The organism is Microbacterium forte, from assembly GCF_031885415.1.
GTDB lineage: Bacteria > Actinomycetota > Actinomycetes > Actinomycetales > Microbacteriaceae > Microbacterium > Microbacterium forte.
On the sequence record NZ_CP116871.1, the window covers coordinates 1,767,794 to 1,824,547 of the forward strand.

Below are 56,754 nucleotides of genomic sequence, written 5' to 3' on the forward strand. Positions count from 1 at the left end.
TTCGGCTTCGTCCGACTGCAGCAGCTCGCGACCGAGCACCTGCTCGGCGCTCGCTGATCGACATGCCGCTGGTTCTCGGGGTCGACTCGTCGACCCAGTCCTGCAAGGCCGTCGTCGTCGACACGGCGACCGGAGCGGTCGTCCGCGCCGGTCGCGCGACGCACCCTGACGGGACGTCGGTCGACCCCGAGGCCTGGTGGCGTGCCCTGAACGCCGCGATCACGGAGGCCGGCTCTCTCGACGAGATCGAGGCCTGGTCGATCGGCGGGCAGCAGCACGGCCTGGTGGCGCTCGACGAATCCGGCCGTGTCATCCGCGATGCACTGCTGTGGAACGACACGCGCTCCGCAGGGGCGGCGGCGGAACTGATCGCCGAGTACGGAGCAACAGAGCTGGCCGCGCGCACCGGGCTCGTTCCTGTGGCCTCGTTCACGATCACGAAGCTGCGCTGGCTGCGCGATCACGAGCCCGAGAACGCGGCACGGGTGGCGGCGGTCGCTCTTCCGCACGACTGGCTGACGTGGCGCCTGCGCGGCTTCGGCCCCGAGAACCCGGTGCTCGACGAGCTCGTGACCGATCGGTCGGATGCGTCGGGCACGGGCTACTGGAATCCGTCGACGGGCGAGTACGACCGTGAGCTGCTGGTCGCCGCTCTGGGGCACGATGCGATCCTGCCCCGGGTGCTCGCACACGACGAGTGGACGACGGATGCCGATGGTCGGCGCGTCGGCGCCGGAGCCGGAGACAACGCCGCTGCCGCACTCGGACTCGGTGCCGTGCCCGGGGATGTGGTCGTGTCGATCGGCACATCCGGCACGGTGTGTGCGATCAGCACCACCCCGCTGAGCGATGCGACCGGAACTGTGGCAGGGTTCGCCGATGCCTCGGGCAACTTCCTCCCTCTCGTCGCCACGCTCAACGCGGCCCGGGTCGTCGACGTGACGGCAGCACTGCTCGGTGTGACGCACGACGAGTTCAGCGATCTCGCTCTGCAGGCCACGCCGGGCGCGGACGGACTCACGCTGCTCCCCTACTTCGAGGGCGAGCGCACACCCAACCTGCCGGATGCCACGGCATCCCTCTCGGGCATGACACTGGCATCCACGACGAGGCAGAACCTGGCACGCGCTGCGGTCGAGGGGATGCTGCGCGGACTGGGCGCGGGCCTCGACGCGCTGCGCGACCTCGGCATCCCTCTCGAGCGCGCCCTGCTGATCGGCGGCGGCGCGCAGTCGGAGGCCGTGCGCCGCGTCGCGCCGGAGATCCTCGGTCTCCCTGTCGAGGTGCCGGAACCCGGTGAGTACGTGGCGATCGGCGCTGCGCGCCAGGCTGCTCTGATCGTCGACTGATCCCGCGCACCTGCCCCTCGGGAGGACGGCCCCTCGGGAGGAGATCTGCGCCTCGGGAGGAGATCTGCGCTTCGGGAGGAGCCGTGAACGGCATCCGTCCTCCCGAGGCGCAGTACTCCTCCCGAACCGGTGGCGACTGCGTCGGACGCGCACTGCGAACCACGTGCGAGGCAGCGGATGCTGAGGCGGATGCCGAAGGCGGCGGATGCCGAAGGCGGATGCGGTCAGCCGGCGAGCACCCGAGCGTCGCGCTGGGCGATGATGCTCAGCTCGGCCGCGGCGAAGGCGTGCTGCTGCGTCATCGCATGCTCGGTGCGGTCGAGGCAGTCGCGGATCAGCCGGCCGAAGAACGGGAACCCCGTCTTGCCCGTCGCATCGAACCGGAACTGCCCGTCCTGATTGACGAGCAGCACCTGACCGCCGCCGTTGTCGGTCGTGATGTCGGTGTACTTGCGCAGCTCGATGTACCCGTCGGTGCCGAGCAGCACGGTGCGCCCGTCGCCGAAGACGTCCAGTCCTGCCGGGGTGAACCAGTCCACGCGCACATAGCCGGTCGTGCCGTTGTCGAGCACCACGTGTGCATCGCCGAAGTCCTGCAGCCCCGGGGTCTCGCGATGCGCGTAGTTGGCGACCGTCGAGCTGACCACCTCTCCGTCCGTCGCACCGGTGTAGTAGAGCATCTGCTCGAAGTTGTGGCTGCCGATGTCGCAGATGATCCCGCCGTACTGCTCGGGGTCGTAGAACCAGTCGGGGCGCCCGGTGCCGATGCGATGAGGGCCGAACGACGCGACCTGGAGCACGGTTCCGATCGCTCCCTGATCGATCAGCTGGCCGGCGAGGATCGCCGCCTCGGAGTGCACCCGCTCGCCGTAGTAGACGGCGAACTTCTGCCCGGTGCGCTCGACGGCCTCGCGGGCCGCGGCGAGGTCGTCCATCGTCGTGATCGCGGGCTTGTCGGCGAAGAAGTCCTTGCCTGCGTCGAGGACGCGGACACCGAGCCGAGCCCGCTGATTGGCGATCGACGCGCTCGCGACGAGTCGCACGTGCGGGTCGTCGAGCACCTCCTGCTCGCTGGCGGCCGCCCGCGCCTGCGGGAACCGCTCGACGAAGTCGGCGAGCTTCGCGGGGTCGGCGTCGTAGACGAGCGACAGCGTGGCGCCAGCCTCGAGAAGCTGCTCGACCATGCCGAAGATGTGGCCGTGGTCGAGCCCCACGGCGGCGAACACGAACTCACCGGGGCCGACGACCGGCTCCGGCAGCGGATCGAAGGTGTAGGTGCGGGTCATCGCAGGGTCTCCTCATCGTTCACGCCACCATCGTTCACGCTATAGGTGCGCAGGCGTCCGCACATGCCGAATGCGCGCTCTCCCACCGAGGGTGCGGCCCGGTGCACGCGAGCGTCGGCCAGATGCGCCACAGAGCCAGATGCCACAGCCTCGGCGAGCGCGAGCGAGTGCTCGGCCTGAGCCAGTGGGCCCTCTCGCACCAGGTCGGGCCATGTCCGGGCACGGTCGAGCACGAGCGCCGCAGCAGCATCGTGGAAGGCGGTGAGAGCGGTGCGGTCGCCGGCGGCGACGGCGTCCCGCAGCGTCTCGAACCCCGTCACCGCGAGGTCGCGTCGTCGTCCGGCTCGTGCCGCGCGTTCGCCGTCGTCGTCCCCGAGCGACACCGCTGCGGCATACGCGTCGGGGTCGCCGACGACGTCGGACGGAAAGGTCAGCACGGCATCGCCTGCCTCGGGCAGCCCGGCATTGCTCATGAGCACGACCACGCGCAGGTCTCCGCGGTTCACGGCGCGGTGGATCGTGCCGGGGGTGAACCACACGACCGACCCGGCAGTCAGGGTCGTCTCACGGACTCCGTCGGCGTCGATCGTCTGCAGCGCGCCCTCACCCGAGATCACGACATAGGCCTCGGTCGAGACGAGGTGCATGTGGGGGCTCCCTCCGCAGATGCCGTCGGGCGCGGCATCGGCATACACGTCGAGATGAGACAGCGAGGTGCCACCCGGGAACGAGGATGCGGTCACGATGCCGCCTCCACCAGCGACGAGGTCTTCTCGAAGAAGTGCGGAGCGTGCGCGACCAGCTGCCCGGCTCGGTAGTAGGGGTCGGACGCGGCGATCGGCAGCGACACGAACTGGCGTTCGAACCCCGCCTTGTAGATGGCGGTGACCACCTCGACCGCATTGCGGCCGTCCTGACCCCCGGCGATCGGCGGCCGGCTGTCGCGGATCGCGGCGATCAGATCGCCGATCTGACCCTCGTGGCCGAGATGCGCGAGCGGTGTGCGGCCGGCGACGAGAGCCTCGATGCGCGCCACGACGTCGGGAGCCCCGCCGTCTTCGGGGAATCCGTCGCGCCGGGACTGCTCTGCGACGACGGAGAACGGCTGCGACACCCGCGCATCCGCACCCTGGATCACGATCGCCTGCTCCTCGCCGTGGTGCACCACCGAGCTGGTCAGCTGGGCGAGGCCGCGGTCGTAGCGGAAGATCGCGACCGAGAGATCCTCGACCTCGGCGTTGTCGTGCTGCGCGTTGGCGAGCATGGCGGTGATCTCGGTCGGAGTCCCCAGCAGCCACAGCAGCAGGTCGATGTGGTGGATGGCATGGTTCAGCGTGCATCCGCCGCCCTCTTTCTCCCACGTACCGCGCCACCAGAGGTCGTAGTAGGGCAGCCCTCGCCACCACGCCGAGTCGACGCGCACGTGCGAGATCGAGCCGAGCAGACCGGAGTCGACGACGTCTTTCAACGCCGCGAGGTCGTCGCGGAATCGGTTCTGCGCGACGACAGACAGCACTCTGCCCGAGCGCTCCTGTGCCGCGAGCATCGCATCGCACTCTTCGAGCGAGGGCGCCATCGGCTTCTCGACGAGCACGTGGATCCCCGCGTCGAGGGCGGCGATCGCCAGCGACGCGTGCGTCGACGGCGGAGTCGCGATGCTCACGATGTCGAGGCCCGCGTGGGCGATCATCTCGAGCGGATCGTCGAACGTCGCCGCATCCGCGAGTCCGAAGGCCCCGGCCTTATGGGCCGCCCTGCCCGGGATCACGTCGGCGAGCGCGACCACCTCGCACTCGTCGCGGAACGCGAGGTATCCGCGGATGTGCGCGTCGGCGATCCCGCCGGTGCCGATGATGCCGATCCGGAGCATTCGCCGCCTCCTCGATGAGGTGTTACTACGTATTACTAAGACGTAGTAGATACTATCGAGAGGCACACCCGTCACGTCAAGCCCGGAAAGGACGGATGCCGTGGACAAGAGGCCGACGAGCCATGACGTCGCACACCTCGCCGGGGTGTCGCAGTCGACCGTGTCCTTCGTCTTCACCGGGCGCGCCGGAATCTCGGAGGCCACCCGAGACCGGGTGCTGCGAGCGGCATCCGAGCTGAACTACCGGCCGAACCTCGCCGCCCGCTCCATGCGCACGCACCGCACCGGGCGACTCGCGGTCGTCGTGCCGATCGCCACCATGAACCCGCTCACCCTGCTGTCGGGTGCGATCTCCGCCGCCCGCGAGGAGGGCTACGTCGTCGAGGTCGTGAGCCTGCCCGAGGACCCGACGGCCCGCGACGAGCGCCTCTCCGAGCTCGTCGACTCCGGTCAGTACGAGGGGGTGCTCGCGTTCACCCCGCTCTCCTTCGCTGACACGAACGGGGACGGCGGGCCCGTCGTGCTGTCGGTGGGCGAGTTCGACGACGCCATGCACATGACCGGCGAGTTCACCGATTCCCGTCCGATCGCCGAGATGATCGAGCGACTCGCCGCGCAGGGCCACAGGAGATTCGTGCACCTGGCCGGCCCCGACGACTTCCCGTCGGCGCGAGCCCGCCGCGCCGCCTATCTCGACACGATCGCCCGACTCGGACTCGAGTCACTGGGGGTGTTCGGCGACGAGTGGAGCGGCAGCGCCGGTGAGGCCGACGTCGACGCGCTGCCGGCGGATGCACCGCCCCTGGCCGTGATCGCGGCGAACGACGTCATCGCGACGGGCGCGATCCGCGCGGCGACCAGGCGCGGATGGACGCTGCCCGACGACGTCGCCGTCACCGGGTGGGACGACCACCCCCAGAGCGCGTTCCTCGTGCCCTCGCTGACGAGCGTCTCGCAGGACCGCGAGAGACTGGGGGCCTACTCGATGCATCGCCTCATCGCCGCCGTGCGCGGTGGAGAGCCGCCGACGAGACCCGACGGTCTGCTCACCGTGATCTGGCGCGAGTCGACCGAATCCCCCCGCTGACCGCCGTGAACTGGAGACGCACATGAAGATCCTGATCCCGAACACCATCGAGCTGCCGCTGACAGCAGACGTCGAGACCGTCGTCTACGACATCGACGCGGACGTCCCCGATGAGCACCGCGACGCCGAGGTGCTGGTGGTCTGGCACAACTCCTCGTCGTGGCTGCAGCACGCAGCTCGCGTGCTCCCTCGGCTGCAGCTCGTGCAGGCTCTGGCCTCGGGAGCCGACGCGGTGCTGAACGCCGGGTTCGCGGCGGACGTGCGCATCTGCTCCGGTCGCTCGCTGCACGACGGTCCGGTCGCCGAGCACGCCCTGGCGCTGATCCTGAGCGCGGTGCGCCGACTCGACCGCCTGCGCGACGCCCAGCGCGAGCACCGCTGGGACGACGAGTTCATCGACGAGCAGAGTGCTGTCGAGACCCGGGCGCTGCACACGCTCTCCGGTGCTCGGGTGACCATCTGGGGCTTCGGATCGATCGCTTCGACGCTCTCTCCGTCGCTCACCGCACTCGGGGCCGAGGTGCAGGGCATCGCCCGCACCGCCGGCGAGCGGTCGGGCTTCGACGTGCTCGCGGATGCCGATGCGACCGATGTGCTGGCAGACACCGACGTGCTGGTGTCGATCCTGCCCGCCACCGACGAGACCGCCGATCTGTTCGACGCCGAGGTGTTCGCCGCGCTCAAGCCCGGTGCCGTGTTCGTGAACGTGGGTCGGGGTGCCACCGTCGACGAGGGCGCCTTGATCGCGGCACTCGAGTCAGGGCAGCTGCGCGCCGCAGCGATCGACGTCGCGAAGTCGGAGCCGCTCCCGGCATCCGATCCGCTCTGGGAGGCGCCGAACCTGCTCATCACCCCGCACATCGCCGGCAACCGGCCGGTGGGTGCCGCCCGGCTCGTCGACGACAACGTCACCCGCCTGCTCGCCGGCGACGGTCTCGTGAACCAGGTGCGGCCATAGGGTCTGGACACCTCGCCGGGAGCGGCGCATGCTGAACCCATGACCGCCTTTCAGACAGCACACGCGTTCAGCGGATTCAGCGTCGACGACATCGATGCCGCCCGCTCCTTCTACGGCGACACCCTCGGCATGGACGTCACCACCAACGCCATGGGGTTCCTCGACATCAGCCTGCCCGAGGGCGGGTCGATCCTCGTCTACGCCAAACCGAACCACGAGCCCGCGAGCTTCACGATCCTCAACTTCCCGGTGGATGACGTCGAGGCCGCCGTGGACGAGCTCAACGGCCGCGGGGTCGTGACGAAGATCTACGACGACTCGGAGTTCGACACCGACGACAAGGGCATCCTTCGGGGCGGCCCGGACCGCGGACCCGACATCGCCTGGTTCAAGGACCCCGCGGGCAACGTGCTCGCCGTGCTCGCCGCCGGCTGATCCTGCGTCAGCCGAGCAGGCCGTCGAACAGGGCGTTCACGGCAGGATCGACCCGCTGCAGGTCGGGGTGCGCGTCGTGCCAGTCGATGATCTCTCGCGCCGCCGTGTGCAGAGGTATGACGGGGGTGAAGTCGGGCACGACCCGGCGGATCTTCGTGTTGTCGAAGACGACCGAGTGCGCCATGTCGCCCGAGAGCTGACCGGCGCGATCCGGTGCGGCATCCTCGATCGCCGCGCTTGTGGCATAGCGGATCTTCGGCTCGGCCCCGGCCGCGCGTCCGAGGATCGAGTAGATCTCGTTCCATGTGTAGACGAAGTCGCTGGTGATCTGGAAAGTGTCGCCGTTGGCGAGCGGGTTGCCGAGCAGCCCGGCGAATCCGACGGCGAAGTCGCTCGAGTGGGTGAGGGTCCACAGCGACGTGCCATCGCCGTGCACGATGATCTCCTCGCCACGGCGGATGCGATCGATCGCCGTCCATCCGCCGAAGGCCGGGATCGTCCACTTGTCGTAGGTGTGCGAGGGGCGCAGCACCGTGACCGGGAAGCCGCGGTCGCGATAGGCGGCGGTGAGCAGGTCTTCACACGCGATCTTGTCTCGCGAGTACTGCCAGTACGGGTTGCGCAGCGGCGTCGACTCGGTGATCGGCAGGCGGGCGACGGGCTTCTGATAGGCGGATGCCGAGCTGATGAAGACGTACTGCCCCGTGCGACCCTCGAAGCGGTCGATGTCACGCTGTACCTGGTCAGGCGTGAACGCGATCATGTCGGCGACGACGTCGAACTCGCGCCCGGCGAGCGCGGCGTCGACCGCGGCGGCATCCGTGATGTCGGCCGTCAGCACCTCGACGCCCTCCGCGGGCTCCCGGCGCGACTGCCCGCGATTCAGCAGCGTCACCTCCATGCCTCGGGATGCGGCGAGCGCACTCGCCGCCGAGGAGATGATTCCGGTTCCACCGATGAACAACACCTTCGTCGCAGTCATGCGTCGACTCTATCGACGGGTCAGGCAGGGGGCTCCGAACCGCTGAGGTCATGCTCCCCTGATCTCCGCAACGAGCCGCGGATCAGACGAGGTGCTCGAAGAGGGCGCGAACGGCTGTCTCGACGGCATCCGGGTCGCCCGCGCGCATCGCGTGCGCGGCGGCTTCGGCCGCGACGGATCGCGCCTGAGCCACACCGTCACCGCGGGTGATCCCGGAGAACTGCAGGGCGCACTGGGCCAGGATCGTTGCCTCGACGAGATGGATCGCCTGGCGAGGATGCTCGATGAGGTCGGTCACGGCAGTGAGGAACCCGATGACTGCCGCGTGGCGGCTGGTGTCCCCGACGGCGCGGCCGATCTCTTCGACGTGGAGCGCGAGTTCTGAGCGCACGCCCTCGGCGGTGGTCGGCAGTGCCTTCTTGAGCGCTGTGCCGGCGAGCACCCCGGCATAGCTGAGGGCGGCGCAGGAATCGGCCGCGGAGAAGTCGGCGACCTTGGTGTAGCGGGCGGGAGTGACCTCGACCAATCCGATGTCGCGGAGCCGGATGATCGCTTCGCGGATCGGGTTCAGCGACATGTGCAGCTCCTGAGCGAAGCGTGCGGTGTCGAGCCGGTCACCGGACACGTACTCGCCCCGGAGAATCGCCGCGAGGATGTGCTGGAAAGCGAGTTCGGGCAGCGGAACGGGGCTGCGATGACTCCACTGGTGCGTCCGTAGCTCGACGTGGGCGATTGTCATCTGAGGCTCCTCGGGATCCGTTGCGGACGCCCCCGTTCGCAGGGGCGTCCACTAACCAGACCCGCTGGCGCACGGAATATTACGCGACGGCGTCAGAAAGGTCCGAGAAGCCCCGCCCGACAGCGCGTGCGGGCAGCACGCCACCACGGAATCCCGATCGCTGCACTGTTCAGACCACGCTGGCGCCAGGTTCCGCGGCGAACTCCTCGAGAGCGGCGATGACGTCATCCGACAGCTCGACCTGGCTCGCAGCCACCGCGTCGTCGATCTGGCCGGTGCGCGAGGCTCCGATGATCGCGGTCGTCACCACGGGGTCGCGCAGCACCCACGCCACGGCGAGCTGCGGGATCGACAGACCCGCCTCCTTCGCGACGCGGTCGATGCCGCGGATGCGCTCGAGGTAGCTGTCGGTGAGGGCCGATCCGTTGAGGAAGTGGCTGTTCGCCGCGCGCGAGTCGGCGGGGACGTCGCCGTCGATGTACTTGCCGGTGAGCAGGCCCTGAGCGAGCGGCGAGAAGACCGCGCTGCCGACCTTCAGCCCACGCAACGCCGGGAACAGCTCGGCCTCGGGAGTGCGGTCGAACAGCGAGTACCGGGGCTGGTGCAGCAGCAGCTTCACTCCCTGGTCCGCCAGCAGCTCATAGGCCTGCCGAGCGAGATCCGCCGGGTAGTTCGAGATGCCTACGTAGAGCGCCTTCCCGCTGCGCACGATGTCGACGAGCGCCGTCACCGTCTCCTCGAGCGGCGTCTCGGAGTCGGGGCGGTGCGAGTAGAACACGTCGACATAGTCGGTGTTCATGCGCCGCAGGCTCTGCTCGAGGGAGCGCGTGAGGTATTTGCGCGAGCCGCCGTCGCCGAACGGGCCCGGCCACATGTCGTACCCCGCCTTGGTCGTGACGAACAGCTCGTCGCGATAGCGGGCCAGGCCGCTGTCGAGCACGGCGCCGAACGTCGACTCGGCCGATCCGTAGGGCGGACCGTAGTTGTTGGCGAGGTCGATGTGCACGACCCCGCGGTCGAAGGCGTGCAGGACGATCTCGCGCTGGCTGTCGAACGAGCGATCGCGTCCGAAGTTCTGCCAGAGGCCCAGCGACACCTTGGGCAGCTGGATGCCGCTCGCGCCCGCGCGCTGGAACGGCACGTCGGTGTAGCGGGTGGACGCGGCCTCGTAGGCGTGCGTCAGGCGGGGGTCATCAGCGGCGATGGGCATGGACGATGCTCCTCTGCAGGCGGGGGAAGGTCTCCAGGATAGCGTTTTCTGGCGGTCGACCGAGGGCATGGACTGCGGTCACCAGCGCCATCCGGGATGCCTCCGTCGGACTCGGCTGATCGGCCCGCCTTCCCGATCGACCGACCGCTGTCAAGCACCCCCGCGAAGTCGACGGGCGGGGTAGCGTGGCGCAGAGACGGCGATCGCCGCATCCACCCCCGCTCCGCGCGGGAGACGAGAAGAGGTCCATGATGGGCAGGACCCCACCGTCGAAGCGCTCGGGCACGTCGAACTCCATCGTCGTGACCGGCGCACGTGTGCACAACCTTCGCGATGTCGACGTCGCGATCCCTCGTGACGCTCTCGTCGCCTTCACGGGCGTCTCGGGCTCGGGCAAGAGCTCGCTCGCGTTCGGCACGCTGTACGCCGAAGCCCAGCGTCGGTACTTCGAATCGGTGGCGCCCTATGCGCGGCGCCTGATGAGCCAGGTCGACATCCCCGACGTCGATGCCATCGAGGGGCTGCCCCCTGCCGTCGCCCTCCCCCAGCAGCGCACCGCCGGCAGCGCCCGATCGACCGTCGGCAGCGCCACGTCCATCGGCAACGTCGTGCGCATGCTGTACTCGCGCGTCGGGACCTACCCGCCTGGCGCCGACCCGCTGTTCGCCGAGGACTTCTCCGCGAACACCGTGCAGGGCGCCTGCCCGCGGTGCCACGGGATCGGGCAGGTGTATGACGTGCCCCTGCACCTCATGGTGCCCGACGAGTCGCTGACGATCCGCGACCGTGCTCTCGATGCCTGGCCCCGGGCGTGGCACGGCAAGCAGCTCATCGACAGCCTGATCTCCCTCGGCTACGACATCGACATCCCGTGGCGCGATCTGCCGGAGGAGCAGCGTGAGTGGGTGCTGTACACGGAGGAGTCCCCGCAGGTGCCGGTGTTCACCGACCGCGGCCCGGCGCAGGTGCGCAAGGCCGTCGCCGCCGGCATCGAGCCGTCGTACATGAGCACATTCGTCGGGGTGAAGCAGTACGTGCTCAACACGTTCGCCCACTCGAAGAGCGCGAAGATGCGCGAGAAGGCGGCGGGCTTCATGGTCAGCGTCCGCTGTCCGATGTGCGAGGGACGCCGACTGAAGCCCGAGGCGCTCGCCGTGACGTTCGCCGGTCTCGACATCACACAGATGGCCGCGCTGCCGCTGGCCGACCTCTCGGCTCTCCTCGAGACGGCCCTCAACCCGTCCGACGGCGGATCGGGCGCCGGGTCCGACAGCGAAGCGCTCGCGCCCGAGAGGCAGCTCGCCGCGCAGCGTCTGGTCGACGAGCTGCGCGATCGGGTCTCTCCGATCATCGAGCTCGGTCTGGGATACCTCTCGCTGGATCGGTCGACTCCCACCCTCTCCTCCGGGGAGCTGCAGCGCATGCGCCTCGCGACCCAGGTGCTCTCGCAGCTGTTCGGGGTCATGTTCGTGCTCGACGAGCCGTCTGCCGGGCTGCATCCCGCCGACGGCGAAGCGCTCGTGCGCATCCTCCGCTCGCTCAGGGACTCGGGCAACACGGTCTTCTTCGTCGAGCACTCCCTCGACGTGATCCGGCATGCGGACTGGATCGTCGACATCGGCCCCGGCGCGGGAGCCACGGGGGGCGAGATCGTCTACTCGGGTCCGATCGACGGGCTCCGCGAGGCCGAGGACTCCCAGACCCGGCGCTACCTGTTCGCCGATGCCCCGCGCGCCGAACAGCAGACGCCGAAGGCGGGCCCTCGCGAGCCCGACGGCGAACTCGTGCTCACCGACGTCTCACGGAACAACCTCCGCAGCGTCTCGGTGTCGATCCCCCTGGGCTGTCTCACCGCCGTCACCGGCGTCTCCGGATCGGGCAAGACGTCTCTCGTCACCCAGGCCCTGCCCGATCTGCTGCAGAAGAGCCTCTCCAGCGAGGTGGACGGCTCGACGATCGACACGTCGGGAGACGAGCGGAGCGTAGCGACAGCTGATCCGCTGTTCTCCTCGCCGACGGCGGAGACGGCGGGGCGCGCGTCCGGTCCCGCCGGCCGCGTGCGCCGGGTCGTGCAGGTCAGCCAGAAGCCGATCGGCCGCACGTCACGATCGAACGTGGCGACGTACACGGGGCTCTTCGACCGCGTCCGGGCTCTGTTCGCCGCGACTCCGGAAGCACGCCGGCGGCGATACGCCGCGAGCCGGTTCTCGTTCAATCTGCCGAGCGGACGATGCCCCACCTGCAAGGGCGAGGGCACGGTGGAGGTGGAGCTGCTCTTCCTCCCCACCGTCCATGCTCCCTGCAGCACGTGCGGCGGCACCCGCTACAACCCGGACACCCTCGAGATCGAACTCCACGGGCACACCATCGCCGACGTGCTCGCCCTGAGCGTGAACGACGCGCGTGATCTCTTCGCCGACGATGCCGACGTCGCTCGACACCTCGACGCGCTTCTCGACGTGGGACTGGGGTATCTGCCGCTGGGTCAGTCGGCGACCGAACTCTCCGGCGGCGAGGCGCAGCGAGTGAAGCTGGCGTCCGAGCTGCGGCGCGCCCAGCACGGCGACACCCTCTACCTGCTCGACGAGCCCACCTCGGGACTGCATCCGTCGGACACCGATCGGCTGCTCGTGCACCTTCAGCATCTGGTGGACGCCGGCAACACGGTCGTCATGGTCGAGCACGACATGCGCGTGGTGGCGCAGGCCGACTGGGTGATCGACATGGGCCCCGGCGCAGGAGACCTCGGAGGCACGGTCGTGGCGCAGGGGACCCCGGGCTCGATCGCCTCGGCGAGCGGGAGCACGACGGCGTCGTACCTTGCGGCCGCCCTCGCAGCACGGTGATTCCGGACCACGTGCCTGAGACAGAAAATCCCCGCGTGAGCAGGGATTTCTACTGCGGAGACGAGGGGATTTGAACCCCTGGTCCCCGTGAGGGGACTCCACCTTAGCAGGGTGGTGCACTCGGCCGGACTATGCGACGTCTCCAGGCATCCGCTCCGTGAAGATCGGATGCACCTTGCAAGCATAACGGGTTACCGCGGCAGTCACGAATCGCCGTACCGATCGTTGAGCGAGGCCCGCGAAGCGGCCCGAGACGAAACGTGGCAGGTTCCGCAGAACGGGTCGCGACGTTTCGTCTCAGTCGACTGCGTCGTCTTCGCTCAACGACCGGGGTCGCGTCAGGCTGCGCCGGAGCTCGACTCCCGCACCACGAGTTCGGGCTGGAACCGCACGCGGCGGTCGTGCTCGACCCCGTCGAGCTCTTTCAACAGCAGGTCGACCCCGGTCCAGCCGAGCAGCCTGGCCGGCTGGCGCACCGAGCTCAGCGGCACGACGGTGGCGGAGGCGAAGTCGATGTCGTCATATCCGACCATCGCGATGTCGTGGGGCACGCGGATGCCGGAGCCGAAGCTGAAAGCCTGCAGCAGCCCGACGGCGAGCAGGTCGTTCGCGGCGAAGACGGCATCCGGACGCGACTCTGCCGGACGCGCCGCGATCGCTTCGCCCGCCGCCCGCCCCTGGAGAACGGAGAGAGCGGACTGCTCGACGATCTCGAGCGTCACATCGGGGTGGGCCGCGACCGCCGCCTGCACTCCGCGAAGACGATCGGCGACCTGCTGCACCGATTGCGGCCCGCCGACGAAGGCCAGACGACGACGCCCGGATGCGAGCAGGTGCTCGGCCGCGAGACGGCCACCCTCGACGTCGTCGACCGAGACCGACGGCAGAAGCCCCTCCTCGACCTCACGGTCGACGAGGATCACCGGCATCCCCCCGGCGGCGAAACGATGCACGGCCGAGAGATCCTCGGAGGCGGGGGTCAGCAGCACGCCGTTGACCCGCTGTTCCTGGAAGAGCTCGAGATGCGCCAGCTGACGCTCGTCTCGTTCATCGCTGTTGCCGAGCAGCACGGTCATCCCGGCATCCGCTGCTCTGTCTTCCGCTCCCCTGACCACCTCGGCGAAGAACGGGTTGCCGATGTCGGGCACCACGAGGCCGATGCTGCGGCTGCGACCGGCGCGCAACTGCCTGGCAGCGTCGTTGCGCACGAAGCCGAGCTCCTGGATCGCCCGCTGCACGCGTTCGACCGTCTTGGCTGACACGCGCTCCGGCTGATTGAGGACATTCGAGACGGTGCCGACCGAGACGCCGGCCGCAGCCGCGACGTCCTTCACCCCTACCGCCATCGCCTGCCTCCGTCTGTTCGCGCGTGCGCCAACGACTACCTTCTCATTCCGTGCGGTGCACTCCGCGCCTGCGACGCGCGGGCACGGCGACGACGGCGAGCGCCGCACAGCCGATCCCGGCGATGAACAGCGGCGCGAGCGCCCAGGTCACGACGCCGGTGAAGACCGCGGCGGCCGCGATGTAGGCGGCGCCTGCGGCATCCGCTCGGATGGCTGCCGGCACCTCGCGGACTGCTGCGCGCCACCCCTGCTGAGGAGACCAGGCACCCGCGGCCATCAGGATCGCGACGGCGAGAACGAGAAGCCCGGCCCAGCCGACGACCGCGATGACCTCGCCCCCGGGCAAGGCACCAGACCCGGCCAGCACGACGTCGAGCGTGAGCACTCCCGCGATCAGCGCCGCCGCAACACCGACCACGAGCGAGGGCAGGATGCCGGCACGCACGTCATCCCAGAAGAGACCTGCCCTCGAATCCTCCGCGGCGACGAAGCGACGCAGATGACGGATGCCGGCGGCGAGCGCGATCGGCAGGGTGACGACGCCGAGGGCCACGACGGTCATCATCAGACCGATCGTGAGCACCTCGCCGAACAGACCGAACTTGGCGGTCGCCCCGGGGTTGACGCCCGGTTCGATGCCGGAGACCGTCGGGCCGGCGCCCGAGCGCGCCTCGCGCTTCGCCGCACGGTGCTCCCGGCGGTCTCCGCTGATGACCGACATGGCTATCCCTTCAGACCCTGCGTCGCCACACCGTCGACGAGGAAGCGCTGGAACACCACGAAGAAGAGCAGCACCGGCAACAGCGCCACGAACGAGGCCGTGACCGTGGCCCCGTAGTCCGACGTCGACGACTGGTCGTTGTACAGACGCAGCGCGATGGGCAGCGGATAGTTCTCGGGGCTCGTCAGGTAGAGCAGCGGCCCGAGGAAGTCGTTCCACGCCCAGATGAACGAGAAGATCGCGCAGGTGATCAGGGCGGGCTTGATCAGCGGCAGGATGATCGCCCAGAAGATCCGGAAGTGACCGGCGCCGTCGATGCGTGCCGCTTCGTCCATGTCGCGCGGCATCTGGCGGATGAACTGCACGAGCAGGAAGACGAAGAACGCCTCGGTGGCCAGGAACTTCGGCAGGATCAGCGGGATGAAGGTGTCGACCCATCCGAGCTGATTGAAGATGATGTACTGCGGGATGATCACGACGTGGAACGGCAGCAGCAGTGTGCCGATCATCGCGGCGAACAGCACCCCGAGCCCCTTGAACTGCACCCGGGCGAACGCGTAGGCGGCGAGAGCCGACGAGAGCACGGTGCCGACCACGGCGGATGCCGCGAGGATCAGCGAGTTCAGGAAGAAGCGCCACATCGGCACTCCGGCGATGCCCTCCATGACCTTGCCGTAGTTCTCGATCGTCGGCGCCTGCGGGAACAGACCGGGGTTCTGACCGAACTCGGAGTTCGGCTTGAACGTCGACAGGAACAGCCACAGCAGCGGGTAGAGCACGACCGCGGTCAGCACGAGAAGGCCGACGAACCAGATGACGGTCTGCCAGGTCTTGCGCTTCACGCGCCGGCGAGGCGAGGGGGCGGATGCCGTGACGACGGCTTCTGTGATGCTCATTTGTCGTCTCCCGAGTAGTGCACCCACGACCGTTGGGTGCGGAACAGGATGAAGGCGATGATCGCGACGACGATCAGCAGGACCCACGCGATCGCTGCCGCGTAGCCCATCTGTCCGTCGGAGAATCCTCGCTTGTACAGGTACACGGTGATGAAGTTCGTCATGCCGGCGGGTCCGCCGGTGCCGTTGGAGATGATGTACGCCGAGGCGAACACCTGGAAGGCGCCGATCAGACCCAGCAGCAGGTTGAAGAACATCACCGGGGAGAGCATCGGGATGGTGACGGCGCGGAAGCGGCGGTAGGCGTTGGCCCCGTCCATCTCGGCCGCCTCGTACAGCTCCTTCGGAATCTGCTTGAGACCGGCGAGGAAGATCACCATCGTGGCCCCGAACTGCCAGACGGCGAGCAGGATCATCATCGGGAGCACGAGGCTCGGGTTTCCGATCCACCCTCCGAGGTCGACGCCGAAGACCTGCAGACCGCTGTCGACCGGACCGTCGGACGAGAACATCGCGCGCCACACGATCGCGACCGACACGGAGCCGCCGATGAGCGACGGAGCGTAGAAGGCCGAGCGGAAGAAGCCGGCGCCCTTGTCGCGATAGTTCAGGAGCATCGCGACGCCGAGCGCCGCGGCGAGGGTGATCGGGGTGCCGATGAACACGTAGACCAGGGTGATCTGCGCCGACTGGATGAAGTTCGGGTCGCTCGTGAAGAGACGGATGTAGTTGTCCAGCCCGATCCACTTGGGCGGCTGGAAGATGTTGTACTTCGTGAAGGAGAGGTACAGAGAGTAGATCATCGGCACGGCGGTCAGGCCGAAGAAGCCGATGAGCCAGGGGGTGAGGAACGCATACCCCGTCGCGGTCTCGCGGCGCAGACGTGCGCGCTGACCCGGTCGTGCCAGTTCCTTCTCGGGGCGTCGGCCGCTGCGCAGCGTTCGTCCTCGTCCGGACTTCTCGTCCGTGACGATCGTCCTCGTCGCCGTCGTGCTCATGACAGCTCCTTCCGAAGTGTGCGGGGTGCGGTGGGCCGGGTGGAGATCACCCGGCCCACCGACGGAATCACTGGTTGAGGACGACGTCCATCTCGGAGAAGAACTGCGTCACGGCCTCGTCGACCGTCGTCGTGCCGAAGTTGAGCTCGGTGCCCAGCACGCGGAACTTCTCCTCGAGGGTGCCGTAGCCGACGATCGGCACGGGCGGGGCGTCGCCGAGGCGGTCGGCGATCGACTCCTCGTAGTCCTTGACGATCTGGCTCATCGGGTCGAGCTCAGCTGCCTCGAGAGCGGTCTCGGAGGCGGGGAGACCACGGTTGGTTCCGAAGATCTCGCCGGACTCGGGCGAGTTGACCAGGAAGTTGACGAGCGTCGCGGCCGCCTCCGGGTGCTCGGTCTTGGCCGAGATCGTGTGCAGCATCGACGGCTTCAGGTAGAGGTCCTTCTCGCCCTCCTTCGTCACGGGCGGGGCGACGAGGCCCAGCTCGGTGTAGCTCTCGCCGAGGTTGGCGAGGTAGCCCGCACCGAAGTTGTCCCACGTCATCTCGCTGGCGTTCTTCGCCGCGTCGAATGCCGTGAGCGGGTTGAGCTCCTCGACGACCTGCTGCGGCACCACGACGCCGTCGCGGATGTCATCGCCGGACTCCCAGAACTCCTTGAGGCGGTCCTCGTCGAAGCCGGGGGTGCCGTCTTCGTCGAACAGGTTCTTGCCCTCGCTGCGCAGCTGCAGCTCGAAGTTCTGGATGCGGCCGGTCCAGTCGGACCCGCCCCAGAACTCGCCTGCGCCCGCCTCGGTGACCTCATCCATCCAGTCGTCGTAGTCCTCCCAGTCGCCTCCGGCGAACTCCTCGACACCCGCGGTCTCGAGCAGCGTCGGGTTCGTGAAGACACCCCAGGCGTTGGTCGACGTGGCGATGCCGTAGGTCGTGTCGTCGACCACGCCGATGCTGAGGATGTTCTCGGGCAGCGGGTCGGTCTCGATGACGGATCCGAGGTAGGGCTCGAGGTCGAGCAGCAGTCCGTTCTCGGAGTACTGACGAAGGTAGGAGTAGTCGAACTGCATGACGTCGGGGAGACCGCCACCGGCCGCCTCGGTCTGACGCTTCTCCCAGAACTCCGGGAATCCGAGGAAGGTCGCGTTGACCGTGATGTTCGGGTACTCCTCGTTGAACGCCTCGATCGCCTGGTTGTAGAGGTCGGCGCGGACGTCGTTGCCCCAGAAGGCGAGGTCGAGGGTGACCTTCTCGTCGGGGTCGTAGGTGGGCTCGCCCTCAGGGCTGCCGCCGCCGGCGCAGCCGGCGAGTACCAGCGCTGCGCTGGTGGCGACGGCCGCTGCGGCCGCCAGACGCTTCTTGCTGAACATCGTTGTCCTCTCTGGTGAACGTCCTCGTTCGGCAATGCCGCGGAACGCCTGTGTCCATGTGGTGCGGGAGCGATCTCCATAGTGCGGGGAAAACGCTTACCTGCACGCTAATCCAGATTGAAACGTTTCGCAACCGGCAATTCGCGACGACGATTACATCGATTACCGCGGGATCTTCCAGTCTTTCACGACGAGGTTCCCGGCCTCGACCTCGAGACCCAACCGATATACCGCCGCGCGCCTCCGCTCACCCGTCGCGGCGTGCACCGGTGCTGCCTCCGCGGTGGCGAAGAAGTAGAACCAGAGGTCGTCTCCGCGGTGCACCTGAGCGCCGTGATTGCCGTGCCCTCCCCCGGGAGCATGGGCGAGGATGACGGCATCCTCACCACCCTGACGGGCCCACCGGATGCCGTCTTCGGAGCGGTACACGCCCATCCCGCGCCATTCGTCGACGATCATCCACCAGAATCCGCCGAGGTCGAAGACCGTCGGCCCCTCATGGGGACGTCCGCCGATCGCGACGCCGTCGAGACGCCAGTCGTCGAGGTCGACGGATGACGCGACCATCGTGACCGAGTCCGCCGCCTCGTCCTTGTACCAGAGGCGCCACCGTCCGTCGGGGGTGCGCGCGACCGCTGCGTCGATGACCCGATCGCTGCTCAACGCGAGCGGACCGCGTCGTTCCCAACGACGGAGGTCATCTGAGAGGTACTCGACGATCGAGCGCGCGAAACCGGGCCAGCGATCGGGGATGCCGTCGATCTCGGTGAGGTACATGCGCCAGCGCTCACCGTCCCAGACGACCTCGGGCGCCCAGTGGGTGCGGTCGACCTCGCGGGGCGGTGGCCCGGGCACGAGACCGAGGCCGGATGCCGCCGGCTCCAGAGTGCCGTCGTAGCGCCAGTCCACTCCGTCTTCCGAGGTCGCGACGCCGATGCGACTTCCGTGGATCCACGAGACCCCCGGCCCGGCGTCCTCGAGGCTCGCCCGGCGCTGTGTGTAGAACATCCACCACAGTCCGTCCGCGTCGATCACGACTCTCGGGTCGGTGACGCCGTCGTAGACGGGGTCGCGATAGAGCTCTCTCATCGGCGCAGATCGGTGACCGGGCTCGCGAAACCGGCGCGGTGGGTGGGGTGTGCGGCCAGGATCTCGGGAGTGATCACGGCGCCGTCAGCCGCGGCCGAAGCGTAGATCCCCGCCACGATCTCGAGCGAACGAGCAGGCGCGTCCGCGGTCGCCGGCAGCGGCCCGCCGTCGAGCAGAGCGTCGAAGACGTCACGCAGCAGCGGTTCGTGATCGCTGCGCTCCTCGGCATCCGGGAATCCCCACCCCTCGGCCTCGGATTCGAAGCCCGGCGCCGCGGTGATCCGCCAGTTCTCGTGGCCGTGCCCGTAGACATGATCGACCGTGATCGTGGCCTTCTGCGTGTCGATGCGGATCGAGCTCGTCTCTCGGGGCGACACCGCGCTGGTGATCAGCTGAGCGACCACGCCCCGGTCGAACACGATCGTCGCGGTCGAGACGTCCTCGGTTTCGGTCTCGCGGTCGAGGCGCCAGAGCCTGCCCTGCACCGACGACCAGTCGCCCAGCAGGTGCGCGAGCAGGTCGATCTGATGGATGCCGTGACCGAGCGTCGTGCCACCGCCCTCGGTCGCCCATTTGCCGCGCCACGGCACCGCGAAGTAGTCGGCGTCGCGGAACCAGAGCGTCTGACACACGGCGACCAGGGGGCGTCCGAGCGCGCCGCTCTGCAGCAGCGAGCGCACGTGTGCGGCGGCCGTTCCGGTGCGCTGCTGGAAGACGACCGCAAGCTGTCTGCCCGCGGCATCGGCGGCGGCCCGCATGTCGTCGAGCTCATCGAGCGACGGCGCCGGCGGCTTCTCGACGACCACGTGCGCACCCGATGCGAAAGCGGCGAGCGACTGCTCACGGTGTGGAGCCGGCGGCGTGCAGATGAGCACGACGTCGGGCTGCTCGGCGGCGAGCATCTCGTCGAGGTCACCGTAGGCGGCAGCGATGCCGTATCTGCCGGCGAACTCCTGGGCCTTCCCGAGGCTGAGATCGGCGACGGCGACGAGCTCTGCGCGCGGGTACGCGGCGACGGCGCGGGCGTGCGAGTTGGCCACGGCTCCGGTGCCCACCAGGGCAGCGCGAAGTCTCTTGTCTGACGTCATGGGTCCTCCTCAGGACGGAGAGTCGGGGTCATCTCATGCCGTTCTGCACCAGGTGCAACCGAGCGTATCGTCCGTCTGCGGCGAGCAGCTCGTCGTGCGAACCCTGCTCGACGATGCGTCCGCGTTCGAGCACGACGATGCGGTCGGCCTGGCGGATCGTCGACAGGCGGTGCGCGACCACGAGCGTCGTGCGACCGCGCATGAGCCTTTCGAGCGCCTCCTTGACGAGCCCTTCGGACTCGGGGTCGAGGGCGCTCGTCGCCTCATCGAGCAGCAGGATCCGCGGGTCGCGCACGAGGGCGCGGGCGATCGCCAGCCGCTGCCGCTGACCACCCGAGAGGCGCGCGCCTCGCTCGCCGACGACGGTGTGCCACCCCTGCGGCTGCTCGTTCACGAACTCCCACGCGTTGGCATCTCGCAGAGCCCGTTCCACCCGATCCGGCGTGACATCCGGCATGCCGTAGGCGATGTTGTCGAAGACCGAGCCCTCGAACAGCACCGACTCCTGAGGGACGACCGAGATCGATCGGCGCACTGTCCGCAGGTCGAGCTCCTGCATGTCCTGACCGTCGAGCCTGATGCGACCGCTCGTGGGTCGGACGAACCCGAGCACGAGGTTGAGGAGCGTCGACTTCCCAGATCCCGACGACCCGACGAACGCGACCGTCTCGCCGGGAGCGATGCGCAGATCGATCTCGAACAGGGCGTCATCGTCGGCATCCGCATACCGGTGGCTGGCCGCATCCAGCACGATCTCGCCCGCCACCTTCGAGACCATGCGCTTGCCGGAGTTCTGCTCGACGTCGGGCTCCTGCAGCACCTCGGCGATCGAGCGCACCGACTCGAGGCCGCGGGCTCCGACCGGAATGAGCATCAGCAGCTGGGTGAGCCCGCCGGTCAACAGGGTGAAGTAGCTCGAGAGCATCACGACCTCGCCGGGCGTGATCGGCAGGAAGCCGGTGAGCGCGCACACGGCCGCGAGCATGAGGCAGGCGACGCCGAGCAGCTGCATCGCCACCCACGAGATCGACGCCACTCTGCCGTTCAGCAGGTCGAGGTCGAGGCCCGCCTTGCGGACTCCGTCTGCACCGCCCGCGACACGGCTGATCGCCGTCTCCTCGAGTCCGTGAGCGCGGGTCACCGGGATCAGCGACGCCATCTCGCCGACCCGGGCAGACAGCGTCTCGATCTCGCGACGGAAGACCTCGTTGCGACTCTGCGAGCGATTGCGCATGCCATAGCGGATGCCGATGGCGATCGGCACGGCGAGGGCGTAGACGGGAAGGAACTGCGGCACCGTGATCGCCGTCATCCCGAGTGCACCGAGCATCACCATGGTCGATGACAGCAGCGGATGCGTGACCTGCTGCAGCATCAGCTCGACGTTCTCGACGTCGCGCACGACCTTCGTCTGCACGATCGACGAGCTCATCCGCGTGTGATATCCGATCGAGAGACTCTGCAGTCGGGCGGTGAGGGCGTTGCGCAGGTCGGCGCCGAGGTCTCGCACCACGGTCATGAAGTTGCGCGTGTAGATGATGTGGTTGGGGTAGTTCTGCAGCAGGAGCACCGCGGCGAGCGCGAACCACCACAGCACCTCGGTCACCTCGCCGTCGCTCGCCACCACGTCGATGATCGCCGCGGTGATCACCGGCAGGAACCAGAGCGGAATCTCCTTGATCGCGAACGCGGTGATCGCGAAGGTCAGCCGCCAGGGCCGGCGGGCGATGAGGCGCAGCACAGAGCGAGTCGGGTGATTCCCATCGATGAGCGCGGTCGGGTGGGAAAGCGCTTTCTGTGCCATGGTCCTATCGTAGAGTCACCGCACCTCTCACGGAAGCGCGACCCCCGAATCGGCAGGAGCACACATGACCTTCGACGCAGCATTCGATTGGGCGCGCCGTCACGTGCAGGCGGAACACCTGCCGACAGCGGTGCTCGGCATGGCGACCGCCGACGGGATCGTCGACCTCGAGGGATTCGGGGCAGCGACCGATGCCGTGTACCCGCTGTTCTCGATCACCAAGGTGCTCACCGGCATCACCGCGACGAGAGCCATCGAGCGCGGTCTGCTCACACCGGACACTGCCCTCACTGATGCGCTGCCCGATTTCGGATCGTCCCGCGACGACATCGTGCGACTCCGGCACCTCGCATCGCACACCTCCGGGATCTCCGAGCCCGCCCTCGACACGACTCTGCCGCTGCGCCAGGAGCTGCTCACGAGAGGGCGGGACTTCGCTGCGGGAACAGCCTCGCGCTACTCGACGATCGCCTTCGAGGGCATCGCCGCGCTGATCGAACACGCGACCGACACGACGTGGGATGCCGGGACCCTCGAGTGGGCCCACCGCATCGGCGCGATCGGACTGACCCTCGACACCGCGCAGTCGGTCGGCGTCCCTGATGCCGCGGCGGGCGGGCTCGACCTCGATCGGTTCCACGCGACGCGTGCGCCCGGCGCGGGGATGCTGGGTCGCGCAGAGGACCTGCTCCATCTCGGCGCCGAACTGCTGCGCATCGGCCGCGGCGAGCGCGACGGCATCCTGTCTCCCGCCGGCCTGGCGATGATGCTGCGCCCGCTGACCGGCGACATCCCCCGCCTCGACCCTTACCCCGACGGGCGCGGGCAGGACTGGGGGTTCACGTTCAACCTGCGCTCGCGGGCGCCCGGGCTCGTCGACCGCGACGTCTACGGCCACGGGGGCTGGGCCGGCACCGAGTTCTGGGTGCACCCCGGTGCGGGGATCTGCTGGGTGCTGCTCACGAACGCGGCGGTGCGCCCCGGCGTCGACGCCGACGAGCTCGACAACGCGATCGTCGCGGCCCTGTAGCCGCCGACCTTCACTTGACACGGCCATCGGCTCTGTCTAGTGTTGAGACATCGAATGAAACGATTCAAAACCTCGATGAAGAGAGAACACCCATGACCCGCGTCGCGTTCCAGTTGCAGGTGCGTCCTGAACTGCTCGACGAATACCTCGCCCGTCACTCCCCCGTCTGGCCCGAGATGCTGGCCGAGATCGCGGCCGCAGGCCGACGCAACTACTCGCTGTTCCTGGCGGAGGGCGGCACGCTCGTCGGCTACTACGAGACCGACGACGATGCCGCAGCGCAGGCCTACCTCGCCGCATCCCCCGTCGCCGCGCGCTGGGAGGCCGAGATGGGGCGCTTCTTCGTCGATCTCGAGGGCCGCCCCGACCAGGCAGCCACCGCGCTCACCGAGGTGTTCCACCTCGAAGACCAGCTCGCCGACGCCGGCGGCTCCCCCGAACCCGACACCGACAACCGCAACGACACCGAAGGCAGCGCCTCATGAGCATCCTCTCGTCCGACAACCTCGCCGCTCTCGAGCAGCAGGGCATCGAACTCCCCAGCTGGGCGTTCGGCAACTCCGGCACCCGGTTCAAGGTGTTCGGCACGCCCGGCACGCCGCGCGACCCGTGGGAGAAGATCGCGGATGCCGCGCAGGTCAACAAGTACACCGCGCTCGCCCCCTCGGTGGCTCTGCACATCCCGTGGGACCTCGTCGACTCGTTCTCCGACCTCCGCAAGCACGCCGAAGACCTCGGCGTCACCCTCGGCACGGTCAACTCGAACACATTCCAGGACGACGACTACAAGTTCGGAGCCCTGACCCATGAGGACCCCACGATCCGTCAGAAGGCGATCGACCACCACCTCGCCTGCATCGATGTGATGGATGCCACGGGCAGCCGCGACCTGAAGATCTGGCTCGCCGAGGGCTCGAACTACCCGGGCCAGGCAGACCTGCGCGGCCGTCAGGACCGCCTCCAGGAGTCGCTCCAGCAGATCTACGCGCGCCTCGGCGACGACCAGCGCCTCGTGCTCGAGTACAAGTTCTTCGAGCCGGCTTTCTACCACACCGATGTTCCCGACTGGGGCACGTCGTACGCCCAGGTCTCGTCGCTCGGCGACAAGGCCATGGTGTGCCTCGACACCGGCCACCACGCCCCCGGCACGAACATCGAGTTCATCGTCATGCAGTTGCTGCGCCTGGGCAAGCTCGGCTCGTTCGACTTCAACTCGCGCTTCTACGCCGACGACGACCTCATCGTGGGCGCGGCCGACCCGTTCCAGCTGTTCCGCATCCTGTTCGAGGTCGTCCGCGGCGGCGGCCTGAACAACCCCGACGTGGCGTTCATGCTCGACCAGTGCCACAACGTCGAAGACAAGATCCCCGGTCAGATCCGCTCGGTGCTCAACGTGCAGGAGATGACGGCCCGCGCGCTGATCGTCGACCGCGATGCGCTGACCGCCGCGCAGAAGTCGGGCGACGTGCTGGCCGCCAACGCCGTGTTCATGGACGCGTTCTACACCGATGTGCGCCCGGCCCTGGCCGAGTGGCGCGAGTCGCGCGGACTCGCCGCCGACCCGATGAAGGCCTACGCCGAGTCGGGCTACCAGCAGAAGATCGCTGCCGACCGCGTCGGCGGGGTGCAGGCCGGCTGGGGCGCCTGAGCGCGCATCCTGACTCGTCGGGGTGCGGGAGCCGATCCCCGCGCCCCGACGTCCCATCGACAGAACGGATGACGCTGTGAGAGACCAGGTGCTCGACGGTCCGCATGGACCGTTGCGCGTGCGCGTGTACGAGCCGGAGAACCCCGCGGGGCCCGGGCTGGTCTGGGTGCACGGCGGCGGATTCGCCGCGGGCGAGATCGACATGCCCGAAGCCGACTGGGTCGCGCGGAGCTTCGCCGATCGCGGCATCGTCGTGGTCTCGGTGGACTACGCCCTCGCTCCGTTCCCTCGTGTCTGGGCCGCTGCGGCGGACGCACCCGAACGCGAAGGCGTGCACTACCCCGTCGCCTCCGACGAAGTGGAGCACGCGTTCCGATGGGCAGTCGCCTCCGATCTCGCGGAAGGCCCGTGGTCGATCGGCGGTGCGAGTGCCGGCGGCAACCTCGCGACCGGTGCGGCACTCCGTCTCAGCCATGGCGCAGGCCCTTTCGCGGCACTCGCAGTGCTCGCCTACCCGACGCTGCATGCCGTGCAGGGCACACCGGATGCTGCACTTCGCGCCGCACTCGATGCCGACCCCGAGGCCGACACCTTCGGCCCTGAAGCCGTGCGTGGAATGTATGAGAACTATCTCGGAGGCCCGGTCTCGGCTGCCGAGGTCTACGCCGTTCCGGGCACGGCATCCCCCGCTCAGCTCTCGCACTTCCCCGCCACGATCATGATCAACGGCGAGGTCGACGAGCTCCGCGTCTCGGGCGAGGCGTTCGGCGCCTTGCTGCGCGACGCCGGCATCGCCCTCGACATCTCCACCGAGCCGAACACCCGCCACGGCCACCTCAACCAGCCAGAACTCGCGGCGGCGACCGCATCGATCGATCGCTTCGCCGCCCGCATCCTCGCCACGTCCTCCGAGCACAAGGAACAGTCATGACCAACCCCACCGCCGCCGCCCTCATCGAGCGGTCGAACCGCCTGGGCGCCGATCCCAAGAACACCAACTACGCGGGCGGCAACACGTCGGCCAAGGGCACCGAGACCGACCCGGTCACGGGCCAGCCGGTCGAGCTGATGTGGGTCAAGGGATCGGGCGGAGACCTGGGGACCCTCACGGAGCAGGGCCTGGCTGTGCTGCGCCTCGACCGCATGCGCGCGCTCGTCGACGTCTACCCCGGCCTCGACCGAGAAGACGAGATGGTCGCCGCGTTCGACTACTGCCTGCACGGCAAGGGCGGCGCCGCCCCGTCGATCGACACCGCGATGCACGGCCTCGTCGATGCCGCACACGTCGACCACCTGCACCCCGACTCGGGCATCGCGATCGCCACCGCCGCCGACGGCGAAGAGCTGACCGCGAAGATCTTCGGCGACAAGGTCGTGTGGGTGCCGTGGCGTCGCCCGGGCTTCCAGCTCGGACTCGACATCGCCGCGATCAAGGCGAAGAACCCGCAGGCGATCGGCACCATTCTGGGCGGACACGGCATCACGGCCTGGGGTGACACGTCGGAGGAGGCCGAGGCCAACTCGCTGTGGATCATCGACACCGCCGCCGCCTACATCGAGGCCAACGGCAAGGCCGACCCGTTCGGCGGTGTCCGTGCCGGCTTCGAGGCCCTCCCCGAAACCGAGCGCCGTGAGCGCGCCGCCGCCCTCGCCGGCACCATCCGCGGCATCGCGTCGACCGACAAGCCGATGGTCGGCCACTTCGCCGACTCCGACGTCGTGCTCGACTTCCTCGCCTCCGACCGGGCCCCCGAGCTCGCCGCTCTCGGCACCAGCTGCCCCGACCACTTCCTGCGCACCAAGGTCAAGCCGCTGATCCTCGACCTGCCCGTCACGGCATCCCTCGACGAGCAGATCGCCCGCCTGCACGAGCTGCACACCGAGTACCGCGCCGACTACCAGGCCTACTACGACGCGCACGCGACGGCCGAGTCTCCGGCGATCCGCGGCGCCGACCCGCTCATCGTGCTCGTTCCCGGCATCGGCATGTTCTCGTACGGGGCGAACAAGCAGACCGCCCGCGTCGCCGGCGAGTTCTACGTCAACGCGATCAACGTCATGCGCGGGGCCGAGGCGCTGTCGACCTACTCCCCCATCTCCGACGCCGAGAAGTTCGACATCGAGTACTGGGCGCTCGAAGAGGCGAAGCTGCAGCGCATGCCGAAGCCGAAGTCGCACCAGGGCCGCATCGCGTTCGTCACCGGGGCTGCCAGCGGCATCGGCAAGGCCATCGCCACCCGCCTCGCGGCCGAGGGCGCCTGCGTCGTCATCGCCGACCTCGACCTCGAGAAGGCCCAGGCCGCCGCGGCCGAGCTCGGCAACACCGACGTCGCTATCGGCGTCGCGGCGAACGTCGCCGACGCCGATGCGATCCAGGCCGCGCTGAACGACGCCGTGCTCGCGTTCGGCGGCGTCGACCTCGTCGTCAACAACGCCGGACTCTCACTGTCGAAGCCGCTGCTCGAGACCACCGAGAAGGACTGGGACCTGCAGCACGACGTCATGGCCAAGGGCTCGTTCCTCGTGTCGAAGGCGGCAGCCCGCGTGCTGATCGACCAGAAGCTCGGCGGAGACATCATCTACATCTCGTCGAAGAACTCCGTCTTCGCCGGCCCGAACAACATCGCCTACTCGGCGACCAAGGCCGACCAGGCCCACCAGGTGCGACTGCTCGCCGTCGAGCTCGGCGAGTTCGGCATCCGCGTCAACGGCATCAACCCCGACGGCGTCGTGCGCGGCTCTGGCATCTTCGCCTCGGGCTGGGGCGCGAACCGCGCCGCGACCTACGGCGTCGCCGAGGAGGACCTCGGTCAGTTCTACGCCAACCGCACGATCCTCAAGCGCGAGGTCGTTCCCGAGAACGTCGCGGATGCCGTCTATGTGCTGACGGGCCCCGAGCTCAGCCGCACGACCGGTCTGCACATCCCGGTCGACTCCGGCGTCGCCGCGGCGTTCCTGCGATGACTGTCCGCGCCGTCGCCGCCGTCGACCTCGGGGCGACCAGCGGTCGCGTCATGATCGGGCGGATCGGCGACGGCCGGCTCGACCTCGAGCTCGTCTCACGGTTCCCGAACGGGCCCGTCGAGCGCGAAGACGGACTGCACTGGGACTTCGACGCTCTCTACGAGCATGTCGTCGCGGGCCTCGCCGAGGCCGTTCGTCGCGAGCCGGGCATCGAGAGCATCGGCATCGATTCGTGGGCCGTCGACTACGGCCTCGTGAAGGACGGCGAGCTTCTCGCTGAGCCGTTCCACTATCGCGACGACCGCACCGTGCGCGGCGTCGCGGAGGTGCACGCCGAGGCGCCTTTCGCCGAGCTGTATCAGCGCAACGGGCTGCAGTTCCTGCCGTTCAACACGCTCTATCAGTACCGCGTCGAGGCGCGTCTCGCCGACGCCGACACGGCGCTGCTGATCCCCGACCTCATCGCCTTCCTGCTCACCGGAACGTCCGTCGCCGAACGCACGAATGCCTCGACCACCGGGCTGCTCGGCGTCGAATCGGGCGAGTGGGACAGCGAGCTGGCCGAGCGCCTCGGCATCCCGTCGAGCATCCTGCCGACGCTCGTCGATCCGGGCGAGACGATCGGCACCCTGCGACCCGAGCTCGCTGAACGCGTCGGCAAGGAGCTGCCCGTGATCGCGGTCGGCTCGCACGACACGGCATCCGCCGTCGTCGCCGCTCCGCTGTCGACCCCGCACTCCGCGTACATCTCGTGCGGCACCTGGGGCTTGGTCGGCGTCGAGCTGACCGAACCGGTGCTGACGGATGCTGCGCGCGGGGCCAACTTCACGCACGAGCTCGGCGTCGACGGCCGCTACCGGTTCCTGCACAACGTCACCGGGCTCTGGCTGCTCAGCGAGACCGTGCGCGCGTGGGAGACGGAAGACGGAACGTCGATCGACCTGTCCGAGCTGCTGACGGCGGCATCCGCGGTCACGGGCGACGTGCCGATCTTCGACGCCGACGACTCCTCGCTCAGCGCACCGGGAGACATGCCCGCGCGCATCGCGGCGCTGCTCGGGTCAGAAGCGCCGTCATCGAGGCCCGCGTTCGCACGGTCGATCGTCGAGTCGATCGCCACGGCATTCGCGGGTGCCGTGCAGACGGCATCCGATCTGTCACGGCGCGAGCTCGACAGCATCCACCTGGTCGGAGGCGGCTCGCTGAACCGCCTGCTGTGCCAGGCGACGGCCGATCGCACCGGTCTTCCCGTGCTCGCGGGCCCCGTCGAGGCGACCGCTCTCGGCAACGTGCTCGTGCAGGCGCGCGCTCTGGGCGCCGCTCCCGACTCCCTCGAGGAGCTGCGAGCACTCGTCGCCGCGACCCACGAGCCCGAGCGCTTCGACCCGCGCTGACCCGCTCGCACCTCTCGGGCGGCTGACGCCACTGTGCGCAGTCGGCTGCCCGGATCACGGATGGATGCCGAGAACACCCTTTCTCGGCATCCATCCGTGCTTCGGCATGCACGTGTGTCGCGCGGGACACTCGCAGGACGGGCGGAGAGCTGCGCCCTGCCCCCGGACACTCGAAAGGGGCGCCGGGCCGAAGCCCGACGCCCCCGACGAACCCGACTCAGAAGTCGAACTCGCCGATGTTCTCTGCGTTGAACTCGAACGGGTCGCCGAGCAGCACGACGCCGTCGGCGCCGACCGTGTACTCGCCGAGCTCGCCGGCTTCGAAGGTGTCGCCCTCTTCGCCGGTGATCTCGCCCTCGATCAGCGCCTTGGACGCGAAGGCCGCCAGGTAGCCGAGGTCGGCCGGGTTCCACAGCGCGAACGCGGTGACGGTGTTGTCTTCGACGTACTCGCGCATCTGGTTCGGGGTGCCGAGACCGGTGATCGCGACCTTGCCCTTGTAGTCCGAGGTCGAGACGTAGCGCGCGGCAGCCGCGATGCCGACCGTGGTGGGCGAGATGATGCCCTTCAGGTTCGGGTGGCTCTGCAGCAGGGCCGCAGTCTTGTCGAACGACGTCTGGTCGTCGTCGTCGCCGTAGACGGTCTCGACGATGGTGATGTCGGGGTACTCGCTGGCGACGTACTCCTCCATGAGTTCGATCCACGCGTTCTGGTTGGTCGCGTTGGCGGATGCCGACAGGATCGCGACTTCGCCCGCTCCACCGATCTGGTCGGCGATCAGGTCGACCTGCACCTTGGCGATGCCCTCGGAGTCGGCCTGGTTGATGAACAGATCACGGCACTCGGGGTTCGTGTCGGAGTCGAAGGTGACGACCTTGACGCCGGCGTCGCGAGCCTCGTTCAGCGCATCGCAGATCGCCTTGGGGTCGTTGGCCGAGACGACCAGCGCACCGACGGCCTGCTGCGTCGCGGTGTTGATGTAGCTGACCTGCGCGTCGGGCGTGGCCTCGGCCGGGCCGACCTCGGCGAACGTGCCGCCGAACTCGTCGACGGCCGTCTTGCCGCCCTCGCTCGAGGTGTCGAAGTAGGGGTTTCCGAGGTTCTTGGGCAGGAACGTGATCGACAGGTTGTCGGACCCGCCGCCTTCGCCCTCGCCCGAACCCGAGCCGCCGGTGCCGCCGCTGGTGTCGGCGCAGCCGCTCAGCACGAGCGCTGCGGCCACGGCGACCGCCGCGAACCCCGCGATCTTCTTGCGTGCAAACGTCATTGTTCTTCCTTTCGTGATGATCACCGCTGGCGGGTGCCGACGATGAGAGGCTGCCTCATGGTGCGGGAGAGGCCGCTACGCGGAGGGGCGGGCCGGCCTTCGACCTGACGCGCTGCGCCCAGGCGAGGACGCTGGCTGCGACGACCGAGAAGATCAGCAGACCGCCGGTGATGATGTTGATGACGTCGGAGGTGACGCCGGCGAGGCGCAGGCTGCTGCCGAGCACCCCGATCAGGAGCACCGCGGCGACGACGCCGTGCAGGTGACCCCGTCCGCCGAAGACCGAGACTCCGCCGAGCACGACGGCCGCGATCACCTGCAGTTCGAGGCCGGTGGCGTTGTCTCCGCGGGCGCTGCCGAACCGCAGCGTGTAGAAGATGCCGGCGAACGCGGCGACGACACCCGAGAGCACGAACAGGATGAACTTCGTGCGTTCGACATCGACGCCCGAGAAGCGCGCTGCGTCCTTCGAGAGTCCGATCGCGAAGATGCCCCGACCGAAGGGGGTGAAGTGCAGCAGCACCGCGAACAGCACCAGCAGGATCAGGAACGGGATGACGATGTACGGGATCGTCGTGCCGGCGATCTTCGCCTTCGCCAGCGCCGTCCACGTCTCCGGGAAGTCGGTGACCGCGGTGGTGCCGAGCAGGCCGACCGCGAGGCCGCGGAAGAGCGCGAGCGTGCCGATCGTGACGGCGAGCGAGGGCAGGCCGACGACCGTGACGAGGAAGCCGTTGAGGGCCCCTCCCACGACTCCGACCAGCAGCGCCGCCAGGGCTGCGACCTCGAACGGCGCACCCGACTCGGTGAGCACACCGATCACGACGCTGGCGAGTCCGACCATGGAGCCGACCGACAGGTCGATCTCGCCGGTGATCATCACGAGCGTCATCGGCAGCGCGATCAGCAGAATGGGCGCGACATCGAGCAGGAGGTAGTTCGCCGTGATCGGCTGCGCGAAGCCGCGGATCGTGACGGCCGCGACGATCGCCACCAGCACGAGCAGCGCGATGATCGCGAACTCGCGGTTGACGAAGATGCGACGCCACAGGGGCCGGTCGTAGTCGCGGATGACGCGCGTCGACGTGGTCGTCGTTGCCGTGGTCATGATTCGTCCCTCGCTTCGATGAGCTGGCGTCTCTGTCTGACCGCGAGCACCCGGTCGAGCACGATGGCCCCGATGATGAGCACACCGACCACGGCGCGCTGCCAGAAGTCGGGGATGCCGAGAATCGGCAGTGCGCGGTTGATGGTCATCAGGAGCATGGCGCCGATGGCCGCACCCCAGACCGTGCCGACACCGCCGGTGATCGCGATGCCGCCGATCACGGCCGCGCCGACCGCATCCAACTCCCAGCCGCTGCCGGCCTGTGAGCTGATCGATCCGTAGCGCGCGGCGTAGAAGACGCCGGCCAGCCCGGCGAGCGCGCCGGAGAGGACGAACGCGGAGAGCACCCGGCGGGTGACCTTGAGGCCGTAGAGCTCGGCGGCCGAGGGGTCGGATCCGATCGCGTAATACTCGCGGCCGCCCCTGGTGTTGCGCAGATACCAGGCGGCCAGTGCGAGCACGATCACCGCGACGATCGACAGCACCGGGATGAAGAGGATCTGCTGGGTGCCGAGCGCGAGGAAGTCCTTCGGCATGTCGGAGGCGTTGATGCGGTCGCTGCCGGTCCACAGCACGTTGATGCCGCGGTAGGCATAGAGCGTGCCGAGTGTGATCACCATCGCCGGCACCTTGGCGAATGCGACCAAGGCGCCGTTCACGAGACCGAGGAAGGCTCCGAGCAGCACGGCTGCGATCACGACGAGGACGATCGGGATGCCGGGCACGTCGACGAAGAGGCGTCCGGTGAGATATGCCGTCAGGCCCATGACCGAGCCGACCGAGAGGTCGACGTTGCGGGTGATGATCACGATGGCCTGGCCGACCGCGACGAGCATGAGGATCGACGGCGTCAGCAGCAGATCGCGCCAGCCGTCGGCGCTGAACAGGAAGTTGGGGTTCTTCACCGTGGCGGCGATCACGACGAGCACGAGGGCGGCGAGGATGCCGAACTCCCGTGCACGGCCGATGCCGCCCGGCTTCTTGGCGATCGCCGGAGCGGCGGCCGCCGGCGCGGTGGTGAGGCTCATGACTGCAGCTCCGATGAGTGGGTGGCGGCGAACATGACGTTCTCGCTGGTGGCGTCGTCGCGGGAGATCTCGGCGGTGATGCGCCCTTCGCGCATCACGAGCACGCGGTCTGCCATGCCGAGGACTTCGGGGAGCTCCGACGAGATCATCAGGATCCCGAGACCCTCGCCCGCGAGCTGCGAGAGCAGGCGGTGCACCTCGGACTTCGTGCCGACATCGATGCCTCGTGTCGGCTCGTCGATGATCAGCACCCGGGGGTCGGTTGCCAGCCACTTGGCCAGCACGACCTTCTGCTGGTTTCCGCCCGAGAGGGTGGCGGCGACGGTGTCGAGCGCGTGCGTCTTGACCTCGAGGCGCGATGCCCACTCCTTCGCCGCACGGTTCTCGATGCCGCTGGTGATCAGACCCCACTTCGACAGGCGCCGACGGATCGCGAGAGTGATGTTGCCGCCGACACCCGCATCGATGACGAGCCCCTGCTTGCGGCGGTCCTCGGGCACGAGCGCGAGGCCGCTGCGCATCGCCGCGGTGGGGTTGCGGCGTGCGACGCCTGCGCCGAGCATCCGCACCTCTCCGTCGCTGTACGGATCGACGCCGAAGACGGCACGGGCGACTTCGGAGCGCCCTGCCCCGACGAGGCCGGCGAGGGCGACGATCTCGCCCGCGCGAACGGTGAAGGAGATGTCGTGGAAGACACCGGGGCGGGTGAGGCCGGTGACCTCGAGCAGCGGTTCGCCGATCGCGGCCTCCTGCTTGGGGAAGAGCTCGGTGACGTCGCGACCGACCATCTGCCTGACCAGGTCGTCGACCGTGGTCTCGGCGATCGGGGTCGTGTCGATGTAGGCGCCGTCGCGCATCACGGTCACCGTGTCGCACAGGTCGAACACCTCGTCGAAGCGGTGCGAGATGAAGAGGATCGCACGGCCCTCGTCGCGGAGGCTCCGCGCGACGGCGAACAGACGGTCGACCTCGACGCCGCTGAGCGCCGCGGTCGGCTCGTCCATGATCAGCACGCTCGCGTCGAGCGAGATGGCCTTGGCGATCTCGATGATCTGCTGGTCGGCGATCGAGAGACCCTCGGTGATGCGGTCGGGGTCGAGCGTCACTCCCAGGCGACGGAAGATCCGGTCGACCTCGGTGCGCATGGCTTTGCGGTCGATGCGTCCGAGGAGTCCGGTGGGCTGACGCCCCATGAAGATGTTCTCGGTCACCGAGAGATCGGGGAACAGCGTCGGCTCCTGGTAGATGACCGCGATGCCTGCGGCCTTCGACTGGGCCGTGCTGGTGAAGTCGACGTCTTCGCCGTGCAGGCGGAAGTCCCCCGAGTCACGGCGGTAGAGACCGGCCATGATCTTCACGAGCGTGGACTTTCCCGCTCCGTTCTCGCCGATGAGGGCGTGGATGGAACCGGGGCGGAGCGTCAGGCTGCCGGAGCGGAGCGCGACGACGGGGCCGAAGGACTTCACGACCCGATGCAGCTCGAGCGCGGTGGGGGGAGCGCTGCGGGCGGAGGCTGCGTCTACCACTGGCTTTCCTCTCCGTTGAGGGGGATGATGATCGGAATGAACTTTACCTGAATCGATTCAAGCTCGTTTCAGGCTAGTGTATGTGATGCCGGTCTCAGGTCAACCCCCGATGCCGAAGCGTGATCCGCCCGACGACGAGAGGACAGCCGAATGCCGATCAGCATCCGCGATGTCGCCGTCCGTGCGGGCGTCTCCGTCGGCACGGTCTCGAACGTGCTGAATCGGCCGGACGAGGTCTCCAGCGACTCGGTCGAACGCGTCACGCAGGCGATCGAAGAACTCGGCTATGTGCGCAATGACGCGGCTCGCAAGCTGCGAGCCGGTGTCAGCACGACCGTGGGATTCGTGGTGCTCGACGGCCAGAACCCCTTCTACAACGACGTCGTGCGCGGGGCGGAGGACGAGGCATCGAGCCACGGCATCGCGATCCTCTACGGCAACACCGACGACGACCCCTCGCGGGAGAAGGTCTACCTCGATCTGTTCCGCGAGCAGCAGGTGCGCGGTCTGCTCATCGCCCCCTACGGCGACGTCATGACGCAGCTGCGCAGGTTCCGCGCGAGCGGCATCGCGACGGTGCTCGTCGACCGGTTCAGCGCCGACAGCGGGTTCTCGTCGGTCTCGGTCGACAGCGTCGCGGGCGGGCGGCTCGCGGTCGAGCATCTGATCGAGGGAGGTCGGCGGCGCATCGCCTTCGTCGGCGGCCCCTTCGACATGCGCCAGGTCACCGACCGTCTCGCCGGCGCTCGTGCCGCGGCCGAGAACGCGGCCGTGCACGTCGAGCTCGAGGTCGTTCCGACTGCGGCGATGACCGTCGAGGAGGGCGTCGCCGCGGGCGCGCGCCTGCTCACCCGCCCGCGCCGCGAGTGGCCGGATGCTCTCTTCGCCGCGAACGACCTGCTCGCCCTCGGCCTGCTGCAGTCGCTCGTGGCCGGTGGACGCCTGCTCGTGCCGCAGGAGATCGCTCTGATCGGCTTCGACGACAACCCGTTCGCCGCGGCCGCCGCAGTCCCGCTGTCATCGATCCGCCAGCCCAGCCGCATGATCGGGCGCACCGCGCTGCGGATCGTGCTCGAAGAGGCGGCCGACCCTGAGAGCATCCCCCGGCAGACCGTGTTCCCGCCCGAGCTGATCGTGCGCAGCTCGACGAGCGGCTGACCGGTCCGTCCGCGGCGCAGCGTTGCGGGACGGATGGCTGACCGATTCCCGGTTGGCTGCCGCCTGACACGCGGATGACCAGCCGTCCGTGGTCCGAGCAGCCGTCCGTCCCGCAGGAGCCGCCCTCAGCGAGCCCCGTACGCCCTCGCGACCGGACGCCGCAGTCCCTCATATTCGACGGACGGCCAGCGGTCGTCGACCGTCAGCACGTCCCAGCCCTCCGCTGTACGCAGCATGGTGTCCTCGACCTTGAGCCCCGGTGCGGTCGGGTTCCACGCGAACGCCTGATTCTCGACGAGACGATCGACCGTGGACGCCGCAGCGCGCGGGTCGCGTCCGGCATAGCCGCTCGGCCCACCCTGGTGGTGCCGCTGCCACTCGTCGGCGTCGAAGCCGAAGCGGGCGTACGCCGCCGTGCCCGCGGCGAATGCCTCGTCGAGGCGAGCGCCCGGCACCGATGCGTCGAGGAAAGCACGCTCCACGCCGAGCAGCGGTTCCTCGTCGACAGGTGCTCCGATCCAGCGGGTGGCGTTGGCGATCAGCCCGTCACGGCGACCGCACACCACGACCATGGCCCGATCTCCGAGCACGCCCGCGGTCGGAAGCGGATGCCGGAACGCACCGCGATCAGCGCCGGCGACGAGCACGACGAGCGGATCGATCCCCCGGGCGATGAGCTCCGCGGCGACCACCGCCGCGACCGCGCGCTCGGTCTGATCCGACCCGACGCGGCCCAGCACATCGGTCAAGGTCTCGGCCGTCTCGCGCCCGAGGACTCGGTACCTCTCGGTCTCGGCGGGCAGCATCCGCGCACGCGCTGCGCGGAGCTCTGCCGCCACCTGCGACTCCGGAACGCCCGACCGCTCGGCCGCCGCGACCGACGGCGGGATCCACCACGGCACCCGCACCACGCGCTCGGCATCCTCCGGCAGCAGCTCTTCGGCGATCAGTCGATCCGCCTCGTTCGCGGCGACGAACAGCACATCTCCGTGCGTCTCCGCGCGCACCGCGAGCACCGGCGGACCCGCGAGCGACACATGCGTGCGCGCTCCCTCGAGGTACCACGACACCGCCTCGTGCGAGGTGAGCACGAGCGTCGCACCATCGACGTCGCGCCGCACTCGCGCGAGACGATCCTGCTTCTCGATGCGGTCTTCGGATGCTCCGGCCACGCGACCCTCCTCGTAGAACGTTTTCTCGTAGTATGACGACAGCCGTGACCGATCGCGGAATGGAGGGATGCTGATGGCACGCGAATCCTCTCGCCCCGGCATCACCGACGTCGCGAAGCTCGCCGGCGTCTCGCTGTCGACCGTGTCGCGGGCGATGAACGGGAACCCCACGGTCGACCCCGCCCTCGCGGAGCGCGTGCGGGCCGCCGCCGCCGAACTCGGCTACACCGCGAACCCGGTGGCTCGGAGTCTGGTGCTCGGCCGCACCCAGACGGTCGCGGTCGTCATCCCGGATCTCGAGAACCCGACCTTCCAGGCGGTCCTCCGCGGGCTCAGCCGTGCAGCGACTGCCGATGGTTACCACGTGCTCGTCGCCGATTCCCGCGAAGATCTCGACGAGGAGCACGCGCTCGCCAGGGCGACACGACTGCGCACCGACGGCGTGATCCTGTGCGCTCCTCGAATGCCCGAAGAGGAGCTCGCGACGCTGCTGCCCGCGCTCTCCCCCGCCGTCGTGATCAACCGCGGGCCGCAGATCAGCGCTCCCGTCGTCGGCGCCGACTACGGCTTGGGCATGCGCGAGATCGTCGACCATCTGACGTCTCTCGGCCACCGCCGGCTGGTCTATCTCGCCGGAGCGACGCGCAGCGTGACGCACAAGGCGCGACAGGAGGCGATCGCCGCAGCGGTCTCCCGGCTCGACCGGCTCGAGGTCGAGGAGATCACCGCGGGGGTCGACTTCGACAGCGGCACGGCCGTCGCCGATCAGGTGCTCGCGAGCGGTGCGACCGCCGTGATCGCCTACAACGACCTCGTCGCGATGGGCCTCCTCTCGGCGCTGACCGTGCGCCGCGTCGAGGTACCGGGCCAGCTGTCGATCACCGGCTTCGACGACATCCCGTTCGCCGCCTACACGTCGCCGCCGCTCACGACCGCGGCGGTTCCGGCTGTCGATCTCGGCGCAGCAGCCTGGGCCGCCATGCACGCCCAACTCACCGGCGGCGAACCCACCCCGGCGCTCACGCTGACGCCGACCCTGGTCGTGCGCGGAAGCACCTCCGCCCCGCGCGAGGACTGAGCCGCCTCCGCCCGAGTGCTCGGCTTCCGCCCTGTGCTATCGTCGAGAAAACGTTTCCTGAGTTCGAGATCACAGAAGGATCACGATGACGAAGACCCGTTATGCCCTGGCCGGTGCCGGAGTCCGCGCGCAGATGTATGTCGATGCGATCACCGGAGCGCACCGGGACCGCGCCGAACTGGTCGCGATCGTCGAGCCCAACCCCGTGCGCGCCGCCTTCCATTCCGAACGCGCGGTCGACGCAGGCGCCTCCGCTCCCCGCCTCGCGACCCCCGACGAGCTCGAACAGGTGATCCGCGACGAACGCGTCGACCGGGTCATCATCTGCTCGCGCGACGATCTGCACGCCGAGCTGATCGTCCGCTCGCTCGAGGCCGGTGCCGATGTCGTGGTCGAGAAGCCGCTGACGATCGACGCGGCGAGCGCGGCCCGCATCGAAGAGGTCGTCGAACGCACCGGCCGACAGGTGGTGCTGACGTTCAACTACCGGTACTCCCCCCGCAACAGCGCGCTGCGCCGGATCATCCAGGACGGCACGATCGGGCAGGTCACCTCCGTCGACTTCCAGTGGATGCTCGACACCAACCACGGCGCCGACTACTTCCGCCGCTGGCACCGGGACAAGAAGAACTCGGGCGGTCTTCTCGTGCACAAGTCGAGCCATCACTTCGACCTCGTCAACTGGTGGATCCGCTCGCAGCCGACCCGCGTCTACGCGTCGGGCGGTCTGCGCTTCTACGGCGCCGAGAATGCGGCCGGCCGCGGCCTCGGCGAGCGTCCGGCGCGAGGAACCCACGACGGGGGCGACCTCTTCGAACTCGACCTCCGCACCGACGAACGCCTGACCGCGCTCTACCTCGACGCCGAGCAGCACGACGGCTACGTGCGCGACCTCGACGTGTTCAGCGAGGGCATCACGATCGAGGACAACCTCGCGCTCGTCGTCGACTACGTCTCGGGCGCGACCATGTCGTACTCGCTGAACGCGCACTCGCCGTGGGAGGGCTATCGCGTCGCCGTCAACGGCACGCTCGGCCGCGTCGAGCTCGAGGTCGTCGAACGCGGAGCCGTGCTGGCCGGTGAGGGCCTGCATCCCCACATCGACCCGAGCCTCTCGGGCGGCGACGGCACCACCGCACTGCGCCCTGAAGGCGAGCGCATACTCGTGCAGCGGCACTGGGAAGCGGCCTACGAGGTGCCCATCGACGGCGGCGACGGCGGACACGGCGGCGGCGACGCCCTGCTCCTGTCCGACGTCTTCGAAGATCCGGGCGATGACCCGCTCGCGCGGCCGGCGGACTGGACAGACGGCATCCGCTCCATCGCCGTCGGCATCGCGGGCAACCGCTCCCTCGAGACCGGACTCCCCGTGAGGGTCGACGAGCTCGGGATCGCCCTGCTCGCACGCCGATGAGGATCGTCGTCACCGGCGGGTCCGGGCGACTCGGGCGCACGCTCGTGACAGGACTCGCGGATGCCGGACACGAGCTCATCTCCGTCGACAAAGAGCCGATCGCACACCTCGACCGCGCCGGGATCACTCAGTTCTCCCTCGATCTGACCGACGCGGATGCCACGGCGTCGGCACTCGCGGGCACACGAGCTGACGCGGTGATCCACCTCGCGGCGATCGCGGTGCCCTTCAGCGCACCCGAAGACGTGATCCTGCGCACGAACGCCGCCCTCGCGCAGTCGGTGCTCGGCGGAGCCGTGCGTGCAGGCATCCGCCGAGTGGTCGCAGCGTCGAGCCCGACGGTGATCGGCTACGGCGCACCCCGCGGCTGGACTCCCGAGCGCCTCCCCCTCGACGAGACATCGCCCACCGAACCGTGGAACGCCTACGCCCTGTCGAAGCTGCTGATCGAGCAGACGATCGACATGCTGCGGCGCCAGGCGGGCGACGACGTGCGGTTCGCATCCTTCCGCCCCTGCTACGTGATCGCCCCCGAGGAATGGGCCGGCGCTCCGACCCAGCAGGGGCACACCGTGCTCGAACGCCTCGATGACCCCGCACTGTCGGCACCGGCGCTCTTCAACTACATCGATGCCCGCGACGTCGCAGCCTTCGCCGACGCCCTGCTCGACGCCCTCGACGACATCCCGAACGGCGAGCGGTTCTTCGTCGGCGCCGACGACGCGCTCGCCCGCCGCCCGCTGAGCGAGCTGCTGCCGCAGTTCCACCCCGGCACCGCGCGGGCGGCGGCCGAGCTCACCGGCACTGCGCCCGCGTTCTCCTCCGCCAAAGCCGCTCGCCTGCTCGGCTGGCGCGCCGCGCGCACCTGGCGCACGGAGCTCGCGGCAGGACGCGCGCTGCTGTGACCACCATCCGGAGTCTGACGTCGCGTCTCCAGCGGGTGCCGCTGACGCGTCCGTGGGCTGCCGACGTGACGTCGGTCGGTATCATCGCGACCCACGTCGTGCGCTCAGACGGCGGCGAAGGATGGGGTTTCTCGTGGAGCCCGCAGATCGGCGCACCCGCCGTGCAGTCGCTGCTGCAGCAGGACATCGCTCCCGCCTCCGTGGGCCGATCCGCTGTTCCCGGCGAGGCCTGGCAGAGCCTGTGGGAGCACCTGCACGAAGCGGGCGGCGGTGGCATCACGACGATCGCGCTGGCAGGGCTCGACCTCGCGCTGTGGGATGCCGAGGCGCGCGCTGCCGACACCTCGGTGTCGCGCCTGATCGGCTACCGCCGTGAGCGCGTGCGCGCCTACGGATCGGGCGTGAACCTGCACTACCCGCTCGAAGAGCTGCTCGCCCAGGTGCAGCGCTGGATCGATGCGGGGTTCGATGCCGTGAAGATCAAGGTCGGAAAGCCCGATCTCTCGGAGGACATCGAGCGCGTCGCCGCCGTGCGCGCGCTGCTCGGACCCGATCGCGCGCTGATGATCGACGCGAACCAACGCTGGGATCTCGACCGCGCGACGACGTCGATCGACGCACTGTCGCGCTTCGATCTCGCCTGGATCGAGGAGCCGCTGCGGGCCGACGACCTCATCGGCCACACCGAGCTCGCCCGTCGCATCGACGTGCCCATAGCGGTCGGCGAGAACCTGCACACGGTGCACCGCTTCGCAGACTTCCTCCGGGCAGGCGCCGCGCAGATCGTGCAGCCCAACATCGTGCGCGTCGGCGGAATCACCCCGTTGCTCCGCATCGCCGGGCTCGCCGCCTCGCATGGCGTCGCCCTGCATCCTCACCTGCTGCCAGAGCTCTCGGGCCAGCTCGCCCTGACGCTGCCCGACACCGCGTTCGAACCACTGGTCGAGGATGTGGAGGATGCCGGATTCGGGGCGCTCGGCGCTCTGGCCGATCCCTCGCCCGTGACCATCGCCGACGGCTTCCTCACCGAGAACGAGCATCACGGCCTCGGCATCCGCTTCTCCCCCGTTCTCGGAGACGAGGCTGGACGCGACCTGACGATCTGACGCACAGCCCCGCGCACGACAGCGCCCTCCCCGTCGCAGGACGGAGAGGGCGCTTCGTCGTTCGGACGGTCTGAGATCAGGCCGGCGTCAGCACTCCCGCGTTCGCGCCCTCGAGCAGCTGCTCGACCTGCTCGTGCGTGACGTCGACACCGGGGAATCCGATCAGTCGGCCGATCGGGAACGACGCCATCATCTTCTGCATCGCCTCGTCGTTCGGCATCATCGAGGCAGCCGACGAGTCCGCACCGGTCAGCTCTCCCAGGAATCCGCCGAGGGCGCCCATGACGGTCGGGCCAGCTACGGGGTGCGCGAGGACATCGCCGATCGACGAGTTCATCGTGAGGGGAAGCGAGACGGCATCGCCCTCGACCTGCACGGTCGCGGAAGAACGGATGTCGCGGCTCGACGCGGCGACCTCGACCGTGTACTCGCCGCTCTCGACGATCCAGCGGTCGACGCGCACGTCCCAATAGGCGAGGTCCTCTCGGCGCACGACGAGCTCGACGGTACGGGTCTCCCCCGCAGCGAGCGCCACCGATGCGAAGGCCTTGAGCTCGCGCGGCGCGCGCTGCACGACGGAGGCGACCGGGGCCGCATAGACCTGCACGATCTCGCGGCCGTCGCGGTCTCCGGTGTTGGTCACATCGACCCGCACGACGATGTCGCCGCTCTCGCTCGCCGCGACCGACGCCTCGCCATACGAGAACGTCGTGTACGAGAGGCCGTACCCGAAGGGGAAGGTGACGTCGAGGCCCTTCGCGTCGTACCAGCGGTAGCCGACCAGCACGCCCTCGCCGTAGCGGACGTGACCGAACTCACCGGGGAAGCTGCCGAACGAGGGGTTGTCCTCCAGCCGCACCGGAACGGTCTCGGTGAGCTTTCCCGAGGGGTTCACCGCTCCGTAGAGCACGTCGGCGACAGCGCCGCCGCCGGCCTGGCCGAGCAGCCACGTCTCGACGATCGCCGGCACCCGCTCGGCGAAGGGCAGCGCGACGACGCCGCCGTTCGAGAGCACGACCGCCGTGGTGGGGTTCGCCGCGATCACGGCGTCGAGCACCTCCAGCTGCGCAGCGGGCAGATCGATGTGCTCGCGGTCGAAGCCCTCGGATTCCTCGGCAGCGGGAAGGCCGAGGAACACGACGGCGACGTCGGCTGCGGATGCGACGGCGACGGCCTCGGCGCGCAGGTCGTCGGCCGAACGGCCGGATGCCGCGATGTCGCCACCTTCGACAGCGAAGCCGGCGGCGTACGTGACGTTCTCTCCACCCACGGCACGGAGCTCGTCCCACGCGGTGTCGACGCGGGTGGGGTTGATGAGCGAGGATCCGGCTCCCTGGAAGCGCGGCTCGGTCGCGAAGGCTCCGATGACGGCGATCCTCTGCTCCGCGGCGAGCGGCAGCACGTCGCCGTCGTTCTTCAACAGCACGATGGAGCGTCCGGCCGCTTCCCTCGCGAGCGCATGGTGCGCGTCGACGTCGAGAGGACCTGCGACGGCAGGGCGCCGCTGCGCCTTGCGCACGAGATCGATCGCACGGTCGGCTGCGGTGTCGAGCACGCTCTCGTCGAGCTCGCCGGCGCGCACCGCGGCCACGAGCTGAGCATCCGTCCGCCCGCCCGACGACGGCATCTCGAGGTCGAGACCGGCGGCGACGCCAGCCACGCGGTCGTTCACAGCACCCCAGTCCGAGACGACCACGCCGTCGAAGCCCCAGTCATCGCGCAGCACCTGTGTGAGCAGCCACGGGTCCTCCGAGGCGTAGACCCCGTTGATGCGGTTGTACGAGCACATGACGGTCCACGGCTCGGCATCCTTGACCACGCGCTCGAAGCCGCGCAGGTAGATCTCGTGCAACGGACGCGGGTCCACGTCGGAGCTCGCGCGCATGCGATCGAACTCCTGGTTGTTGGCCGCGAAGTGCTTGAGCGAGGTGCCGACGCCCTGCGACTGCACTCCTCGCACCGAGGCCGCACCGAGGATCCCCGAGACGATCGGGTCCTCCGAGAAGTACTCGAAGTTGCGACCGCACAGGGGCGACCGCTTGATGTTGATGCCGGGGCCGAGCACGATGGCGACGTCTTCGATCGCCGCCTCGACGCCGATGGCCGCGCCGACGCGCTCGACGATCTCGGGATCGAACGTCGAGCCGATGCCGACAGCGGGAGGGAAGCAGGTCGCCGGCACACTGCTCGAGAGACCGAGGTGATCGGTGCCGCCTGCTTGCTTGCGCAGGCCGTGCGGGCCGTCGGTCATCATGATCGACGGCAGACCGACGCGCTCGATGGCCTTCGTCGTCCAGAAGTCCGCACCGCTGGTGAGCGATGCCTTCTCCTCGAGGGTGAGATCGGATGCCGATGTATCGGTCATGATGTTCCTTTCGCGGCGACGGCGGTGTCCTGCGAAAACTATATGCCAGTAAGTATTGGATCTCAAACGTTGTTCAGGATTACTCTCGAGGGATGGCACGACGAGGTTCATACGCGAAGGGCGTCGCCAGACGCGAGGAGATCCTCGAGAGCGCTCTCGATGTGATCGGCCGCAAGGGCTACCAGAACGCCTCGCTCAAGCAGATCGCCGAGCTGGTCGGCGTCACCCCCGCCGCGCTCCTGCACTACTTCGGCAGCAAGGAGGAGCTCTTCACCGAGGTGCTGCGCAAGCGCGACGAGCACGACGGCATGATGCCGCAGACGCTGAATCCGGTCGACGGCAAGTCCGCGTTCATCGATGTCATCCGCCACAACACCGAGGTCCCCGGAGTCGTCGAACTGTTCTCACGCCTCTCGGTCGACGCCGTCGACCCCGCGCATCCGGCCCATCAGTACTTCCTCGAGCGCAGCGAGAAGCTCCGCGAGAGCATCACCGACAGCTTCGTCCACGACGCCGCCCACCGGGCGACGCTCGACCCGGACACCATGGCACGGGTGATCCAGGCGGTCGCCGACGGGCTGCAGCTGCAGTGGATGATCGACCGCTCCGTCGACATGCCGGGCATCATCGGAGCCCTCATGGACGTGCTCTACCCGCCGACCGATCAGCCGGAGACGCCTACGCGCTGAACGCGGAGAACCGCCCACACCCTGACAGGCAGGAGGGGCGGTTCTTCGGGATGGTCCGTGCGGTCGGCGTGGACGTCAGCGGACGTTTCCGTTCGAGCAGGTCTGCTGCGCGGCCGAGTTGCCCTTGATCGTGTCAGGCAGCGCCACGACGTTCTCAGGTGTCGCCGCAGGGTCAGGCGTCGCCGCCTCGGCACCCGCGTCGGCGGGCGTCTGCGTGGCCGGATCCGTCACGACGACTCCGTCGTTCTCGGTGTTCTGATGCGTGACCTGCAGCTGGGCGTTCTCGTTGATCGCGTTCCACATGGCCTCGGCGGACTCCTTGTCCGGCACGACGCGGTTGGGGTCGGCCGGGTCCGCGAACGTCGGGTACTGCAGGAAGACGATGTCCTCGAACGGCACGGACTTCACCGCGAGCGCGATCTGCACGATCTTCATCGGGTCGGCGAGCGAGGTGCTCGCCTCGACGTTGTCGAGACCGGTGGTCGCGAGCTTCAACATCATGGGGACGTTGCCGAGCGTCTCGCCGCTGATCAGCGTGCGCGCCAGGCTCGACATGTACTGCTGCTGGTTGCCGATGCGTCCGAGGTCGCTGCCGTCTCCGACGCCGTGGCGGGTGCGGAGGAACTGCAGAGCGGTGATGCCCTCGATCACGTGGTTTCCGGCTGCCAGATCGAGGCCCGTGTAGCGGTCCTTGATCGGAGAGGCGAGGCACACCTCGACGCCGCCGATCGCATTCGTGATCTCGATCACACCGCCGAACGTGACCGATGCCGCGAACTGGATCTCCTGACCGGTGAGGTCGGAGACGGTCTTCGCGACGCAGTTGAGTCCGCCGTCGGTGTAGGCGGTGTTGATCTGCTGCTTGCTCATCGCGGAGTGCACGTCGCCCTCGGCGTCTTCGCACTCGGGGATCGGCACCATCATGTCTCGGGGCAGGCTGACGACGGTGATGCGGCGGGGCTCCTCCGACACGTGCAGGAGGAGATTCACGTCATTGAGCGTGCCTTCGGAGTCGGCGCCGGTGCAGCGTTCGCCGAAGTACTGCGCATAGGCCTCTTCGCACGTGTCGACACCGGTGAGGAGCATGTTGAATCCGCCCTCGTACTCGCTGATGTCCGGCGGCAGCTCCTCGGTGCTGTCCAGCTCGACCGCGTTGGCCGAGACCGTGCTCGAGAGGTCGTAGACGATGTACGAGACGACGCCGAAGCCGCTCACCAGGACGACGGCGAGACCGATCGCGATGAACGTCAGAAGCTGGCTGACGGGGCCCGGCGAGTGGAGCTGTCCGTGTCGCGCGATGGTACGACGGCGTCGGGTGTGAGGACTCACTCGGTGCCTTTCGGTTTCAGCGTGCGGTGCGGGGGGACACCGTTCCCTGGAATGCGGAGGGTGTGGGATTCGAACCCACGAGACATCTCTGCCCACTGGTTTTCAAGACCAGCTCCATCGGCCACTCGGACAACCCTCCCGACAGACGAATCTGCCGACAAGCCGTGAGTCTAGCCGAGTTCTATTCTCTCGCGCTGACCTGGGCGGCCGCTGGAAGCGTGTTCAGTGCCATTGCGAGCCCGCCGTCCTCGACGTCGCCGGTCACCTCGCCCGCGGCATCCTTGACCTCTGCGGGCGCCTGCCCCATGGCGACGGCACGGCCGTCGAGCCCCAGCGCCCACTCGAACATGCCGATGTCGTTGCGTCCGTCGCCGGCCACGAAGACCTGCCCGCGCTCGAAGCCGAGCTCGGTGCGCACGCGCTCGAGCGCCGTGCCCTTGTCGACGCCCTGCGGCGCGATGTCGAGCCACGCCGTCCAGCCGATCGCGTACGAGACCTCGTTGAGTCCTGCCTCCGCGACGAGGCGGTGGAAGTCCTCCTCGTCGTGACCCGGCGACACGACGACGACACGGGAGACCGGCTCGGCGACCAGCTCTTCGAAGCCGACCTGTCGTCCGCCGTCGAGCGTCCAGTCGTCCAGGTGCTCGGTGTACAGCCTGAGCCCCGAGCCGAGCTCGACCATGTACCGGGCCTCCGGCAGGCGGTCGCGCAGGAGAGCGAGCACGGGAGACGGATCGAACGTCTCGATGTGCCACCGCTCCCACTCGTCGCCCACCCGACGCATGGTCACCGCTCCGTTCGAGCACACCACGAACTGCGGGGTCAGCTCGAGCTGCTCGACCCAGCGACGCGTGGCCATCCAGCTGCGTCCGGTGGCGATCGTCACCTCGTGACCGGCATCCCGCAGCCGCGCGACGGCCTCGGGCACGCCGGGGCTCATCGTCTCGTCCTGCAGGATGATCGTTCCGTCGACGTCGAGCCCGACGAGCCAGGGGGCCGTCACGCGGTCGGCTCCAGAACCTCGAGCCCGCCGAGGTACGGCCGAAGCACCTCCGGCACGCGCACAGAACCGTCGGCCTGCTGATGCGTCTCGAGCAGCGCGACGATCCAGCGGGTCGTCGCGAGCGTGCCGTTGAGGGTCGCCACCGGCTGCGTCTTCGCGGTCTGGCCCTCGTGAGCCTCGGGCCGGTGTCGGATGTCGAGGCGGCGCGCCTGATACGTCGTGCAGTTCGAGGTGGAGGTGAGCTCGCGGAAAGCACCCTGCGTCGGCACCCACGCCTCGATGTCGTACTTGCGCGCTGCGCTGGAGCCGAGGTCGCCTGCTGCGACGTCGATCACGCGATAGGCGAGGCCGAGCGAGGTCAGCATCTCCTCCTGCAGAGCGACGAGACGCAGGTGCTCAGCTTCCGCATCCTCCGGGTTCGTGTAGACGAACATCTCGAGCTTGTTGAACTGGTGCACCCGGATGATGCCGCGGGTGTCCTTGCCGTGCGAGCCCGCCTCGCGGCGATAGCAGGTCGACCAGCCGGCGTACCGCAGCGCGCCCTTGCCCAGATCGAGGATCTCGTCCTTGTGGTATCCGGCGAGCGCGACCTCGCTGGTGCCCACGAGGTACAGGTCGTCGTCCTTGTCGAGGTGGTAGACCTCGTCTGCGTGCTCGCCGAGGAATCCGGTGCCCTGCATGATCTCCGGCCGCACCAGGGTGGGTGTGATCAGCGGCACGAAGTCGTTCTGCAGCGCCTTGTCGAGCGCGAGGTTCATGAGCGCGATCTCGAGACGAGCCCCGATGCCGCGCAGGAAGTAGAACCGAGCGCCAGACACCTTCGCGCCGCGCTCCATGTCGATCGCGCCGAGGATCTCACCGAGCTCGAGGTGATCACGGGGTTCGAAGTCGAATGCGGGCACCTCACCGACTCGGCGCAGCTCGACGAAATCGGCCTCGCCCCCGGCCGGGACGCCGTCGATGACCACGTTCTCGATGCGTGCGAGAGCAGCGGCCAGGGCCTCGGCGGCCTCGTTCGCCGCCTGCTGCGCCTGCTTGACGCGCTCGGCGAGATCCTTGGCCTGCGCCACGAGCGCCGCCTTCTCGTCTTTCGGCGCCTTCGCGACCTGCTTGCCGAACGCGTTCTGCTCGGCCCTCAGCTCCTCGAACGCGGCGAGCGCCGCGCGGCGCGATCGGTCGGCCTCGAGCGCGATGTCGACGGTGCCCTGGTCGTTGCCACGGGCGGCCTGAGAACGGCGGACGATCTCCGGATTTTCGCGGAGGAGTGCGAGGTCGATCATCCACCAAGTCTATGGTGCGGCCCGGGCGCGTCCGCCGCGACCGGGTGGGTCGACGCCCGGGTTAGAGTAGCGCCATGACCACGAGCGCCACCGGCCGACGCCAGGCGGCGCTCATCTACAACCCGATCAAAGTCGACGAGAAGCATCTGCGGGCCAGAGTCCGCGCGCTCTCGAGCGAGGCAGGGTGGGAGCACCCGGCCTTCTATCCGACAACGATCGAAGACCCCGGCCAGGCTGCGACGGCCCAAGCCCTCGCCCGCGCCGTGGATGTCGTGCTCGTGGCCGGCGGAGACGGCACGGTGCGCGCGGTCTCCGAAGCCATCGCGAACACCGGGGTGCCACTCGCGATCCTGCCGAGCGGCACCGGAAATCTGCTGGCGCGCAACCTGGGGCTCCCGCTGGCCGACCCGGACGAGATGATCCGCGCGGCGCTGGGCGAGTTCCGCCACGCGATCGACATCGGCTGGGCGCGCCTGACGCGGGAGAACGGCGAGCACGAGGAGCACGCCTACGTCGTTCTCGCGGGCGTCGGGCTGGATGCCGACATGATCGCCAACACCCGCCCAGACCTGAAGAAGTCGGTGGGATGGATCGCCTACGTCGACGGAGCCGCGAGGTCGCTCGTGACCGCCGAGCCGTTCCGCTCCGTGTTCCAGATCGACGACGGCCGCCTGCACTCGACCAAGGTGCACAGCATCCTGTTCGCCAACTGCGGCACTCTGCCGGCGGGCATCTCTCTGATCCCCGACGCGTCGATCACCGACGGCGTGCTCGACGTCGCCGTGATCCAGCCCACCGGCATGTGGGGCTGGCTCGGGGTCTGGCGCAAGATCTGGTGGGACAACTCGGTGCTGCGGCGCTCACGCGCCGGTCGCCGGGTGCTCGAACGTCGGGGCCGGGATGCCTCGGTGCACTACTTCCGCGGAGCCGCCGCCGAAGCGGCCGTGACCTCCCCCACCCCGATCGAACTCGACGGCGATGAGTTCGGGACCGCGGTGCGCATCACCTGCCGCGTCGACCCCGGGGCGCTCCTGCTGGCCCTTCCCGCCGACCATCCGGTCGCGTCGTTCTGATCGCTGCGGCTCGGGCGTCCGACTGCTGCGTCAGCCCCGTACCTCGACCGTGCCGTCGAGGCCGCCGCCGACGAGCGTGAGAGTGAAGGCGTCGTCATCGACGGCATCTTCGCCGAACTCCAGGATCGTCGCACGCGGCGCCATGTCCATGGTGCACACCTGGTCGTCGTCGGTCGCGAAAGTCGCCGTGCCCGAGGCGCCAGAGCCCTCGAGATCCTCGACCACGGGGGCGCAGCTCGACGAGCCCCAGGTGAGCAGGACCAGCGAGCCGTCGTCGAACCAGCCGGCGGTGGGCGCGTACTCGGTCGACGAGCCGGGAGTGCCGGTGAACGAGGGGTCGCCGTCGAGATCGACGTCGTCGACGACGTCGCCGTAGGTCACCTGCAGGGTGATCTCCTTCGTCGGGTCGACACCTTCCGGCAGCGCACCGACGCTCGCACGCGACGCCAGGTCGGCCGTGCATGCCTTCTCGCCGTCTCCCTCGGACTCCGGCTCGACGAGTGTCACCGAGACGGTCTGCCCTTCGGTCGTCACCGTGTCGACCTGCGGAACGCAGGTGGAGGATCCCCAGGTGACGACGGCGAACATCCGGCCGTCGTCGAGCAGCGTGCCTTCGACGTCATCCGAGTCGTCCGTGCTCTGGCCGGGCCCGCTCGAGGGGTTCGAGGTCGCCTGCGACCCGGTAGCCCCAGGGCCGATCGTGCACCCTGCGACGAGCAGCACGGCGGCCAAGGACGAGAGTGCGGCGATGACACGCGATGGGGATTCCATGCACACAGGGTACCGGCCGCGGTCTGCGGAGGGCACCCCCGCCTTGCCGCCCTACTGCAGCGCCGAGGTGAGGCGCGCGAGGTTGTCGAGGACGGTCGAGCGCAGAGGCTGCTGCATCCACTCCTCGAGAGTCAGCTCCCTGCTGAGGGAGCGGTAGACGTCTTCGACGGCGCGCATCTCGGAGACGAACTCCTCGCCCCGCACCAGCATCGACACCTCGAGGTTCAGACCGAACGAACGCATGTCCATGTTGCTCGAGCCGATCACGGCGACCTGGTCGTCGATGGTGAGGCTCTTCGTGTGCAGGATGTAGGGCTTGCGGTACATCCAGATCCGCACCCCGGCCTTGAGCAGCGCCTCGTAGTAGCTGCGCTGCGCGTGATAGACCATCGCCTGGTCTCCCTCTTCGGAGACGAACAGCTCGACCGCGACTCCACGGTCGACCGCGGCGGTGACGGCGAGCAGCAGCGCTTCATCCGGCACGAAGTACGGGCTGACGATCATGATCTTCTCTTTGGCCGCGTAGAGCAGCCCGAGGAAGAGACGCAGGTTGTTCTCGACCTCGAACCCGGGCCCCGACGGCACGACCTGGCAGTCGAGATCTCCCGACCCGGTCTCGGCGTGCGAGATGTCGATCTCCTGCAGGACCTCGTCGGTCTCGCTGTACCAGTCGCTGAGGAAGATGGCGTTCACACTCAGCACGACGGGGCCGTCGATGCGGACCATGAGGTCGACCCAGTGCAGACCGCGCTTGATGTTCTTGGGCAGGTTGTAGGTCGAGTCCGTGACGTTCTGCGAGCCGAGGAAGGCTACTTTGCCGTCGACGACGAGGAGCTTGCGGTGGTTGCGCAGGTCGGGCCGCTGCATGCGCCCCTTCAGCGGCTGCACCGGAAGCATCAGATGCCAGTTCGCGCCCATGCGATCGAGCCGCCTGACGGTCTGCCGATACTTCGGCTTCCATCTGTTCGCCCAGTGGTCGAGGAGCACGCGGACGTGCACGCCGCGCTCTGCGACCTCTTCCATCGCGCGGAAGAAGTTGTCTGTCGAGGCGTCGGCCTGGAGGATGTAGAACTCGATGTGGACGTAGTCCTCGGCCTTGCGGATCTCGTCGGCCATCGCGTCCAGCGACTCCTGATAGTCCGCGATCAGATGCGCGCCGTTGTCCCCCGAGATCGGCAGCGCTCCGAGCCTGTGGTTCATCTCGACGAGCGGGGGGAACCAGCTCGGCGCATCCGGTCGCAGGGTGCCGAAGTGCAGGTGCTCGCTCGTCTCGGCGATGTACTCGTTGATCTGATCCTGCTTGCGGCGGCGGGCGCGCGGCAGGCGCGGGTTCCCGATGAGCAGGAAGAGGAAGACGCCGATGAACGGGATGAAGAAGACCGCGAGCAGCCACGCCATCGCCGCAGTGGGTCGCCGGTTGCGCGGGATCACGATGATCGCCGTGATGCGGATCGTCAGGTCGAGGGCGATCAGGAACGCCGCGGTCCACCAAGCCCAGATCTCGGGCGTCATCCCTCGTCCTCTCGGCCGGTCGGCACTGCGACGCCGGGCGCGTCAGTGGGCACCGCGGACGGTGCGCTGGCTACACAGTAGCCGATGGTGCCGACGCCGCTCAGGAGCGCGGCGGCAGACCGCGCGCGGCCCGCTCCTCGGCCTCGATCCGTGCGTGCACCTTGCGTTCGGTGCGATCGAACCGCAGGATTCCGCGGAGCACGAAGAAGAACACGACGCTCACCCCGATGGTCGGGATGATCGACCATGCGGCTGCGAGCCAGAAGTTCTCCATGGCTCCATGGTACGCGACCCACTGCTCCTCCACACTCGGGGGCCTGCAGCTGATCGACGATCGGCGCTGTGGAATCGGACCGTCACGACAGCGGTGCGATGAGACTCGCCGGATGACAACACTGCTCCGTGCTTCCGGCTCCGCTGAGTTCCTCAGCATCGTCCCCTCCCTCGCAGGCTTCACCCCGACCGAGAGCCTCGTCCTGCTGCCGTTCCGAGGCACACGCACCTACGGTGCGATGAGACTCGACCTCCCCCGCGACGACGTCGAGCTCGAGGACTACGCGGATGCCGCGGTCGGTCTGGTCTCACGAGTCGAGCGAACGGATGCGGTCGCCCTCGTCGTCTACACGGACGAGGCTGCGCAGAAGACGCGCGATGGGCTCGTCCTTCCTTTCGCCGTGGAGGTCGACGAACTCCTCGGGCGCGCGGAGGACGCGGGACTGCGAATCGTGGACGCGCTCTGCGTGACCCCCGGCGGCTGGTCGAGCTATCTCGTCGACGACCCGCAGCTCCGCGCTCTCGATCGCACGGCCCCCGAGGTGCCCGGCGTCGGCGACGTTTCAGGCGACCAGCGTGCCGGCGCTGTTCTGCCGACGGCAGGCTTCGCCGACAGAGAGAGGGTGGGGCGAGCGCTGCGTGACGTCACCGACCTCCTCGCGCGGGGCGGAGAGGCCGGGCCGACGGGCGCCGAGAACCCTCAGGCGATCGCTGCGCTCGTGCTCCTCGAAGACATCCCGGCATTCTTCGAAGCCGTGCTCGCGTCACCCGATGATCTGCCGCCGTTCGCCACCGCCGCACTCCTCTGGTGCCTCGAACGCCCGCTGTTCCGAGATGTGGCACTGACGCAGTGGGCGACCGATGTCCACGGCGGCGAACGCACACTCGAGGCGCAGCTCACCTTCGCCGACTCCGGTTCCACGGTGCCGGACGACCTCGGCGAGGTCTTCCTCGGTCGAGGGCCCACTCCCGATCCGGAGCGGCTCGGGGTCGCCCTCTCACTCGTCCGGACCGCCGCAGCGCTCGCGCCGCGAGACACCAGGCCCGCACCGCTCACCGCTGCGGCATGGCTCTCGTGGGCGCTCGGCCGATCGAGTCACGCCGGGCAGTACCTCGATCTCGTGCGGGCGATCGACCCCGAATACGGCCTCGCCGCCCTGCTCGAGACGATGATCAACGCGGCGATGCTTCCGGAGTGGGCGTTCAGACGCGGCGCGACGCCCGCTACTTGACCAGCGGGAACAGGATGGTCTCGCGAATGCCGAGCCCCGTGATCGCCATCAGCAGGCGATCGATCCCCATGCCCATTCCCCCGGACGGCGGCATGCCGTGCTCGAGTGCCCGCAGGAACTCCTCGTCGACGGGCATCGCCTCGACATCTCCCCGAGCGGCGAGCTTCGCCTGTTCGACGAAGCGCTCGCGCTGGATGACGGGGTCGACGAGCTCGGAGTACCCGGTCGCCAGCTCGAAGCCGCGGATGTACAGGTCCCACTTCTCCACCACGCCCTCGATCGAGCGGTGCTCGCGCACGAGCGGCGAGGTGTCGACGGGGAAGTCCATCACGAAGGTGGGCCGCACGAGGTCGCCCTTCACGAAGTGCTCCCACAGTTCTTCGACCAGCTTGCCGTGCGTCGCCTGAGCGGGCAGGTCCACACCGTTCGTCTCGGCGAACGCGATCAGGTCCTCGACCGAGTCGCTCGGCGTGATCGTGCGACCGGAGGCCGCCGACAGCGACTCGTACATCGAGATGCGATCCCATTCGCCGCCGAGGTCGTACTCGGTGCCGTCGGCCCAGGTCACCGTGGTCGAACCGGCCACCGCGATCGCCGCCTGCTGCACGAGCTCCTGCGTCAGGGCGGCCATCTGGTTGTAGTCGCCGTAGGCCTGGTAGGCCTCGAGCATCGCGAACTCCGGGCTGTGCGTCGAGTCGGCGCCCTCGTTGCGGAAGTTGCGGTTGATCTCGTACACCCGCTCGATGCCCCCGACGACGGCGCGCTTCAGGTAGAGCTCGGGCGCGATGCGCAGATAGAGCTCGGTGTCGAAGGCGTTCGAGTGCGTGACGAACGGACGAGCGGATGCTCCACCGTGCTGCACCTGCAGCATGGGCGTCTCGACCTCGAGATAGTCGTGGCTGCCGAACGTCGCCCGGAGGCTCGCGTTGACCGCGGCGCGGGCGCGCACGGTCGTACGCGCCTGCTCGCGGACGATCAGATCGAGGTAGCGGCTGCGCACACGCCCTTCCTCGCTGAGCTCGGAGTAGGCATTGGGCAGCGGCAGGATCGCCTTCGAGGCGATCGCCCACGCATCGGCCATGATCGACAACTCGCCTCGGCGGCTGGAGATCACCTCGCCGTGCACGAACACGTGATCACCGAGGTCGACGTACTCCTTCCAGTCGGCGAGCGACTCCTCCCCGACGTTCGCGAGCGAGATCATCGCCTGGATCCGCGAGCCGTCGCCGGCCTGCAACGTCGCGAAGCACAGCTTGCCGGTGTTGCGGCTGAAGACCACGCGACCGGCGACGCCGACGACGACACCCGTCTCGGCACCGGCTTCGAGCTCGTCGTACTCGGCGCGCAGCGCGGGGATCTGGTGGGTCACGGGCACGCTGACCGGGAAGGCTCCCCCGCCGGCGTCCGCTCGGTTCGCGACCAGACGCTCGCGCTTGGCCAGGCGCACGGCCTTCTGCTCGTGCACGTCTTCTTCGGTGGCGGCGGTGGTCGTGTCGGGCGCGGCAGACGCGTCAGTCATTCGGGGCTCCTTGAAAGTCGTGTCCAGTTTACCGAGGTCGCGTCCCTCACCCCGCGGTCGAGTCTGGGTAGCCTCGAAGCATGGCAGCCACCAGACTCGCCCACGTTCTCGTCACGACCGGTCTCACCGCCGCTGCGCTGCTCATGTCAGCGGCTCCCGCTGCCGCAGCAGCGCCGCCCGCGGCCCCCGCGTCCGGTGCGACGGCGGTCCGCGCCGATGTCGACGACTTCGCGTACGCGTCGTGGGACGCGCGCTACGAGGTGGGGCTCGACGACGACGGGCGCGCCCGCATGCACGTCACCGAGACCCTCACGGCGCGCTTCCCCGACATCGACCAGAACAAGGGGATCGTCCGCGGACTGCCTACCAGCTACGAGAATGCGTGGCTCGATCCGCGTGTGCTGTCCGTGACCGACGAGACCGGGGCCGACGTGCCGTACGAGACCGAGAACGAGGACGGACTGCTGCTGGTCCTCACCGGCGACGACGACTACGTGCGCGGACTCACGACCTACGTCATCGAATACGAGATGCGCGACGTGATCCTCGCCGCCGACTCCGGCGTCGACGAGTTCTACTGGGACCTGCTGCCGCTCGACAGCACTCAGCGCATCGAGGCCTTCCATGCTGAGGTCGCGTTCGACGAGGCGATGACGGATCGGATGACCGGCGACGCGCGCTGCTACGCCGGCTACCAGGGCTCGACAGACGAGTGCGATCTGATCGCATCCTCGGACGGCTCGCAGCTCAGTGTCGAGGCGAAGGAGCTCTCCCCCGGCGAGGGCATCACGATCGCCGTCGGATTCGAGTCGAACACCGCCGCGCAGCCCTCGGCTCGGCAGCCCAACCCCGTGACCGACACAGTGCCCGCTGTCGCCGCGCTCGGTGGACTCGCGCTCTCGGTCGCCAGCTGGTTCACCGTCTCTGCCTTCAAGAGGAACCGGCGCAAGGCCAGCGGCATCATCGTGGCCCAGTACGACGTGCCGGACTCCCTGCCGCCGCTGCTCGCCGCCGCGATCGTGCCCGGAGCCAAGGATCCGATCCCGGCCGAGATCATCCACCTCGCTGTGCGCGGCACGCTCCGCATCGAAGAGGGGACGGACGCCGAACAGCCGCGGCTGCGGCGCCTTCCGGGTGGCCGGATCCCCGACCAGCTCGATGTCGAGGCGCTGGACGCGCTGTTCGCCGGCGCGGACTCCGCGGGGGTCGCCGAACTCCCCCACGCGAGCGAGGAGTTCGCCGCTCGCATGAAGACCCTGTCGCAGCACGGCATCGAGGCGGCTGTCTCACGCGGGCTCACCACGAAGGCCCGCAGCAGGGGCGCGATGATCGTGCAGTGGTGCGCGATCGGCATCGTGCTGGTCGGCTTCGCCCTGGGCATGTCGGGGATCATCGCGGGGAGGGTCTCGGCGATTCCCGCGTTCGTGGCGATCGCCTTCGGAGCGTTCCTCGTCTTCCTGTCATCCTTCTACAGCTTCTCGAGGCACACGGTGCTCTCTGCCGAAGGGGCTCGGCAGTACGAGTACCTCATGGGCGTGCGGGAGTTCATCCGCGTCGCTGAAGCCGATCGGCTGCAGATGCTCCAGTCGTACTCCGGCGCCGAGCGGCGACAGGACGGCAGCGCGAACGTGATCGTCGTCTACGAGCGCCTGCTCCCCTACGCGATGCTGTTCGGCATGGAGAACGAATGGGGAGCCCTGCTCGAGCAGGTGTACGCCTTCGAGCAGCGCGGGGCGACGTGGATCGGCGACCCCAGCACGCCGTTCGTCCACGGCCAGCTCATCGCATTCGCCGCCTCTTCGCAGGCTTCCGCGACGTACTCGGCGCCGAGCGCCAGCAGCTCGTCGAGCGCAGGCGGATCGTTCGGCGGCGGCTTCTCGGGCGGCGGCGGGGGCGGCGGCTTCTCGGGCGGTCGCTGACCTCAGAGGAGCGGCTGCGGGCCGGACGCGTCTCGGAGCGCCCGCTCGACGGTCGACTGCACGAGTGCAGAGAGATAGCCGCCCGGGTTCTCGATGCCGAGTTCGCCGAGGCGCGAGGTGGACTGCGCGATGATCGAGCGCGAGAACTCGGTGACGGTCTGGATCGCGTCGGCATAGGCCTCACGATCCGCCTCCGATATCACCACCGGCTCGCACCCCATCTCGACGGCCAGGGCCTGCGCGATGGGCAGCACTGCGGCGGGAGCGGTGACCGCCGCATAGCTCGCCTGCAGCTGCCGCAGATCGACCGAGGTGCCCGTGAAGGCGATCGCCGGATGCACAGCGAGCGGGATGGCTCCGCTCGCGGCAGCAGGCCGCAGCACCTCGATGCCGTGACCGGGGTCGGTGTGCAGCACGAGCTGGCCGAGCTGCCATCCTCCGACCTCGGCGATGCCGGTGATCAGAGCGGGCAGCTGGTCATGCGGCACGGCCACCACGACGAGCTCGCTGCGACGCACGACCTCGAGAGCATCGAGGATCGGCACGTCCGGCAGCACTGCTGATGCCCGGTCATCGTCCGAGCCGCTGGTGATTCCCGTGATCGCGTGTCCCGCTCCGGCGAGAGCCGCACCGATGACGGGCCCCACGCGCCCGGCCCCGATGATGCCGACCCCGAGGCGCCCGTCACGGCGCAGCGGATCACTCACCGTTCGGAGCCGGCGGCGCCGGAGGTGCCGGAGAGACGGGCGGCGCAGGAGGCGGCGAGACCGGTGACGCAGGAGGCGGCGAGACCGGCGGCGCGGGCGGTGCCGGAGCCACGGCCGGCCGAGCAAGAGGCGCCTGCGGAGCCGCAGGAGGTGCCGGAGGCGCCGGAGCCGCAGGAGGTGCCGGAGGCCCAGTCGGAGAACCGACCGGAGCAGCAGG

50 protein-coding genes and 2 tRNA genes (2 of these 52 only partly in view) are annotated in these 56,754 nt (G+C 68.8%); 21 read left to right on the forward strand and 31 right to left on the reverse strand.

Annotated elements, in window-relative coordinates; genetic code table 11:
• Window positions 1–57, forward strand: partial view of a xylose isomerase gene (gene xylA, locus OB895_RS08535; RefSeq protein ID WP_042537080.1) — the 3' end only. 1,131 nt of this gene lie to the left of the window's left edge; 57 of the gene's 1,188 nt are visible here — the last part of the coding sequence; the start codon falls outside the window, past its left edge; it ends in the stop codon at window positions 55–57.
• 5 nt (window positions 58–62) lie between these two features.
• The gene (xylB, locus tag OB895_RS08540) at window positions 63–1,349 is read left to right on the forward strand and encodes a xylulokinase (protein WP_079112245.1); all 1,287 of its coding nucleotides are present in this window, start codon (window positions 63–65) and stop codon (window positions 1,347–1,349) included.
• Window positions 1,350–1,573: 224 nt separating this feature from the next.
• Here xylB and OB895_RS08545 read toward each other — a convergent pair whose 3' ends face one another.
• From OB895_RS08545 to OB895_RS08555, 3 genes are read right to left on the reverse strand one after another with little or no spacing between them, the layout of a single operon-like run.
• On the reverse strand, window positions 1,574–2,635 hold the full coding sequence (locus OB895_RS08545; RefSeq protein ID WP_079112244.1) for a Gfo/Idh/MocA family protein: 1,062 nt from the start codon (window positions 2,633–2,635) through the stop codon (window positions 1,574–1,576).
• Window positions 2,632–3,378 carry a cupin domain-containing protein gene (locus OB895_RS08550; protein WP_079112243.1) on the reverse strand — a complete coding sequence of 249 codons (747 nt, stop codon included), beginning with the start codon at window positions 3,376–3,378 and terminating at the stop codon, window positions 2,632–2,634. The genes OB895_RS08545 and OB895_RS08550 overlap by 4 nt, the downstream gene beginning before the upstream one ends.
• Window positions 3,375–4,505 (reverse strand): Gfo/Idh/MocA family protein, encoded by a 1,131-nt coding sequence (locus OB895_RS08555; RefSeq protein WP_079112242.1) that lies wholly within the window; start codon window positions 4,503–4,505, stop codon window positions 3,375–3,377. Before OB895_RS08555 ends, OB895_RS08550 begins: the two co-directional genes overlap by 4 nt.
• A 100-nt stretch (window positions 4,506–4,605) precedes the next feature.
• Between OB895_RS08555 and OB895_RS08560 the strand changes: the two genes are divergently transcribed.
• Genes OB895_RS08560 through OB895_RS08570 form a run of 3 tightly spaced genes read left to right on the forward strand, consistent with a single transcriptional unit; the run spans window position 4,606 to window position 6,985 of the window.
• A complete protein-coding gene (locus tag OB895_RS08560) occupies window positions 4,606–5,592 on the forward strand; it encodes a LacI family DNA-binding transcriptional regulator (RefSeq protein WP_079112241.1) in 987 nt (328 codons plus the stop codon).
• A 22-nt stretch (window positions 5,593–5,614) separates the two neighbouring features.
• Window positions 5,615–6,550 (forward strand): NAD(P)-dependent oxidoreductase, encoded by a 936-nt coding sequence (locus OB895_RS08565; RefSeq protein ID WP_079112240.1) that lies wholly within the window; start codon window positions 5,615–5,617, stop codon window positions 6,548–6,550.
• A gap of 39 nt (window positions 6,551–6,589) precedes the next feature.
• Window positions 6,590–6,985: a VOC family protein gene (locus OB895_RS08570; RefSeq protein ID WP_042537065.1), complete on the forward strand. Its 396-nt coding sequence runs from the start codon at window positions 6,590–6,592 to the stop codon at window positions 6,983–6,985.
• A gap of 7 nt (window positions 6,986–6,992) precedes the next feature.
• On the opposite strand, the gene OB895_RS08575 is transcribed toward OB895_RS08570, so the two are convergent.
• The 3 genes from OB895_RS08575 to OB895_RS08585 form a co-directional block, all read right to left on the reverse strand.
• A complete protein-coding gene (locus tag OB895_RS08575) occupies window positions 6,993–7,967 on the reverse strand; it encodes an NAD-dependent epimerase/dehydratase family protein (protein ID WP_079112239.1) in 975 nt (324 codons plus the stop codon).
• Window positions 7,968–8,049: 82 nt separating this feature from the next.
• Complete coding sequence (locus tag OB895_RS08580) at window positions 8,050–8,706, reverse strand: GntR family transcriptional regulator (protein ID WP_079112238.1); 657 nt, start codon at window positions 8,704–8,706, stop codon at window positions 8,050–8,052.
• Window positions 8,707–8,875: 169 nt separating this feature from the next.
• Window positions 8,876–9,916, reverse strand: coding sequence for an aldo/keto reductase (locus OB895_RS08585; protein ID WP_079112237.1), 1,041 nt, complete (start codon window positions 9,914–9,916; stop codon window positions 8,876–8,878).
• Between the two features lie 248 nt (window positions 9,917–10,164).
• On the opposite strand from OB895_RS08585, the gene OB895_RS08590 reads away from it, so the two are divergent.
• The gene (locus OB895_RS08590; RefSeq protein WP_311879817.1) at window positions 10,165–12,762 is read left to right on the forward strand and encodes an excinuclease ABC subunit UvrA; all 2,598 of its coding nucleotides are present in this window, start codon (window positions 10,165–10,167) and stop codon (window positions 12,760–12,762) included.
• Between the two features lie 55 nt (window positions 12,763–12,817).
• On the opposite strand, the gene OB895_RS08595 is transcribed toward OB895_RS08590, so the two are convergent.
• From OB895_RS08595 to OB895_RS08635, 9 genes are all read right to left on the reverse strand, one after another.
• A tRNA-Ser gene (locus OB895_RS08595) sits at window positions 12,818–12,906 on the reverse strand.
• Between the two features lie 194 nt (window positions 12,907–13,100).
• Entirely contained in the window at window positions 13,101–14,108 is a 1,008-nt protein-coding gene (locus tag OB895_RS08600) for a LacI family DNA-binding transcriptional regulator (RefSeq protein ID WP_309694128.1), read from the reverse strand.
• A gap of 43 nt (window positions 14,109–14,151) precedes the next feature.
• Entirely contained in the window at window positions 14,152–14,829 is a 678-nt protein-coding gene (locus OB895_RS08605) for a hypothetical protein (RefSeq protein ID WP_311879821.1), read from the reverse strand.
• 2 nt (window positions 14,830–14,831) lie between these two features.
• Window positions 14,832–15,725: a carbohydrate ABC transporter permease gene (locus tag OB895_RS08610; RefSeq protein WP_042537055.1), complete on the reverse strand. Its 894-nt coding sequence runs from the start codon at window positions 15,723–15,725 to the stop codon at window positions 14,832–14,834.
• Window positions 15,722–16,723, reverse strand: a complete 1,002-nt coding sequence (locus tag OB895_RS08615) for a carbohydrate ABC transporter permease (protein ID WP_042537052.1) — start codon at window positions 16,721–16,723, stop codon at window positions 15,722–15,724. Before OB895_RS08615 ends, OB895_RS08610 begins: the two co-directional genes overlap by 4 nt.
• 67 nt (window positions 16,724–16,790) lie before the next feature.
• A complete protein-coding gene (locus OB895_RS08620; protein ID WP_309694119.1) occupies window positions 16,791–18,086 on the reverse strand; it encodes an ABC transporter substrate-binding protein in 1,296 nt (431 codons plus the stop codon).
• A 162-nt stretch (window positions 18,087–18,248) separates the two neighbouring features.
• Window positions 18,249–19,175, reverse strand: coding sequence for a glycoside hydrolase family protein (locus OB895_RS08625; protein WP_042537048.1), 927 nt, complete (start codon window positions 19,173–19,175; stop codon window positions 18,249–18,251).
• Entirely contained in the window at window positions 19,172–20,263 is a 1,092-nt protein-coding gene (locus OB895_RS08630; protein WP_311879824.1) for a Gfo/Idh/MocA family protein, read from the reverse strand. Before OB895_RS08630 ends, OB895_RS08625 begins: the two co-directional genes overlap by 4 nt.
• Before the next feature lie 28 nt (window positions 20,264–20,291).
• On the reverse strand, window positions 20,292–22,067 hold the full coding sequence (locus OB895_RS08635; protein ID WP_311879825.1) for an ABC transporter ATP-binding protein: 1,776 nt from the start codon (window positions 22,065–22,067) through the stop codon (window positions 20,292–20,294).
• Window positions 22,068–22,131: 64 nt separating this feature from the next.
• On the opposite strand from OB895_RS08635, the gene OB895_RS08640 reads away from it, so the two are divergent.
• The 6 genes from OB895_RS08640 (at window position 22,132) to OB895_RS08665 (ending at window position 29,103) form a co-directional block, all read left to right on the forward strand.
• Window positions 22,132–23,097, forward strand: coding sequence for a serine hydrolase domain-containing protein (locus tag OB895_RS08640; protein ID WP_311879827.1), 966 nt, complete (start codon window positions 22,132–22,134; stop codon window positions 23,095–23,097).
• A gap of 92 nt (window positions 23,098–23,189) precedes the next feature.
• On the forward strand, window positions 23,190–23,582 hold the full coding sequence (locus OB895_RS08645; RefSeq protein ID WP_056375587.1) for an L-rhamnose mutarotase: 393 nt from the start codon (window positions 23,190–23,192) through the stop codon (window positions 23,580–23,582).
• Window positions 23,579–24,745 carry an L-rhamnose isomerase gene (rhaI, locus tag OB895_RS08650; RefSeq protein WP_042537037.1) on the forward strand — a complete coding sequence of 389 codons (1,167 nt, stop codon included), beginning with the start codon at window positions 23,579–23,581 and terminating at the stop codon, window positions 24,743–24,745. Before OB895_RS08645 ends, rhaI begins: the two co-directional genes overlap by 4 nt.
• A 76-nt stretch (window positions 24,746–24,821) precedes the next feature.
• Window positions 24,822–25,676, forward strand: a complete 855-nt coding sequence (locus OB895_RS08655; RefSeq protein ID WP_042537035.1) for an alpha/beta hydrolase — start codon at window positions 24,822–24,824, stop codon at window positions 25,674–25,676.
• Window positions 25,673–27,709, forward strand: coding sequence for a bifunctional rhamnulose-1-phosphate aldolase/short-chain dehydrogenase (locus tag OB895_RS08660; protein ID WP_079112228.1), 2,037 nt, complete (start codon window positions 25,673–25,675; stop codon window positions 27,707–27,709). Before OB895_RS08655 ends, OB895_RS08660 begins: the two co-directional genes overlap by 4 nt.
• Window positions 27,706–29,103 (forward strand): rhamnulokinase, encoded by a 1,398-nt coding sequence (locus tag OB895_RS08665; protein ID WP_079112227.1) that lies wholly within the window; start codon window positions 27,706–27,708, stop codon window positions 29,101–29,103. Before OB895_RS08660 ends, OB895_RS08665 begins: the two co-directional genes overlap by 4 nt.
• Before the next feature lie 217 nt (window positions 29,104–29,320).
• Here the strand turns inward: OB895_RS08665 and rhaS are convergent, their stop codons facing one another.
• From rhaS to OB895_RS08685, 4 genes are read right to left on the reverse strand one after another with little or no spacing between them, the layout of a single operon-like run.
• Complete coding sequence (gene rhaS, locus OB895_RS08670; protein ID WP_079112226.1) at window positions 29,321–30,370, reverse strand: rhamnose ABC transporter substrate-binding protein; 1,050 nt, start codon at window positions 30,368–30,370, stop codon at window positions 29,321–29,323.
• A gap of 55 nt (window positions 30,371–30,425) precedes the next feature.
• On the reverse strand, window positions 30,426–31,478 hold the full coding sequence (locus OB895_RS08675) for an ABC transporter permease (RefSeq protein ID WP_311879832.1): 1,053 nt from the start codon (window positions 31,476–31,478) through the stop codon (window positions 30,426–30,428).
• The gene (locus OB895_RS08680; RefSeq protein ID WP_079112224.1) at window positions 31,475–32,506 is read right to left on the reverse strand and encodes an ABC transporter permease; all 1,032 of its coding nucleotides are present in this window, start codon (window positions 32,504–32,506) and stop codon (window positions 31,475–31,477) included. The genes OB895_RS08675 and OB895_RS08680 overlap by 4 nt, the downstream gene beginning before the upstream one ends.
• Entirely contained in the window at window positions 32,503–34,032 is a 1,530-nt protein-coding gene (locus OB895_RS08685; RefSeq protein ID WP_079112223.1) for a sugar ABC transporter ATP-binding protein, read from the reverse strand. The genes OB895_RS08680 and OB895_RS08685 overlap by 4 nt, the downstream gene beginning before the upstream one ends.
• A 150-nt stretch (window positions 34,033–34,182) precedes the next feature.
• Between OB895_RS08685 and OB895_RS08690 the strand changes: the two genes are divergently transcribed.
• Window positions 34,183–35,190: a LacI family DNA-binding transcriptional regulator gene (locus OB895_RS08690; RefSeq protein WP_042537018.1), complete on the forward strand. Its 1,008-nt coding sequence runs from the start codon at window positions 34,183–34,185 to the stop codon at window positions 35,188–35,190.
• Between the two features lie 125 nt (window positions 35,191–35,315).
• Here the strand turns inward: OB895_RS08690 and OB895_RS08695 are convergent, their stop codons facing one another.
• Window positions 35,316–36,362 (reverse strand): M24 family metallopeptidase, encoded by a 1,047-nt coding sequence (locus OB895_RS08695; RefSeq protein ID WP_228385645.1) that lies wholly within the window; start codon window positions 36,360–36,362, stop codon window positions 35,316–35,318.
• Window positions 36,363–36,435: 73 nt separating this feature from the next.
• On the opposite strand from OB895_RS08695, the gene OB895_RS08700 reads away from it, so the two are divergent.
• The 4 genes from OB895_RS08700 (at window position 36,436) to OB895_RS08715 (ending at window position 40,865) form a co-directional block, all read left to right on the forward strand.
• Window positions 36,436–37,440 carry a LacI family DNA-binding transcriptional regulator gene (locus OB895_RS08700; protein ID WP_079112222.1) on the forward strand — a complete coding sequence of 335 codons (1,005 nt, stop codon included), beginning with the start codon at window positions 36,436–36,438 and terminating at the stop codon, window positions 37,438–37,440.
• A gap of 85 nt (window positions 37,441–37,525) precedes the next feature.
• Entirely contained in the window at window positions 37,526–38,854 is a 1,329-nt protein-coding gene (locus OB895_RS08705) for a Gfo/Idh/MocA family protein (protein WP_079112221.1), read from the forward strand.
• Complete coding sequence (locus OB895_RS08710) at window positions 38,851–39,759, forward strand: NAD-dependent epimerase/dehydratase family protein (protein ID WP_079112220.1); 909 nt, start codon at window positions 38,851–38,853, stop codon at window positions 39,757–39,759. The genes OB895_RS08705 and OB895_RS08710 overlap by 4 nt, the downstream gene beginning before the upstream one ends.
• Entirely contained in the window at window positions 39,756–40,865 is a 1,110-nt protein-coding gene (locus OB895_RS08715; protein ID WP_228385644.1) for a mandelate racemase/muconate lactonizing enzyme family protein, read from the forward strand. Before OB895_RS08710 ends, OB895_RS08715 begins: the two co-directional genes overlap by 4 nt.
• A gap of 76 nt (window positions 40,866–40,941) precedes the next feature.
• Here OB895_RS08715 and OB895_RS08720 read toward each other — a convergent pair whose 3' ends face one another.
• Window positions 40,942–43,230: a glycoside hydrolase family 3 C-terminal domain-containing protein gene (locus OB895_RS08720; protein ID WP_311879836.1), complete on the reverse strand. Its 2,289-nt coding sequence runs from the start codon at window positions 43,228–43,230 to the stop codon at window positions 40,942–40,944.
• Window positions 43,231–43,322: 92 nt separating this feature from the next.
• On the opposite strand from OB895_RS08720, the gene OB895_RS08725 reads away from it, so the two are divergent.
• Window positions 43,323–43,919, forward strand: coding sequence for a TetR/AcrR family transcriptional regulator (locus tag OB895_RS08725; protein ID WP_042537007.1), 597 nt, complete (start codon window positions 43,323–43,325; stop codon window positions 43,917–43,919).
• 75 nt (window positions 43,920–43,994) lie between these two features.
• Here the strand turns inward: OB895_RS08725 and OB895_RS08730 are convergent, their stop codons facing one another.
• The 4 genes from OB895_RS08730 to serS all read right to left on the reverse strand — a co-directional run bounded on the left by OB895_RS08730 (window position 43,995) and on the right by serS (window position 47,531).
• The gene (locus tag OB895_RS08730) at window positions 43,995–45,248 is read right to left on the reverse strand and encodes an LCP family protein (RefSeq protein WP_052492826.1); all 1,254 of its coding nucleotides are present in this window, start codon (window positions 45,246–45,248) and stop codon (window positions 43,995–43,997) included.
• A 54-nt stretch (window positions 45,249–45,302) separates the two neighbouring features.
• A tRNA-Ser gene (locus OB895_RS08735) sits at window positions 45,303–45,387 on the reverse strand.
• Window positions 45,388–45,429: 42 nt separating this feature from the next.
• Complete coding sequence (locus OB895_RS08740; RefSeq protein WP_079112218.1) at window positions 45,430–46,251, reverse strand: HAD family hydrolase; 822 nt, start codon at window positions 46,249–46,251, stop codon at window positions 45,430–45,432.
• On the reverse strand, window positions 46,248–47,531 hold the full coding sequence (gene serS / locus OB895_RS08745) for a serine--tRNA ligase (RefSeq protein WP_079112217.1): 1,284 nt from the start codon (window positions 47,529–47,531) through the stop codon (window positions 46,248–46,250). Before serS ends, OB895_RS08740 begins: the two co-directional genes overlap by 4 nt.
• Window positions 47,532–47,605: 74 nt before the next feature.
• Between serS and OB895_RS08750 the strand changes: the two genes are divergently transcribed.
• On the forward strand, window positions 47,606–48,604 hold the full coding sequence (locus OB895_RS08750) for a diacylglycerol/lipid kinase family protein (RefSeq protein WP_079112216.1): 999 nt from the start codon (window positions 47,606–47,608) through the stop codon (window positions 48,602–48,604).
• Window positions 48,605–48,634: 30 nt separating this feature from the next.
• Here OB895_RS08750 and OB895_RS08755 read toward each other — a convergent pair whose 3' ends face one another.
• The 3 genes from OB895_RS08755 to OB895_RS08765 form a co-directional block, all read right to left on the reverse strand.
• Window positions 48,635–49,375, reverse strand: a complete 741-nt coding sequence (locus tag OB895_RS08755; protein WP_079112215.1) for a hypothetical protein — start codon at window positions 49,373–49,375, stop codon at window positions 48,635–48,637.
• Window positions 49,376–49,426: 51 nt separating this feature from the next.
• Window positions 49,427–50,887, reverse strand: coding sequence for a cardiolipin synthase (gene cls / locus OB895_RS08760; protein ID WP_042536999.1), 1,461 nt, complete (start codon window positions 50,885–50,887; stop codon window positions 49,427–49,429).
• Window positions 50,888–50,987: 100 nt separating this feature from the next.
• On the reverse strand, window positions 50,988–51,161 hold the full coding sequence (locus tag OB895_RS08765) for a hypothetical protein (RefSeq protein ID WP_164481682.1): 174 nt from the start codon (window positions 51,159–51,161) through the stop codon (window positions 50,988–50,990).
• Window positions 51,162–51,273: 112 nt separating this feature from the next.
• Here OB895_RS08765 and OB895_RS08770 point away from each other — a divergent pair, with 112 nt between their 5' ends.
• Entirely contained in the window at window positions 51,274–52,392 is a 1,119-nt protein-coding gene (locus OB895_RS08770; RefSeq protein WP_079112214.1) for a DUF4192 family protein, read from the forward strand.
• Here the strand turns inward: OB895_RS08770 and lysS are convergent.
• Entirely contained in the window at window positions 52,385–53,911 is a 1,527-nt protein-coding gene (lysS, locus tag OB895_RS08775; RefSeq protein ID WP_079112213.1) for a lysine--tRNA ligase, read from the reverse strand. The two genes, OB895_RS08770 and lysS, sit on opposite strands and share 8 nt — an antisense overlap.
• A gap of 80 nt (window positions 53,912–53,991) precedes the next feature.
• Between lysS and OB895_RS08780 the strand changes: the two genes are divergently transcribed.
• Entirely contained in the window at window positions 53,992–55,830 is a 1,839-nt protein-coding gene (locus OB895_RS08780; protein ID WP_079112212.1) for a DUF2207 domain-containing protein, read from the forward strand.
• Window positions 55,831–55,832: 2 nt separating this feature from the next.
• Here OB895_RS08780 and OB895_RS08785 read toward each other — a convergent pair whose 3' ends face one another.
• Both OB895_RS08785 and OB895_RS08790 read right to left on the reverse strand, forming a co-directional pair.
• Window positions 55,833–56,537: a DUF2520 domain-containing protein gene (locus OB895_RS08785; protein WP_042536992.1), complete on the reverse strand. Its 705-nt coding sequence runs from the start codon at window positions 56,535–56,537 to the stop codon at window positions 55,833–55,835.
• Window positions 56,530–56,754 carry the end of a PH domain-containing protein gene (locus tag OB895_RS08790; RefSeq protein ID WP_079112211.1) on the reverse strand. 1,785 nt of this gene lie beyond the right edge of the window, so only the last 225 of its 2,010 coding nucleotides appear in the window; the start codon falls outside the window, past its right edge; its stop codon occupies window positions 56,530–56,532. Before OB895_RS08790 ends, OB895_RS08785 begins: the two co-directional genes overlap by 8 nt.

Excerpts from the sequence above, each read along its gene's own strand:
- cls (WP_042536999.1), bottom strand. The coding sequence starts at position 50,887 with ATGACGCCCGAGATCTGGGCTTGGTGGACCGCGGCGTTCCTGATCGCC.
- rhaS (WP_079112226.1), bottom strand. The coding sequence starts at position 30,370 with ATGACGTTTGCACGCAAGAAGATCGCGGGGTTCGCGGCGGTCGCCGTG.
- OB895_RS08660 (WP_079112228.1), top strand. The coding sequence starts at position 25,673 with ATGACCAACCCCACCGCCGCCGCCCTCATCGAGCGGTCGAACCGCCTG.
- OB895_RS08620 (WP_309694119.1), bottom strand. The coding sequence starts at position 18,086 with ATGTTCAGCAAGAAGCGTCTGGCGGCCGCAGCGGCCGTCGCCACCAGC.
- OB895_RS08605 (WP_311879821.1), bottom strand. The coding sequence starts at position 14,829 with ATGTCGGTCATCAGCGGAGACCGCCGGGAGCACCGTGCGGCGAAGCGC.
- OB895_RS08575 (WP_079112239.1), bottom strand. The coding sequence starts at position 7,967 with ATGACTGCGACGAAGGTGTTGTTCATCGGTGGAACCGGAATCATCTCC.
- OB895_RS08645 (WP_056375587.1), top strand. The coding sequence starts at position 23,190 with ATGACCCGCGTCGCGTTCCAGTTGCAGGTGCGTCCTGAACTGCTCGAC.
- OB895_RS08665 (WP_079112227.1), top strand. The coding sequence starts at position 27,706 with ATGACTGTCCGCGCCGTCGCCGCCGTCGACCTCGGGGCGACCAGCGGT.
- serS (WP_079112217.1), bottom strand. The coding sequence starts at position 47,531 with ATGATCGACCTCGCACTCCTCCGCGAAAATCCGGAGATCGTCCGCCGT.
- OB895_RS08565 (WP_079112240.1), top strand. The coding sequence starts at position 5,615 with ATGAAGATCCTGATCCCGAACACCATCGAGCTGCCGCTGACAGCAGAC.
- OB895_RS08580 (WP_079112238.1), bottom strand. The coding sequence starts at position 8,706 with ATGACAATCGCCCACGTCGAGCTACGGACGCACCAGTGGAGTCATCGC.
- OB895_RS08600 (WP_309694128.1), bottom strand. The coding sequence starts at position 14,108 with ATGGCGGTAGGGGTGAAGGACGTCGCGGCTGCGGCCGGCGTCTCGGTC.
- OB895_RS08610 (WP_042537055.1), bottom strand. The coding sequence starts at position 15,725 with ATGAGCATCACAGAAGCCGTCGTCACGGCATCCGCCCCCTCGCCTCGC.
- OB895_RS08725 (WP_042537007.1), top strand. The coding sequence starts at position 43,323 with ATGGCACGACGAGGTTCATACGCGAAGGGCGTCGCCAGACGCGAGGAG.
- OB895_RS08690 (WP_042537018.1), top strand. The coding sequence starts at position 34,183 with ATGCCGATCAGCATCCGCGATGTCGCCGTCCGTGCGGGCGTCTCCGTC.
- OB895_RS08755 (WP_079112215.1), bottom strand. The coding sequence starts at position 49,375 with ATGGAATCCCCATCGCGTGTCATCGCCGCACTCTCGTCCTTGGCCGCC.
- OB895_RS08625 (WP_042537048.1), bottom strand. The coding sequence starts at position 19,175 with ATGAGAGAGCTCTATCGCGACCCCGTCTACGACGGCGTCACCGACCCG.
- OB895_RS08585 (WP_079112237.1), bottom strand. The coding sequence starts at position 9,916 with ATGCCCATCGCCGCTGATGACCCCCGCCTGACGCACGCCTACGAGGCC.
- OB895_RS08555 (WP_079112242.1), bottom strand. The coding sequence starts at position 4,505 with ATGCTCCGGATCGGCATCATCGGCACCGGCGGGATCGCCGACGCGCAC.
- OB895_RS08640 (WP_311879827.1), top strand. The coding sequence starts at position 22,132 with ATGACCTTCGACGCAGCATTCGATTGGGCGCGCCGTCACGTGCAGGCG.
- OB895_RS08780 (WP_079112212.1), top strand. The coding sequence starts at position 53,992 with ATGGCAGCCACCAGACTCGCCCACGTTCTCGTCACGACCGGTCTCACC.
- OB895_RS08770 (WP_079112214.1), top strand. The coding sequence starts at position 51,274 with ATGACAACACTGCTCCGTGCTTCCGGCTCCGCTGAGTTCCTCAGCATC.
- OB895_RS08705 (WP_079112221.1), top strand. The coding sequence starts at position 37,526 with ATGACGAAGACCCGTTATGCCCTGGCCGGTGCCGGAGTCCGCGCGCAG.
- OB895_RS08570 (WP_042537065.1), top strand. The coding sequence starts at position 6,590 with ATGACCGCCTTTCAGACAGCACACGCGTTCAGCGGATTCAGCGTCGAC.
- OB895_RS08630 (WP_311879824.1), bottom strand. The coding sequence starts at position 20,263 with ATGACGTCAGACAAGAGACTTCGCGCTGCCCTGGTGGGCACCGGAGCC.
- rhaI (WP_042537037.1), top strand. The coding sequence starts at position 23,579 with ATGAGCATCCTCTCGTCCGACAACCTCGCCGCTCTCGAGCAGCAGGGC.
- lysS (WP_079112213.1), bottom strand. The coding sequence starts at position 53,911 with ATGACTGACGCGTCTGCCGCGCCCGACACGACCACCGCCGCCACCGAA.
- OB895_RS08675 (WP_311879832.1), bottom strand. The coding sequence starts at position 31,478 with ATGACCACGGCAACGACGACCACGTCGACGCGCGTCATCCGCGACTAC.
- OB895_RS08720 (WP_311879836.1), bottom strand. The coding sequence starts at position 43,230 with ATGACCGATACATCGGCATCCGATCTCACCCTCGAGGAGAAGGCATCG.
- OB895_RS08680 (WP_079112224.1), bottom strand. The coding sequence starts at position 32,506 with ATGAGCCTCACCACCGCGCCGGCGGCCGCCGCTCCGGCGATCGCCAAG.
- OB895_RS08590 (WP_311879817.1), top strand. The coding sequence starts at position 10,165 with ATGATGGGCAGGACCCCACCGTCGAAGCGCTCGGGCACGTCGAACTCC.
- OB895_RS08750 (WP_079112216.1), top strand. The coding sequence starts at position 47,606 with ATGACCACGAGCGCCACCGGCCGACGCCAGGCGGCGCTCATCTACAAC.
- xylB (WP_079112245.1), top strand. The coding sequence starts at position 63 with ATGCCGCTGGTTCTCGGGGTCGACTCGTCGACCCAGTCCTGCAAGGCC.
- OB895_RS08710 (WP_079112220.1), top strand. The coding sequence starts at position 38,851 with ATGAGGATCGTCGTCACCGGCGGGTCCGGGCGACTCGGGCGCACGCTC.
- OB895_RS08700 (WP_079112222.1), top strand. The coding sequence starts at position 36,436 with ATGGCACGCGAATCCTCTCGCCCCGGCATCACCGACGTCGCGAAGCTC.
- OB895_RS08545 (WP_079112244.1), bottom strand. The coding sequence starts at position 2,635 with ATGACCCGCACCTACACCTTCGATCCGCTGCCGGAGCCGGTCGTCGGC.
- OB895_RS08635 (WP_311879825.1), bottom strand. The coding sequence starts at position 22,067 with ATGGCACAGAAAGCGCTTTCCCACCCGACCGCGCTCATCGATGGGAAT.
- OB895_RS08615 (WP_042537052.1), bottom strand. The coding sequence starts at position 16,723 with ATGAGCACGACGGCGACGAGGACGATCGTCACGGACGAGAAGTCCGGA.
- OB895_RS08765 (WP_164481682.1), bottom strand. The coding sequence starts at position 51,161 with ATGGAGAACTTCTGGCTCGCAGCCGCATGGTCGATCATCCCGACCATC.